Genomic DNA, 56,490 nt, shown 5'->3' with positions numbered 1-56,490 from the left:
CAGCAGGCCGCCGACGGCGCGCAACAGGGTCGACTTGCCGGCGCCGTTCGGGCCGATCACGGTGACCCACTCGCCGACGGCGACGGTGAGGTCGACGCCGGTCAGGATAGGGGTGCCGTCCAGGCTCACGTGCAGCCCACGCACCTCGACGGCCGGGACGCCGCCGTCGACCGACCGAGCGCCGTCGACCGACCGAGCGCCGGCGGGCGGGCCGGCGGTGGCTTCGGGGCTCATGTGAGCACCCGGCGGGCGGTTCGCAGCACCAGCACGAAGAACGGGCCGCCCAGCAGTGCGGTCACCACTCCGATCGGCACCTCGGAGGGAGCGGCGGCGGTGCGGGCCACCACGTCGGTAAGCGCCAGGAACGCGCCGCCGAACAGCAGCGACATCGGCAGGATCACCCGGTAGCTCGACCCGGCGAGCAGCCGCACGGTGTGCGGCACGATGATGCCGACGAAGCCGATCAGCCCGGTCGCGGAGACCGCCGCCGCGGTGCCCAGGGAGGCGGCGGCGATCAGCAGGTACCGGGTGCGTTGCGGGTGCAGCCCCAGACTCCTCGCCTCGTCGTCACCGACCGCGAGGACGTCCAGCTCTCGGCGGTGCAGCAGCACCACCACAGTGGTCAGGGCGGCGTACGGCAACACCAGCAGCACGTCGTGCCACCCGGCGGTGGCCAGCCGACCGAGCAGCCAGGAGTAGACCGGCTGGATGCTGTCGGAGTGTCGTTGCAGCAGGTACGTCTGCCCGGCGGAGAGGAACGCGGACACCGCCACCCCGGCCAGGATCAGCATCGCGGGCGAGCCGCGTCGCCCGCCGGCCGCCCCGAGCACGTAGGTCATCGTGACGGCCAGCAGCGATCCGGCGAACGCGGCCAGCGGAATGGTCATCGGCAACCCGGAGATCGCACCCTCCCGGCCGGCGCCGCCGAGGGCGATCGCCGCGGTGACCGCGAGGCCGGCGCCCGCGGCCACCCCCAGCAGGTACGGGTCGGACAGCGGGTTGCGGAACACACCCTGGTAGCACCCGCCGGCCATGGCGAGCAGGCCGCCGACGAGCAGGCCCAGCACCACCCGGGGCAGCCGCAGCTCGGTGACGATCGCGATCTCCCGCTCGGTCAGCCCGCTGTCGAGGTGCACCCCCGGGATCAGGTTGAGCAGTTCGGCGGCGACGCTGCCCGGAGGCAGGCTCACCGGGCCGAGCGACACCCCGACGACGAGCGCGACGAGCACCGCGAACACCCCGGCGACCAGCCAGCGCACCCGCAGCCCGGCCGGCCGGGCCGCGGACTCCCGCCCGCCGGGCCGGGCCGCGGACGACGCCCCAGCGGGCGAGCCCCCCGACGGCTGCCCGGCGGGCCGGGCCGCGGACGACGGCACGGCGGGCGAGCCCCCCGACGGCGGGCCGGCGGGCTCGCTCGGCGGCGGGGTCTCGGCCGGCCGGGTGGGTACCGGTTCGGACACCTGTCGCGACCCGGTCACTGACTCACGACGGTCACGCGGGCACCTTGGCGACCGCGTCGATGATCACCCGGAGCAGGTCCACGACGCGCGGCCCCCAGCGGGAGGCGACGTCGTCGTCAAGTGCGACCACCTGGTTGCTCTTCACCGCGGTGAGGCCGGCCCAGCCGCTGCGAGCCTTGACCGTGTCGGCGCTCTGCTGGCAGCACTTGGCGTCGGCCAGGAAGACGAAGTCCGGGTCGGCCTTGACGATGAACTCCTGGGACAGCTGCGGGTAGCCGGCGCTCTTGCCGTCCGCGTCGGCCGGGTCGGCGATGTTCGTCAGACCGGCCTGGCTGTAGAGCGAGCCGATGAAGGTCTTGCTCGTCGCGCTGTACAGCTCCGGGCCCAGCTCGTGGAAGTAGGTGAGCTTCTCGGCGCGCTGCGGCAGGTCCTTGACCAGCTTGGCGATGTCGTCCTTCATCCGGGTGGCGACGTCGGCGGCCTGGTCGGCGTGCCCGGTCAGCGTGCCCAGCTCGGTGATCTGCCGGTACGAGTCGTCGAGCGTGGTCGCCGCCGGCGTCAGGTAGACCGGGATCTTCAGTTTGCCGAGCTGCTCGACGATCTTGTTGCGGTCGTCGGAGAGCACCACGAGGTCGGGGTTCTTGCCGGCGATCGCCTCGGCGTTGGGCTGGAACGCGGAGAGGTCGGTCTTCGGCACGTCGGCCGGGTAGTTCGACTGGTCGTCGACGGCGGTCACCTGCGGGCCGGCACCGATCGCGAAGAGCATCTCGGTGGCGGTGGGCGACAGCGCGACGATCTTCTCGGGGCGCTTGTCGAGAGTGAGCGCGCCGACCGTCACCGGGTACGCGGCGGCCGCGGTGCCGGCACTGGGCTTGTCGTCGGTCTTCTCGGCGCAGGCGCCGAGGGCGAGCGCGGCGACCGCGAGGGTCGCGGCGAAGAGCCGAGGGGTACGTCTGTTCATGGGGGCCTCCTGTCGGTCGAGGAGTGTGGTGCTTCGCCGACAGGGACTTTCGTACGCCCGCCCACGAGGCGCCCTTCCTCGAGAGCGCGTATCGCGACCGATCCGTAGGCGACCTGGCTCGTCCCCACCGGCCGGTGGGGCTTCACAGTTGCGGGACAGCGCCGGGTTTCGGACCGGCTTCGCTGCGGACTGGTCGCTAAGACGGTAGCGCACCGCCGGGACGTGCCGGATCGATCAAGGACCGATCGTCGCCCGCCGATCGGCCCGGCAGGCGCGGGGAGGCATATGTCCCGGATCTGGGGGCTCGGGAACGGGTGGTGGGGCCCCGTCGGGGGCGGGACGGGGCCCCACCCGATCAGGAGGACGTGATGGTGACGTTGTCCACAGCCGCCTCCACGAGGCTGGCTCCGGAGGTGTCCGCCGCCTCGACGAGGATGCGGACCGACTGACCGGCGTACGGGGTGAGGTTGAGGTTGGCCACCGCCCAGCTCCCGTTGCGGTTGCTGGCCGCGCCGGCCTGGGTGAGCAGCGCGGTCGTGCCGCCGTTGTGCACCACGCTCACCCGCAGGTAGTCCGCGGACGAGGCGTTCGACCCGTGCGCCAGGTACCAGGCCAGCGAGAGGGTCAGCGTGCCGGACGACGGCAGGGTCACCGCCGGGGACCTGGCGCTCGTCACGCCGCCGTCGACGTCGTAGTCACCGGCGGCCGAGCCGGCGAGCCGGCCGGTCACCAGGTCGTTGGACCCGGCGTACGGGGTGAGCTGCTTGGCGCCGGAGGACGTGGTCGCCTGGGCGGCGCCCCGTTCCCAGGCGCCGAGGGTGGCGGTGTCGGTGCCGGCCGGGTTGATGGTCCACCCGGTGGCGGTCTCGAAGGTGTCCGACCAGACCGTGGTGCCGCCACCACCGCCGCAGTACTGCGCCTGCTTGCCGATGGCCCGGTACGGGCAGTCGGCGTACTCGCTGAGCAGCAGCACGGCCTCGCGGTTGCGGGTGGTCTGGGCGGTGATCACCTCGTCGGGCGGGTAGAAGCCGCCACCGCCGGACGAGCCGGGGTACATCTCGAAGGTGTACGCCCAGATGTTGTGGGTGGCCCACATCCAGTCGAGGCTGTCCCCGTCGGTGATGTAGAGGTCGCTGGACTGCTCCGGGGTGTAGCTGTTGGTGGCGGCCATCTGCTGACCGATGGTGGCGAAGGTGTTGTACTGGTCCGCGCTCATCCCGGTCGCGGTGTTCGCGGTGGTGTAGCCGTACGGCCAGAGCACCAACTGCGAGTACGTGTGGAAGTCGATGTTCGCCTTGATCTGCTGCACGCCACCGACCACCCGGCCGTTGACGAAGTTGCGCAGCGCCTGCGTCTCGGGGGCGGAGAACGCCGACGGCCCGCGGTAGGTCTCCGACGAGGTGGTGCCGGACGAGCCGCCGCAGCAGCCCCAGTTGTAGCCCCAGTTGCGGTTCAGGTCGGTGCCGACGTTCGACGAGCCGCTGTTGGGTTGCCGGTTCTTGCGCCAGGACCGGTACGACCCGGTGGCGATGTCGTACTCGCTGCCGTCCGGGTTGACCGTCGGCACGATCCAGATCTCACGGCCGTTGACGATGTTGGTGATCCGGGAGTCGTTGCCGTAGCTGTCGGTGAAGAGGTTGAGCAGGTAGATCGCCATCTCGACGGTCAGGTGCTCGCGGGCGTGCTGCTGGGAGTTGAACAGGATCTCCGGCTCGTTCTCGTCGGTGCCGACGTTGTCGGAGATCTTCACCGCCATCAGGTCGCGGCCCTCGTACGACGAACCGATGCTGATCTTGCGGGCGATCGCCGGATGGTCGGCGACCACCTGGTTCACGACGGCGGTCAGTTCCGCGTAGTCGTGGTAGTTGGAGTCGGCGGGCGGGAAGGCCATGGTGCCGATCTCGCCGGCGCCCCGCTCGGCGTTCGGCGGCGGGGCCAGCGGTTCCAGCCGGAAGCCGAGCTTGCCGATCGCGGCGGCCTCGGCGGCGGTGGCCGAGATGTGCAGGACCCCGTGTTCGGAGTAGTCGATGGCGGCTCCGGTGCGGGCCACCGCGTTGCGGTCGGCGAGGGTCCGGGGTCCGAGCACCCGGTAGCCGGCGGCGGCGGCCGGTTCGGTGGTCCGGTCCGGCGCCGGTCGGGCGGCGACCGGACCGGCGGCGGTGACGATGCCCAGCCCGGTGACGACGGCGAGCACCAGGACGCGGCGGAGAGGGATGGGCGTGCGGAGGGCCATGGACTACCTCCTCGATGGGCGGGAGATCCCGCTCGGTGAAGGACACTTCACCACCTGTCACATGGTCATATCAATATTGATCGTTGCCTGGCCCATCCCAGGCGGATCATCGCGGCGGCAATGATTTTCCATACGCCAACATCTGGCGAAACTTCCCTCCAAGCGGAAAACTGACCAGCGACGATGCCCCTCTCGACACCCGCGGAGCACTCATGGCCAGATCCCGCATGCGCGCGGGCGCCCTCGCCGGCGTCACCGCGCTCACCCTGCTCGCCACCACCGCGCCCGCGATGGCAGGCCGCCCACCCACCGCCGGCCACGACGAGCAGATCACCTTCCAGGACTGGTCCGGGCCCGCCGACTGGCACCGGGGCAACCGGGCCGGCACGCGCGTCGTGCCCGGCGCCCGCGCGGGCCTCACCCTGGCCCGCCCAGCCGGCACCACCGAGTACGCCGACCCGCACACCGGCACCACCCGCACCTGGGAGTACGGCACCTGGACCTCACCGGTGACCCGCATCGGGTTCGACGCCACCGAACTGATCGCCTCGTGGAACGCCGAGACCCCCGCCGGCACCTGGATCCAGGTGGAGATGCAGGGCAGCTACACGAGCGGCGACCAGACCCCGTGGTACGTCATGGGTCGCTGGGCGTCCGGCGACACCGACATCAGGCGGACAAGCGTCGAGCCGCAGGGCGATCCCTGGTCGACGATCTGGACCGACACCTTCAGCATCGACGACGCCGACGCCGGGGTGCTGCTGCGGTCGTACCAACTGCGGTTGACCCTCTACCGGGCACCCGGGCAGACCGCCGCGCCGGTGGTCCGGATGCTGGGCGCGATGAGTTCGACAGTGCCGGACCGCTTCACCGTGCCGCCGAGCGCCGGGCACATCGCCTGGGGCGTCGAGCTGCCGGTGCCGCGCTACTCGCAGAACGTGCACGCCGGGCACTACCCCGAGTACGACGGCGGCGGCGAGGCGTGGTGCTCACCCACCTCCACCGAGATGGTGGTCGAGTACTGGGGTCGCAAGCCGTCGGCGGCCGACACCTCCTGGGTGGACCCGACCTACCCGGACCCCACCGTCAACCACGCGGCCCGGATGACCTTCGACTACGCGTACGACGGGGCCGGCAACTGGCCGTTCAACACCGCGTACGCGGCCAGCTTCCCCGGCCTGGAGGGGCGGGTGACCCGACTGCACTCACTGGACGAGCTGGAGCGCTTCATCGCCGCCGGCATACCCGTGGTGACCAGCCAGTCCTTCCTCGCCAGCGAGCTGGACGGGGCGAACTACGGCACCTCCGGGCACCTCTTCGTGGTGGTCGGCTTCACCGCCGAGGGTGACGTGATCGTCAACGACCCCGCCTCGTCGAGCAACGACGTGGTGCGCAACGTCTACAAGCGGGCGCAGTTCGAGCAGATCTGGCTGCGGACCAAGCGCACAAACGCCAGCGGTGGCGTCTCCGGTGGCTCCGGCGGCATCGCGTACCTGATCAAGCCCACCGCAAAGCCCTGGCCCAAGGTCCCCAGCTCCACCAACTGGTAACCCCGCAGCCCACCCACCCAACCCACCCAACCCCCACCCACCCACCCAGCCCCCACCCACGCTGAGCACCGTTGATCATGAGGTTATAGCCCGATCACCCGGCGTGTCGTGGCGATAACCTCATGATCAACGCTGGGAGTCGGGGGCCTGGGTGGGGGGGTCGGGGGTTGGGGTCGGGGTTTGGTCTTCGCCGGCCAGGGCGGAGCGGAGGCGTTCCTTTTCGGCGCGGCGGCGCTCGGTGGCTTCGGCGACCTCTCCGGCCATCTCGTCACGCCAACCGCGGAGCAGGAAGAAGGAGAGCGCGGCGGAGAAGGCCAGCGCCAACATCAGCTTCAGGAACACGTTCATGTCGACCAGCCAGAGGGGCGCCAGCACGGCGACGAACAGCCCGATCCGGCCCAGGGTGTACTTGAGCGCGGCGCTCACCCGCACCACTCCGTTCTCTTCGTCGCCCGCCGGTGCCGACGGGACTGTCGATCCGCCCCGCGGGCGGTCCGGTCAGCCGGTCCGGCGGGACAGCCAGCGGACGCCCGGGAACCAGATCATCGCGTACACCACCGTGAACGCCCCCGCCGCCAACGTCCCGGAGAACAGCGTCGGCAGGCCGGCGGCGGCCAGACCGGCGACCAGCAGCCCGACGAACACCCCGACGGCGGCGGCCACCGCCGCCATCACCCGGGCCGCCCCGAACTCCCAGGCCCGAAAGTCGTCCCAGAACAGCCAGGCCGGCAGGATCACGGCCAACCAGCCGTTCGTGTGCCCGAAATCGCCGGCGCCGATCGAGGCGAACGCCCAGTCGAACAGCACCAACGCCAGCGCACCGATCACCAGACCGGCCAGGCAGACCCCGAGCAGATCGCCAAGGGTACGAACGCGCCCCTGTGCGTCCCGCCGGGGGAACCCGCCCTGCTGCTCGGAACCACTCTGCTCGGTCATCGACTGCGAGGGTACGTGGCGGCTCAGGCCCAGACCTGCTGCGGCTCGGCGCGGCGCTCGGCCAGCGACGGAGCCTTGTCGTACTCGCGTACCACGTTGTAGCGGGTGTCCCGCTCGACCGGCTGGAAACCGGCGTCCCAGATCAGGTGCAGCAGGTCGTCGCGGTGCATGGTGTTCGGGGTGCCGTACGAGTCGGCGTCGTGCGTGATCTTGTATTCGACCACCGAGCCGTCCAGGTCGTCCACGCCGAAGTTCAGCGAGAGCTGGGCCACCGACAGCCCGTGCATCACCCAGAAGTTCTTCAGGTGCGGCACGTTGTCGAAGAGCAGTCGGGAGACGGCGAACGTCTTCAGCGACTCGGCCGGCGAGGCCATCGTGGTGCGCGCCTGGATCCGGTTACGGATCTTGCCGTCCGCCGAGTCCACGAAGTCGTGCTGGTAACGCAGCGGGATGAAGACCGCGAAGCCACCCGTCTCGTCCTGCAACTCCCGCAGCCGCAGCACGTGGTCGACCCGGTGCCGGGGCTCCTCGATGTGGCCGTACAGCATGGTGGCCGGGGTCTTCATGCCCTTGCGGTGCGCCAGGGCGTGGATGCGCGACCAGTCTTCCCAGTGGCAGGCGTGGTCCACGATGTGCTGGCGGACCTCCCAGTCGAAGATCTCCGCGCCACCGCCGGTCAGCGACTCCAGGCCGGCATCCATCAGCTCGTCGAGGATCTCGTCGGCGCTCAGGCCGCTGATCTTCTCGAACCACTGCACCTCGGTCGCCGTGAAGCACTTGAGCTTGACGTTCGGCAGCGCCGCCTTCAGCTCGCGCAGCACCTTCGGGTAGTAACGCCAGGGCAGCGTGGGGTGCAGGCCGTTGACGATGTGCAGCTCGGTGAGCTGCTCGTCCTCCATCTCCTTGGCCTTGCGGACCGCCTCGTCGATGCGCATCGTGTACGCGTCCTTCTCGCCCGGCTTGCGCTGGAACGAGCAGTACGCGCAGGACGCCGAGCAGACGTTCGTCAGGTTGAGGTGCCGGTTGACGTTGAACATCACCCGCTCGCCGTTCAGCTCGGTGCGCTTGTGGTGCGCCAGCCGCCCCAGCCAGGTCAGGTCGTCGCTCTCGTAGAGCGCGATCCCGTCCTCGCGGGTCAGCCGCTCACCGGCGTACACCTTCGCTTCGAGCTCACGCTTGAGTCCGGCGTCCATGGCACGTCCCTTCCACCTGCGGTCCGATCGAGCGTACGTCGAGCAGCCGAACACCCCGGCGGCACGGTCGGCGACAGCGACCCACTTCACCAGACTCTCAGCCTCCCGTAACCCTGCAACGCATCGACATGAGTGGCGAGGTGCGGTAGTAACAAGGTGGGGCGGAACACACACACTGGTACCGTCCCGGCGGTCGCGCCCACCGAGCGCGGCGACGAGTTGTCGAACGGGGAGCGGAATGGTCTACAGCGGGCGCGGGCGACAGCAGCGACGACGGAGCCCGGTGATCTCGCCGGTTCTGCGTCCGAAGCTCTGGGCCGCCCTGCTCGGCGCGATCGCCGCCGCCGTGCTGTCCACTCCCGCGTACGCCGATCCGGCAGTGCCCACGACGGTGCCGGACACCGGCGCCCGCCCGCCCGCGGTCGGCGCGCTCCAACCGCCCGGCGTTCCGCCCTTCGGCGGTGTCCCGTCGCCTTCGGTGGGCACCATCGGCACCGGCCCGCTCGCCGCGCAGATCTACACCGCCGAGACCGAGGTCGGCACGCTCGGCGAGGATCTCCTGAAGAGTCGGCAGAAACGCACCGACGCCCAGGCCCAGCTCGACGCCGCCGGCAAGGTGCTCGCGACCGCGCAGGACGCCCTGCTCCGGGCCCAGCAGGACGCCGACGCGGCCGCCGCGGAAGCCGTCAAGGCGGACGCCGCGCTGCCGCCCGGCGAGTTCGCCCAGGACCTGCGTGGGCTGAGCCGCCTGCAACAGATCACCCGCGGTGAGAAGGTCGACGGCGGCACCACCGGAGTGGCCGGGGCGTTGGCCCGGGCCCACGCCGATGAGCAGGCCGCCTACCAGAAGCACACCGAAGCCAAGACTCTGCTCACCTCCGCCCAGACGGAGTACACGAGGGGCGAGACGGCGCTCCGCGCGGCCGAGGCGAGCCTGCTCACGCTGCGCCGGAACAACGCCACCCAGCTGATCGAGATCGAGCGTCAGCAGGAGGCCGCCGAGCAGCAGTTCGGCGCCGGCTACGTCACCAACCAGAACGTCAGCGGGATGGCCGCGCACCCCCGGGCAATGGCCGCGGTCCGTTACGCGCTGGCCCAGCTCGGCGACCCGTACAAGTGGTCCGAGGAGGGGCCGGACCGGTTCGACTGCTCCGGTCTGATGTGGGCGGCGTACCGGTCCCCGGGCGCCGACTACTTCGACCTGCCACGGGTTTCCCGCGACCAGTACGCCGCCACCCGCAGCCGGACCGTGCCGCAGAGCGCGCTGCTCCCCGGCGACCTGCTCTTCTTCGCCTCCGGCAGCAGCTGGACGACGATCCACCACGTCGCCATGTACATCGGCAACGGCAAGATGGTGCAGGCGCCCACCACCGGCGACGTCGTCAAGATCTCGGTGGTCGGTTGGTCCCGGTTGTACGCCGCGACCCGGGTGATCGGCGCGGTGCCGGCGCCGATCGTGACCGTTCCGACCCCGCCGGTCGCGCCGCCCCCCGTCAAGCCCACCCCGAAGCCGACGCTCACGCCGAAGCCCACGCAGACCACGAAGCCGACGCCGTCCCCGACGCCGACCGGGCCGGCCACCCCGACGCCCACCGACACCGCGACGCCCACACCGACGCCGACGCCCACACCGACCGAGAGCGCCTCGCCGACAACCCCGCCACCCACCCCGGACAACACGCCGACGACGCTGCCCTCGGCGCCCACCAGCGCACCGGGCAGCACCGCCCCGACGACCACACCGAAGGCCAGCACGAGCGTGACGGGCAGCGGCAGTTCGGCGGGCAGCCCCAGCGCCACTGGTTGATCCGCCACGACCGGCTCCGGCTGTCCGCTCGGGAAGATCTGTGGCACGGTGACAACCAGGCACATCCGACCCGACGTCTCGGGTACGGGTGCGAGCATGGCGCGGAGGGCGGAGATGGCCGAGCAGAGTGATCCGGCGGAGACTGTCGACCCCGTGGTCGACCAAGCCGACCCGTCCGGGTCGGGCACCGTCGACCCGGTGTCCACCGACGCCTCCGCGGCGGTCCCTGCCGCCGGCCCGGCCAGCGCCGACGCCGACCCGGAGGCCTCCGACACGGGCCCGGCCAGCGCCGACGCCGACCCGAGGGCCTCGAACGCCAGCCCGGCCAGCAGTGCCGCCGACCCAGCGGCCCCGAACGCCGGCCCCGTTTCCGCCGCCGCCGGTGACGACGCCTCCGTCGACGCTGCTCCCGCCGGCAGCGTCGGCGCGGACGGTCCCGGCCCGGACGCCGGGCAGCCGGTAGTCACCGGCGCGGGCCAGCCAGCGGCCGCCGACGATCACCCGGACGAGCCCGCCGCACCGGTACGAGCCCGAGCCAGCGTCGCGACCGCCGGGGCTCTCCGCAGTGACCTGCCGGTCAGCGCCCCGGTCACCCCGACCACCTACCGCACCACCGGCTCAGCCGGCTCGCCCGGCACCGTCGGCTCGCCCAGCCCCGCCAACCCCGCCGGTTCGCCCGGCCCCGGCGATGTCTCGTTGCCGGGGCAGCGGAAGGACTCCGCGGCACCGGCGCGGGCCAGCGCCACGGTCCCCGGCAGCAGTCGGGCCACGCCCGGTGACCTGGGCACTCCGGACGCCCGGGGCAGCACACCGGCCGTCTATCGCGCCGGACCGGTGCGCGCCCAAACGGCCGACCCGGGGCAGGCACCCGAGCCCGGCCCGCCGCCGGCACCGGAGCCGACACCCACGCCGCCCGGCCCCGGACCGACCCAGCCGTCGCCAGCCGAACCGGAGCCCGCGCCCACCCCGGGGCCGTACCCGCCCGGCCCGATGCCGACGCCCGGGCCTCGCCCCACGCCGTCACCCGGCCCGGTTCCGCCCGTTCCGGGTCCACCCGTCCCGCCACCCTCGCCGATGCCGCCCATCCCGGGCCCGCCGGCACCGCCCATCCCGAGCCCGCCCATGCCGCCACCCGGTCCGCCGGTGCCCGCGCCACCCGGCCCGCCCGGTCCGATGCCCGCCCCACCGTTCCCGCCGCCGCCGGCCATGATCGACACGCCCGGCGTACGGGCCAGCGCGGCGGTTTCCGCACCGCCGGCCGGATGGCCGTCCACCGCCGGGACGACACGCCCGGCTTCCGGCGACGGATGGGCCGACGCACCCGCCTCCGCGCCGCCGGTGGTGCCCGCGCCCGCCCTGCCGAGTTGGCCGCCGTCCGCCGCCAGCGCTTCCCGAGCGGCCGGAACTGACGGCGGAAACCCACGCGGGGCCGCCGACGCCTCCCGATCGGCCGGAACTGACAGCGGAAACCCACGCGGGGCCGCCAGCGCCTCCCGATCGGCCGGCGCCGACAGCGGGAACTCACGGGTGGCCGCCTCGACCGGGAAGCGTTCGGGTGGCCCCGCCGTCCAGAGCGCGGTCGGCGGCGGGGGTCGGCACGACGGCGGCTCTGACCTGGCCGGCACCGTCTACGGCAGCGGCGAGGGGCCGGGCTTCGCCACGATCGCGATACCCGCCAACGCGGTGGAGAATTCCGGGTCGTTGACCGGGCACATCCTGGCCCAGGGCTGGGCTGACACGCCGACCGAACGATCCCGGAACACCCGCGTGATGATCGTCCTGGCCGCGGCCCTCGGGCTGCTGGTGGCGATCAGCGTCATGGTCGTACTCCTCGCTGGTGACGCGCTTGACGGTCTCGTGGGCGGCGTGCTCAATGGGTGAGTCACCGAGCGGAACGATGGTGAGTCCGCCCACTACCGTCCGGCAACCGGCTGGCGGCATCGCCGGATCGCCGTACACTGGCTGAGATCACTGACCCGGCGCGCGTGGTGTGCGCCCCTGGGCGATCTTGCGGGCGATCCGGCGGCACAGCCGCGGCAGGCCATCGCGAAGATGCGCCCCGCTCGAAAGGCTTTTGTTGACCACCTCTGCTGACCCCAGCACTGTTACGTCCGTTTCCAACCCCGCTGCGACGACCGACAACGCCCGGGAGCTGCTCGACGCCTCCCCGAGCGAGACCGGCACCGCGACCGCCGCCCCGGCGGCCGAGCCCGCCCCGGCCGCGACCGCCGATCCGATCACCTTCGCCTCCCTCGGCCTGCCCGAGCCGCTGGTCCGCGCGCTGGCCCAGCAGGGCATCACCAGCCCGTTCGAGATCCAGCGGGCCACCGTTCCGGACGCGCTGGCCGGCCGTGACGTGCTGGGCCGCGGGCAGACCGGTTCGGGCAAGACGCTGGCCTTCGGTCTGCCGATGATCGCCCGGCTGGCCAGCCGTAACCGGGCCCGGCCGATGCGCCCGCGCGCCCTGGTCCTGGTTCCCACCCGTGAGTTGGCCATGCAGGTCAACGACGCGCTGGTGCCGCTGGGCAAGTCCGTCGGCATCTTCCTCAAGACCGCCGTCGGCGGTGTCCCGTACGACCGTCAGATCGACGCGCTGCGGCGCGGCGTGGAGATCATCGTGGCCACCCCGGGCCGGCTCGGCGACCTGATCGAGCGGGGCATCTGCCAGCTCGACGACGTCGAGGTCACGGTGCTCGACGAAGCCGACCAGATGGCCGACATGGGCTTCCTGCCCGAGGTGACCGACCTGCTGTCGAAGACCCCCGCGAACAGTCAGCGGCTGCTCTTCTCGGCCACTCTCGACGGTGACGTCGACGCGTTGGTCAAGCGGTTCATGACCGATCCGGTGACGCACTCGACGGCGCCTTCCACCGCGTCGGTGTCCACCATGGATCACCACATGCTGTTGATCCCGCCGCACGAGAAGTTCCCGGTGGCGGCCTCGATCGCCGCCCGCGACGGCCGGACGATGGTCTTCGCCCGCACCCAGCTCGGGGTGGACCGGCTGGTCGAGCAACTCGCGGCCGTCGGCGTACGCGCCGGTGGGCTGCACGGTGGCAAGACCCAGCGGATGCGTACCAAGACGTTGGCCGAGTTCCGTGAGGGCCGGATGAACGTGCTTGTCGCCACGGATGTGGCGGCTCGGGGCATCCACGTCGACGGCGTCACCCTGGTGCTGCACGTCGACCCGCCGAAGGACCCCAAGGACTACCTGCACCGCGCGGGGCGCACGGCCCGGGCGGGCGAGTCGGGCGCGGTCGCCACCCTGGTGCTGCCCAAGCAGCGCCGCACCACCCTGGCGATGATGGAGAAGGCCGGTGTCGCGCCGGCCGAGACCCGCGTGCGGGTCGGTGACCAGGCACTGGCCGAGCTGGTCGGTGCCCGCGAGCCCAGCGGCGTCCCGGTTCGGGTCGAGGCGGAGCCCCGTGGCTACGGCGACCGTTCCGGCGGCTCGCGTCGCTTCGACGACCGCTCCGGCGGCCCGCGCCGGTTCGGCGACCGCACCGGCGGCGAGCGCCGCTACGGCGACCGCCCGACCGGCGAGCGCCGCTTCGGCGACCGCCCGCAGGGTGACCGCCAGTACAGCGACCGGCCCACCGGCGAGCGACGGTACGGCGACCGCCCGCAGGGTGACCGCCAGTACAGCGACCGGCCCACCGGCGAGCGGCGCTTCGGCGACCGCCCGCAGGGTGACCGCCAGTACAGCGACCGGCCCACCGGCGAGCGACGGTACGGCGACCGGCAGCACAGCGACCGGCAGCACGGCGACCGCCCGGCCGGCGAGCGGCGGTACGGCGACCGGCCCACCGGCGAGCGGGGCTTCGGCGACCGCCCGCAGGGTGAGCGGCGGTACGCCGATCGGGACAGCCGGGGTTCCAGCGACCGGCCGCAGTTCGGCGACCGGGACGGCCGTCCGACCGGCGAGCGCCGCTTCGGCGACCGTCCGCAGGGTGACCGTCAGTACGGGGACCGCCCGACCGGTGAGCGTCGCTTCGGCGACCGCGACACTCGGGGTGGCTTCCGCCCGGAGAGCCGTGGCCGGGACGACCGTCCCCGCGACGACCGGCCCCGCGACGACCGTCCGCGTGACGACCGGCGCGGTTTCGGCGGGCGACCGCCGGCGCGTACCCACTGATCTGACTGTTTTTCGAACGCCGTCGCGGATCCCATCCGCGGCGGCGTTCGCGCATGCCCTGCCGATGTCGGATGGGTCGCGTAACGTCCGGCTCATGCCGACCATGCCGAAGTCGATCTTCTGGTCCCGGACGGACACCGCCGGCAGCGAGCAGGTGCTGCTCGACGACGGTCACGGGTTGACGGCCCGGGGCACCCTGCTCGCCGTGGACCCGATCCCCTGGACCGCCCGTTACCAGCTGACCACCGCGCCGGACTGGACCACCACCCGGGTCGAGGTCGAGGCCGAAGGGCTGGGCTGGCTGCGCAGGGTGAAGCTGGAGCGGGCCTCGGACCGGTGGCGGGTGACCACCGCCGAGCAGGGCGACCTGGACGCGGCGCTGGTCGCGGCCGGTCATCCTCGGGCTGGCCTGCCGGGCACTGATGATCCGGACCGGCTGGCCGACGCGCTCGACGTCGACCTGAGCGGCTCGCCGCTGTTCAACACCCTGCCGGTCCACCGGCTCGGGTTGACCGCCGAGCCGGCGGACGTGGCCCACCGGATCACCGTCGCGTGGGTGCTGCTGCCGGGTCTGGAGGTGGTGTCGGCCGAGCAGATCTACACCGGGCTCGGGCCGGGTCGGGTGCGTTTCGCCAGCGGCACCTTCACCGCGGAGATCGATCTGGACGACAGCGGCTACGTGGTGCGCTACCCGGGGCTGGCCGAACGGATCGACCCACGCTGACCGGCGCGGACAGGCTCAGACGGGCCAGGTGCCGCTGGCCAGGAAGCGGTCGATCGAGGCCAGGTGCGGCGTCAGGTCGAGGCCCTGGGCGGCCACCCAGTCGTCGGAATAGTAGGTGTCGGCGTACCGGTCGCCTGGGTCGCAGATCAGGGTGACCACCGAGCCGGTCCGGCCCTCCGCGAGCATCCCGGCGATCAGGCCGAACGCACCCCACAGGTTGGTGCCGGTGGAGCCGCCCACGCGGCGCCCGAGGAGCGCCGATCCGGCGCGCATCGCGGCCAGGGAGGCCGCGTCCGGCACCTGGACCATCCGGTCCACCACCGAGGGCAGGAAGGACGCCTCCACGGCGGGGCGGCCGATCCCCTCGATCCGGGAGCCCTTCCCGGTCCGCACCGACCAGTCGGCGGCCAGCCAGGCCGGGTAGAACGCCGAGTTCTCCGGGTCGACCACGCAGAGCTTGGTGGCGAGCCGGCGGTACCGGGCGTACCTGCCGATCGTCGCGCTGGTGCCCCCGGTGCCGGCGCCCACCACCACCCAGCTCGGGATCGGGTGTCGCTCCAGCTCCAACTGCGCGTAGATCGACTCGGCGATGTTGTTGTTGCCCCGCCAGTCGGTCGCCCGCTCGGCATAGGTGAACTGGTCCATGAAGTGCCCGCCGGAGTCCTCGGCGAGCCAGCGCGCCTCGACCACCACTGTCGCGGGGTCCTCCACCAGGTGACACCGGCCGCCCTGGAACTCGATCTGCGCGATCTTCTCGGGCGAGGTGGAGGAGGGCATCACCGCGATGAACGGCAGACCGAGCATCCGGGCGAAGTACGCCTCGGAGACCGCCGTGGACCCCGACGACGCCTCGACGATCGTGGTGCTCGGCCCGATCCAGCCGTTGCAGAGCCCGTAGAGGAACAGCGAGCGGGCCAGGCGGTGCTTCAGTGAGCCGGTGGGGTGGGACGACTCGTCCTTGAGGTAGAGGTCGATCCCCCAGGCCCGGGGCAGGGGGAACGGCAGCAGGTGGGTGTCGGCCGAGCGGTTCGCGTCCGCCTCGACGGTGGCGATCGCCTCCGTCACCCAGGTACGGCTGGCCTCGTCGCAGCGGTCGAGATGAGTCACGCTCGGAAACGTAGCAAGCAGGTCAGCTGTGGTCGGCGCCGGTCCGGCGGCGTTGCCGGCGTTGGCCGGCCCGGCCGGCGGCCCGGACGAGCGGGGTGAGCGCGACGGCCAGTCGGGGCAGCGCGTCCAGCAGGCGCACCTGTGCTCCCCGCCAGCGGGGCAGGCTGACCACCGGGCGTGGCCGGCGGGCCAGCCGGACCGCCCGGGCGGCCACCCGCTGCGCGGTCAGCATCGACCCGGTGAACGAGGCCACCGCCCCCGGGTCGTCCAGCCGGTCGTGCAGCATCGGGGTCCAGATGCCGTCCGGGCAGAGGCAGGAGACGTGCACCCGGCGGTAGCCGGCCATCCGCAGGTCGGCCAGGGTGCCGAGGCTGAACGCCAGCAGCGCGTGCTTGCTGGCCGCGTACACCGTCTCGCCGGGCGCGGCGACCAGCCCGGCCAGCGAGACGACGTTGAGCACGTGGCCGTGGCCCTGCCCGCGCATGATCGCCAGCGCGGCGAGGGTGCCGTTCATGGCGCCGTGGGCGTTGACGTCGAGCATCCGGCGGCGGGTCGCGCCGTCGTGCTCCCACGACGGCCCGGTGCTCAGGATGCCGGCGTTGTTCACCCAGAGGGCGAGGTCACCCCGGCCGGCCGCGGTCGCGGCGATGCCGGCGCAGGCGTCCTCGTCCCGGACGTCCAGGACGGCCGACCACCCGCCGAGCGGTGCCGCGGCGACGTCGACCGCCCGGGCGTCGAGGTCGGTGAGCAGCACCGACCAGCCGTCGGCGTGCAGCGCGGCGGCGATGGCGCGGCCCAGACCGCCGGCAGCACCCGTCACCACCGCCACTCGGCGTCCCTGCGGGGTCATCGGCGCACGCTACCGCCGGCCGATCCGGCGACACCAGGGGTACGCGAGGGTCAGGCCGAGGGCGGGCCGACCGGCTGGGGGCGGTTCTCCCACTTGGTGGAGAGCGCGATGGCGGTGCGGGTGGAGGCGACCCCGGGGGTCCGGTTCAACCGCACGATCAACTGCTCCAACTCGGCGATCGTGCCGACCCGCGCCTTCAGCAGGAACGACTCCACCCCGGCCATGAAGTAGCAGGACTCGATCTCGGGCAGCACCCGCAGGGACTCGAGCATGTCGTCGCTGTCCGCGCCGGAGTCTTCGACGATGCCGATCAGCGCGGTGACTCCCAGCCCGATCGCCTCCGGTTCCACGTCGGCGCGGTAACCGCGGACCACGCCGCTGCTCTCCAGCTTGCCGACCCGCTCGTGCACGGCCGGGGCGGAGAGGCCCACCTGCCGGGCCAGCTCGGCGTACGACAGGCGGGCGTTGCCGCGCAGCAGGTCGACGAGGCTCAGGTCGATGGCGTCCACGGAGAGTGACCTTAGCCGGTTACGCGTAACGCGACGCCTTCAGCATCCGTTGGACCGAACAGTGAGTAACTGTTCACGAACCGACAGTCAAGGCAGGGGTTGCACCAGTACCATTTACTAACTTCCCACTCAGTGCATTTTTCGCGTTTGGCGGACACGCCAGGTCCCTGGTGCTGTAATTGCCATACGTCCCTCATGACGGCTCTGGGCTCGCACCAGCCGGGGGCAGTGTGTTCAGCCAGGGGCTTCGTCGACGCGAGGAGGGGGCTGTGGACACTGGAGATCGCCTGCTGACACCGGGTGAGGTCGCCGCGCTGTTTCGGGTGGACCCGAAGACTGTGACGAGATGGGCGGCGGCCGGCCGGATAGGAAGCATCCGGACTCCAGGCGGGCATCGCCGGTTTCGGGAATCCGAGGTGCGAGCCCTGCTTGAGGGGGAGGGCATGCTGGACGAAGTGGACGAGGTCGGTAAGCCACGCAATGTGGGACCGGCCGCATCCACGGGGCCGGGTCCGGCCAACGCCGGCATGTACTGAACTGGTGCGGACTACGCCACGCGGACCGGACACCAGTCCGGTCCGCGTACCGCTTCGGCCGAATCCGGTCGGACGGCACGACGACACGCGCTGAGCCGACAGCTCAGCCCCGGGCCGCACCGAGCTGGCCGGACCACCTGCGGAACAGGGTGTGCGGGACGCCGAGCGCGTCCAGCACCTTGCCGGCCACGAAGTCGACCAACTGCTGGGCGCTGGCCTCGGCGCCGGCCCCGTAGAAGCCGGGGCTGGCCGGCAGCACCACCGCGCCGGCGTCGTGCAGCGCGATCAGGTGCTCCAGGTGGCTGCGGGTCACCGGTGTCTCCCGGGGGACCACCACCACGGGCCGCCGTTCCTTGAGGTTGACCTCGGCGGCACGTTGCAACAGGTCCTTGGACAGCCCGATCGCGATGCCCGCGCAGGCCGCCGTGCTGGCCGGGACCACGGCCATGCCGCGTACCCGGTAGGAGCCGCTGCTCGGACCGGCGGCCAGGTCGCCGGCCGGCCAGTACCGCACGTCCGCTCCGGTCAGGTCCCGGCCGAGCCAACCCGCGAGGTCCTCGGCCCAGTGCCCGTCGCGGAACGGTCGGCCGGTCTCGTCGAGCACGGTGAGTCGGGCCGCTCGGGACACGATCAGGTCCACCGACTCACCCGCGTCGAGCAGGCCGCCGATGACTGCCGCCGCGTACGGCGTGCCGGAGGCCCCGGAGACCCCGACCACCCATGGTTCCCGCATGCCCCCAGCCTGCCTGGTCCGGCTGGTGCGCCGGTGCGCACCCCCGGGATCGTCCGGCCGGGCCTCCTCAGGGGCGTAGGCCGAGCCGGATCACCAGGTCGAGCAGGGCGAAGACGAACAGCGCGATGCCGACGAACCCGTTGGCCGTGAAGAACGCGCGGTTGACCTTGCTGAGGTCGGTGGGGGTCACCACCAGGTGCTGGTAGCCGAACGCCACAGCGGTCAGGGCGAGCCCGATCCACCAGAGCCAGCCGAGGCCGATCAGCCCACCGAACCAGATGAACAGCGCGAAGGTCACCACGTGCGCGACCGTGGAGGCGTGCAACGCGAAGCGACGACCGTAGCGCGCGGGCACGCTGTGCACGCCGATCTCCCGGTCGATCTCGGAATCCTGGCAGGCGTAGATCAGGTCGAAGCCGCCGATCCACAACCCCACCGCCGCGCCGAGCAGCCAGGCCGGCCCCGAGCCGTCCAGGGTGCCGGTGACCGCCAGCCACGCGCCGACCGGGCCGACCGCCTGGGCGATCCCGAGGATGGCGTGCGGCCAGTTGGTGAACCGCTTGGCGTAGGGGTAGACGACGAGCGGCACCACAGCGAGCGGCGCCAGCACCAGACAGAGCGGGTTGAGCAGGGCGGCGGTGGCGAGGAAGACCACCAACGCGACGGCCGCGCCGGTCCAGGCCGTCCGCACGCTCACCGCGCCGGTCACCAGTTCCCGACCGGCGGTACGCGGGTTCCGCGCGTCGATCCGCCGGTCGAGGATCCGGTTGGCGGCCATCGCGAACGTCCGTGCCCCGACCATGGCCACCGTGATCAGCAGCAGCTCCCACCAGCGCACGTGCCCGCCGTTCACCTGCATGGCGGTCAGTGCGGACAGGAAGGCGAACGGCAGGGCGAACACGGAGTGCTCGATCTTGACGAGGTCCAGGAACGCCCGCACCCGCCCCGGCTCCCGCGATCTTGCACTTTCTGTCGGGGCAGAAGGGGAGGAAGGGGGCGAATCGGGGACCGAAAGTGCAAGATCGCGGGTGTTGTCGGCGGGGGCCATCAGATGCCGTATTCCTTCCAGCGCTTGTCGACCAGTGCGGTGACCTCCGGGGCCATGCTCATCTCCTCCGGCCAGCCGCGGGTGTAGCCCTCGGTGGGCAGCTTGCGGGTCGCGTCGACACCCGCCTTGCCACCCCAGAACTGCTGGTACGACGAGTGGTCGAGGTGGTCCACCGGGCCCTCGGTGAGCAGCAGGTCGCGCGCGTAGTCGACGTTGCCGAAGGCCCGGAAGGCGACCTCGTTGTAGTCGTGCACGTCGCAGTCCTCGTCGACGATCACGATCAGCTTGGTCAGCGACATCAGGTGGGCGCCCCAGATCGCGTTCATCACCTTCTGCGCGTGCTTCGGGTAGCGCTTACGGATCGAGACGATCGCGCAGTTGTGGAAGACACCGGCCGCCGGCAGGTCGTAGTCGACGATGTCCGGGATCATGAGCTTGAGCAGCGGCTGGAAGATCCGCTCGGTGGCCTTGCCGAGGCCGTGGTCCTCCTGCGGCGGCTTGGACGTGACGATCGAGTGGTAGACCGGCTTGCGCTGCATGGTCATCGCCTCGATGTGCAGCACCGGGAACGGCTCGACCGGGGTGTAGAAGCCGGTGTGGTCGCCGAACGGGCCCTCGGGCAGCCGCTCACCGGGCTCCAGGTAGCCCTCCAGCACGATCTGCGCGTGCGCCGGCACCTGCAACGGCACGGTGAGGCAGTCGACCATCTCCACCCGTTCGCCGCGCAGGAACCCGGCGAACAGGTACTCGTCGATGTCGCCGGGCAGCGGGGCGCTCGCCGCGTACGAGACGACCGGGTCGCAACCGATCGCGACCGCGACCGGCAGGCGCTGCCCGAGCCGCTCGGCGACCGCGTGGTGGGCCGTCGAGTCCTTGTGGATCTGCCAGTGCATGCCCAGGGTGTTGCGGCCGTGCTGCTGGAGTCGGTACAGGCCCAGGTTGCGCTTGCCGGTCTCCGGGTGCTTGGTGTGGGTCAGCCCGTAGTTGTGGAAGATCCCACCGTCGTCGGGCCAGACCTGTAGCCCCGGCAGCCGGTTCAGGTCGACGTCCTCGCCCCGGTAGACGACCTCCTGGCAGGGCGCGGTCTTCACCTTGCGCGGCGGCACCGACTTGAGCTGCATGACCTTGCCGAGGCCCTCCCGGATGCCGGACCAGCCGACCGGCAGCTCCGGCTTGATCAGCGCGCCGATCCGGGCGCCGATCTCGTCAAGTGACTCGACGCCGAGCGCCATCGCCATCCGCTTCTCGGTGCCGAACAGGTTGATCGCCAACGGCATCTCGCCCCGGGTCGGGCGCTCGAAGAGCAGCGCCGGGCCGCCGGCCCGCACCGTGCGGGTGACCACCTCGCTGATCTCCAGGGTGGGGTCGACCGGGACGTCGACCCGGCGCAACTCCCCCGCGCGCTCGAGCGCCGCGAGGAAGTCCTTGAGATCGGTGTACGGGAAGCCACGAGCCGCCATGTCGCCAGTCTCCCGCACCGGGTGCCACACGGCCCAAGCCGGGTGCTGTGACACTCGCGATGACCCCCGGCCCCGCTTCCGCTCCCGAAGGCATGGCGGGCGGCACAGCGGGTAGCCGGGCAGCCGGCGGGCAGCCGGCGGACGGAGGCGGCAATGAGCGGCGAGCGGGTTCCGGCGGGGTTCACCGAGCAGCGGGCGCGGGTCGGCCAGATCACCATGAACTACGTCCGGGGCGGCAGTGGCCCGCCACTGGTGCTGCTGCACGGGTACCCGCAGTGCTGGTACATGTGGCGGCACCTGCTGCCCGACCTGGGACGCTCCTTCGACGTCGTCGCACCCGACCTGCGCGGCTTCGGGGACAGCGACGCCCCGGCCGGCGGCTACGACAAGAAGACGGCAGCAGCCGACCTGCACGGTCTACTCGATCAACTCGGCCTGACAAGCGATCTCCGGGTGGTCGGACACGACCTGGGGACGATGGTGGCGTACGCGTACGCGGCCGCCCATCCGCAGCGGGTGAGCCGGCTGGTGCTCACCGAGGCGCCGATCCCCGACGAGAGCATCTACACGTTTCCCGCGCTCACCCCGGCCGGGCCGGGGGTGTGGAACTTCGGCTTCTTCTCGATCGGCAACGGGCTTCCGGAGGAGTTGGTCAGCGGGCGCGAGTCGCTCTGGGTGGACCGGTTCACCGACGCGCTGATGGTGCGCAAGGGCAGCATCGCCGCGCCCGACATCGAGGAGTTCGCCAGCCACCTGCGCGACCCGGCGCATCTGCGGGCCAGCTTCGCCTATTTCCGGGCGTTCGACCGGGACAGCGCGGACAACGCGGCGTACCGGGAGATGAAGCTGGAGATGCCGGTGCTGGCGGTCGGCGCGGCGGCCAGCCTCGGCGGGCAGGTGGCCGAGCAGGTTCGCCGGTACGCCGACACGGTCCGCGGCGAGGTGATCGAGGACTGCGGGCACTGGCTGTACGAGGAGCGCCCGGACGAGATGCTCGCCCTGCTGCGCGACTTCCTCGCGGCCTGAGCAGCTACCCGCTGCCCGCCTGCCCAGCTCGTTCGCCAGCTCACCGCCGTGGACGTCCCGATCGGGCGTGAGACCACCGCGACTTGCCAACCAGGGCCGGGTCAAGCCCGGCGGGCACATCTCACCGATGGTGGCGGAACGGCGGGGCGTGGCGGCAGGGTGGAACCATGTCGGACGCGTTCGTCGTCGGCGACCCGGACGGGTTGTCTCCCCTCCTGGTCGCGATTCGCGACGCCGTCGCCCGGGAGCTGCACGCCCAACTGGCGCTACGCGGGGAACGGATCGAGCTGGCCGACCTGCCGGAGGTGTCGTACCAGGTCACGCTGCGCGTGGACGAGACCCTGCGCGGCACCCGACATCCTCCCCAGCGACCCCGACGCTCTCAGTCGCCCGCATAGAGCCGCGACGGATCGACGAGGACGACATCGGGACGCTGAGCGGCCGCGTGCCGCAGCTCATCGGTGAACCCTGCGGCGCTCGCGAGCAGCAACCGACCGTCCCTCACGTCCAGGCCGGGACGCGCGGCGAGCAGGTCACGTGCGCGGCTCAGTCGTTCCAGCTCGGGCCGACCCAGCGTGCGACCCCACTTGACCTCTCCGATGGCGAGCAGCGGCCGAGGGCCGTCGCCGAACGGCGGCTCGCCGAACGCCACCAGGTCGAGTTCCAGGCTGGTACGGGTGGCGGGATCGGTGAGGACGGCCGAGCTGGCGTCCGCGACGACACCACCAAACGTCTCTGGCGTGGCGAAACGCAGAGCCCACTGCCGGACGATCTCCTCGAACGCTGGCCCCAGCACCGCGCTCGAGTACCGGCGGTTGGAACGCCTCCAGACGTCCGAGCCACGCCGTTGCTCCAAGGCCGTCCAGGAGGGCCGCATGACAGCCTGATAGAAGGTGATCAGGGGTTCGGCGATGCGGTAACGGCTGCGCCCACTACGAAGCGGATCGGGCTCGCGGATGAGGAGACCGGCATCCTCAAGGACGGTGAGCGGATGCTGGAGGTCGGTGGCCTTCCGTCCGATGTACCCGGCGATCCCACCTCGGGTGCCGTTGCCTTCGGCGACCGCGGACAGCACGGAATGGTAAAGAGCGGTGTCCCGCAGGTCGGGATCCTCGGCAAGCAGATAGCGAGCCTCGCGGAACAACGGGCGGGCTGGATTCAGCACGGCGCGGACAACCCAGTCGTCGAAATCGTCTGGTCCGTCGGGCACATCGTCCTGGACGTACTCCCGTCGGTAGGCCGGGGTGCCACCGACGATGGCGAACACGCGGGCAGCGAGCGCAGGATCATCGAGCCCCCAGAACGTCGCCGCGGCACGATAGTCCAGGGGTGGCACGGCCAGTTCAAGCCCTGCCCGTCCGCGCAACGGGGCCGAACCGGCGAGCAGACCACCCATGAACGACAGTGCCGAACCGCACAGCAGCAGGCGCGTGCGGGAATCGGTGCGCTCGACCCGGCCCGGCGTGAGCGCGTGCTGAATTATCGACGGGAGATCCCGAGTCGACCGGGCAAGATAGGGGAACTCGTCGATCACCACGGTAACCGGGCGGCGCTGGCCCAGCGCAAGCAGTGCGTCGACCGCTCCCGACCAGTCGTCCAGGCGAAGCGGACCAGGCGCGTCGGTGTGCCGGCCGAGAGCCTCCCCGAGTCGACGCAGCGACTCCACCGGGGTCGCCTCTGTCGCCCCAAAGTAGAAACCGTCGGTGGCACGGGCCAACTCGTACAACAGCAGGGTCTTGCCCTGCCGGCGACGGCCGCTGACCACGCCCAGCGTCGCGCCTGGGCGGTCGTCCGTGGCGAACCGGACCAGCTCCGCCCACTCGACGTCACGGTCGAAAATCTCCGCTGGCTTGGAGAGCTTCACTGTCACATCCCCACAGAATGTAGAACTACGCTTCCAAGAAGTGTAGTTCTACATTCCGTCACCTGTGGTTCAGTCCAGCCCGCCGTACGAGTGCAGGCCGGTGAAGAAGATGTTCACGCCGAACAGGTTCATCAGCATGGTGAGGAAGCCGAGCACCGCCAGCCAGGTGGCCACGTTGCGCTTGACGCTGGGCGTGGCGCGGGCGTGCAGGTAACCGGCGTACACGACCCAGGAGATGAAGGCCCAGGTCTCCTTCGGGTCCCAGCCCCACGGCCGACCCCACGCCGCCTCGGCCCAGATCGCGCCGGCGATCACCGCGAAGGTGAAGATCGGGAACGCGAACGCGTGCAGCGCGAAGGTCAGCCGCTCCAGGCCCACCGCGCCGGGCAGGCGCTTGGCCAGGGTGTACGGGAAGCTCCGCTTGCCCTGCTCGTATCCGTTGCGCATCAGGAAGCCGACCGCCGGCACCACACCGAGCAGGAAGATGCCGGACGCGAAGACGATCGTCGAGACGTGGATGACGAACCAGTACGAGTTCAGGGCCGGCACCAGCGGCACGATCGGCACGTACAGCACCAGCTCGGCGGTGGCGACAAGCAGCACCATCACCAGGGTCAGGAACAGCCCGAGTTTGCGCAGCGACGGCCGCTTCCGGAGCACCACCAGCCAGGCGGCGACACCGATGAACGTCACCGTGAGCACGAACTCGTACATGTTGCCCCACGGCATGCGGTCCGCGGCGAGGCCACGCGTGACGAGCGCCGCCAGGTGCAGCACGGCGGCGACCGCGGTGGCGCCCACCCCGATGAGACCCGCGAGGCAGGCACGTCGCGCCGACCGGTCGGCCGCGGCCGACGGCGGGACCGGCGCGGGCGGCGGGGGCAGGGTGCCACCACCGGCGCCCACCAGCTCACGGACCGGAGCCGCCGCGGCGATTCGGGTACGCGCGTTGCCCAGCGCGTACTCCACGGCGTGACCGATCATCGCGACCAGGTACGCGAGGATCGCGAAGGTCACCAGATTGTCGGAGAGTGCGGACATCACTCGGCTCCTTCTCGCACGCCGGCCCGGTCGGTGGAGTCACCTGCGGGCCGTTCGGCACCGTCGACCGCGGCGACGAGCTGGGTGAACTCGTCGGCGAACCCTGGGTAGTCGGTACGCGGCAACCCACCGACCTCCATCAAGCTACTACCGCTCGTCGGAGATCCTTCCCCCGGGTCGGCCGGCACCACCCGGAAGAACACCCGGCGACGCCGCCCGAACAGCGATCCCATCAACCCGACAAGCAGAACACCGCAGCTGATCAGCAGCGGGGTCGCGCCGGGATCGTGCCGGACGGAGAGGGTGACGTACCGCTTGGTGTCCAGGAACTCGACGGTCGAGCCGTCGTCGAGCGTCCAGGTCTCGCCCTTGCGCAGCAGTTTGGTGCCGACCTCCTTGACCTTGCCGGTCCGCACCTGCCGCTGGTCGAGTTGGTAGATCGAGCCGGGGATGCCGGCGTCCCGGCCGAGGTTGCCCCGGTACGCGACCAGGTTCAGCACCGGGTTGCGCTCGGCCGGATACTGCGAGCGTACGAACGGCCCCTGCCCGGGTGCCGTGGGCAGGTAGATGCCCGTGAACGCCATCTGCTGATCCGGTGCGCGCTGCCCGGTGGCCGGGTCGACGTTCGCGTCCGGGAAGGCCGCCAGCCCCTCGCTCGTCAGACCCATGTCACCTGTGGTGAGGAACGGGTCGTCGCTGAGCTGGCTGTTGCCGAACCGGTCGGTGTAGCGGATCACCGGGGCGTACCCGTGGCCGAGCAGGTAGACGCTGGCGTCCTTCAACCGCAGCGGCGAGTTCACCGAGAAGTCCGCGCTGCGGGTGGGCTCGTCCGGGCCGTCGACGGTGACCGTGGCGTTGAAGAACTCCGGCTGGCCGGAGGGCAGGAAGCGGGCCTGGAAGTCGTCCAGCCGCAGGCAGAAGCGCGGCAGGTCCGCGCTGTCCACCCGGGGGCCGAGCTTGGCCTCGGCGAACTGCTGGCGGGTGTTGCAGAACGTGTTGTCCGCGCCGGCCACCAGCAGCCGGTTGCCGCTCCAGCCGTACCACGAGCCGAGCGCGACGCCGATCAACACCGCGATCAGCGACATGTGGAACAGCAGGTTGCCGGTCTCCTTGAGGTAGCCCTTCTCGGCGGAGACCTCGTTGCCGCGCACCTGCACCCGCCAGCGGCGCTTGCGCAGCACCGCGGCGATCGCCGCGGTGCCACCGGCCGGTGCGGGCAGCACTGTGTGCTGCGGCAGCCGCGCCATCCGCTTCGGCGCGGCCGGCGGCCGGGCCCGCAACGCGCGGACATGGTCGCGCAACCGGGGCGTGATGCAGCCGATCAGGGAGGTGAACAGCAGCAGGTAGATCGCGGAGAACCAGACCGAGCCGAAGACCTCGAACGCGCCGATCCGGTCCAGTCGGGGGGCCCAGTCCGGGTGGTCGACGAAGTACTGGTTGACCTTCTCCGGGCTGATCCCGCGCTGCGGCAGCACCGAGCCGGGGATCGCGGCGACCGCGAGCAGGAAGAGCAGGATCAGCGCCGTACGCATGCTGGTGAGCTGTCGCCACGAGTTGCGCAGCAGGGCCAGCAGCCGGTTGGGCCGACGCCGTGGCGCCGGGGCCACGGTCTCCGGTCGGTCGTCGACGACCGTCATCAGATGCTCACCTCGCCCACCCCGACGGTGGTCTGCAGCCAGATCACGAAGCTCTGCCATCCGCCGGTGACGAGCGCCAGGCCGATCAGGATGAGCAGGGCGCCGCCGACCCGGGTGACCCAGCGGCTGTTGCGCCGGACGGCGCGGAAGACCCCGAGCAGGCGTTCGAAGCCCAGCCCGAAGACCACGAACGGTATCCCCAACCCGAGGCAGTACGCCACGGCGAGCACCATGGCGCGGTCGGTCTGGCCGCTGGCGGTGGCCATCATCATCACCGCGCCGAGGGTGGGGCCGGTGCAGGGCACCCAACTGAGGGCGAACACCGCTCCGAAGACAGGTGCGCCGAGCAGGCCGGCGGCGGGCAGCCGGGAGATCCGGAACTCCCGTTGCAGGGCCGGGATCATCCCGAGGTAGGCGATGCCGAGCACGATGATCAGCGCGCCGGCGACGATCTCCAACTGCCGCTCGTAGTCGAAGAAGACCCGGCCGATGCTGGCGAAGAGGACCGCGCTGGCGACGAAGACGACTGTGAAGCCGGCGATGAAGAGCAGCGTGCCCGCGAGCACCCGCCCCTTGACCGCGCCGACCCGCGCGACCCGCTCCTTCACGGCGACACCACCGGTGACCGGTGCGAGATCGGCCGCAGGTCGGCGGCCCTCCAGGTCGGCGCCGGCCAGACCGGTGACGTACGACAGGTAGCCGGGGACGAGTGGGAGCACACACGGGGAGAGGAAGCTGACCAGGCCGGCGAGCGCCGCCGCGCCGATGGCGAGCAGCAGCGGCCCGTTGAGGGCCAACTCCTTGAAGGTCTCGCCCATCAGCCCGACGCCGGCTTCTCGGCCGCGATCCGCTCGACGATCGGTTGCAGGCCCTCCTGCTTGACCGCGGCCCGGATCACCACGGCGATCCGACCCTCCCGGTCCAGCACCACTGTCGCCGGGACGAAGTTCGGTGGGATGTCCAGGGCGAGCGCCAGCCGGCTGGACGGGTCGAACAGGCTCGGATAGGTGACCCGACCCTTCTCGAACGCCTTGGCCTTGTCCCGCTCGTCGGAGACGTTGGCGCCGAGGAAGGTGACCCCGGAACCCTTGGTGGCCTGGTAGGTCGCTTCCAGGTCGTCGGCCTCGGCACGACACGGCGCGCACCAGGAGCCCCAGAAGTTGAGCACCACCACCTGGCCGCGAGCCTGGCTGACGTCGTAACCGCCGCCGTCCAGCAGCTCACCGGCGAGCTTCGGAGGTGCCGAGCGCTGGTCCGGTGCGCACTCGAAGATCCCGTCGGTGGTGGTCGTGCAGGTCTTCTCCCGCCCCTTCGACGACGTGCAGCCGACGAGCGCCACCGCGGCGACGACGGCGAGCAGGCCGGCGGTCCACCTCCGGGCGTTCATCAGGCCCCCTTGGCCGTCCGGGCTGTCGCGGAGAGAGCGATCAGGTGCGCGGCCGGCTCGCTGTAGCCGATGCCCGCCACCTTCGCGCCCTCGAAGTGGAACGAGGTGAGGCTCGCCAGCCCACACTGCCGCTTGCGCGGGTCGTGCCAGAGACGCTTGCGCTCGACGTGGCGACGCAGCGTCCAGATCGGGAGTTGGTGCGACACCAGCACCGCCTCGCGCCCCTCGGCGGCGACCCGGGCGGCCTGCACGGCGGCGAACATGCGCTCGGCGATCACCCGGTACGCCTCACCCCAGGACGGGGTCACCGGATCGCGCAGCACCCACCAGTTGCGCGGGTCGCGGAACGACCCGTCACCCGGGGACACCTTCTTGCCCTCGAACCAGTTGGCGCTCTCGATCAGCCGCTCGTCCACGCCGACCGGCAGCCCGAACTGGGCGGCGATCGGCTCGGCGGTCTGCTGGGCGCGCTCCAGCGGGCTGGCCACCACGTGCACGATCTCCCGCTCGGCCAGGCCCTGCGCGGCGGCCTTGGCCATCTGCACACCCAGCTCGGAGAGGCGGAAACCGGGCAGCCGACCGTAGAGGATCTGGTCGGGGTTGTGCACCTCGCCGTGCCGCAGCACGTGGACCACCGTCTTGCTCAAGGCTCTTTACCCCCCGTGACCAGCCGCTGCCGCCGCGTTCGCCGCCGTCGGCAGCGCTGCGGCGATGTGCTCCAGAGCGGCGTCGTCGATCGCCGCCGACACGAACCACGACTCGAACGCGCTCGGCGGCAGGTAGACGCCGGCGGCGAGCATCGCGTGGAAGAACGCCTTGAACGCCGGCACCTGCTGGGTGCGGGCGCTGTCGTAGTCGACCACGTCGGCGTCGGTGAAGAAGATCGAGAACATGCTGCCCGCGTACGACAGTCGGTGCGGGACCCCGGCGGCGGCCAGCGCGTCGGACGCCAGCTTGCCCACGACGGCGGCCGTCTCGTCGAGACGGCGGTACAGCGCGTCGTCGGCGAGTCGCAGCGTGGCCAGGCCGGCGGCGCAGGCCAGCGGGTTACCGGAGAGCGTGCCGGCCTGGTAGACCGGGCCGGCCGGCGCGAGCCGCGCCATGATGTCCGCCTGCCCGCCGAACGCCGCGGCGGGCAGGCCGCCACCCATGACCTTGCCGTACGTCCACAGGTCGGCGTCGGAGGGGTCGAGGCCGTGCCAGCCGGCGCGGGAGACCCGGAACCCGGTCATCACCTCGTCCACCACCAGCAGGGCGCCGTGCGCGTGCGCGATCCGGGCGAGCTGCTGGTTGAAGCCGTCGCGGGGGGCGACCACGCCCATGTTGCCGGCGGCGGCCTCGGTGATCACCGCGGCGATGTGCGGGCCCTCGGCGGCGAAGGCCTCCTCGACGGCCCGGATGTCGTTGTACGGGAGAACTATCGTCTCGCTGGCCGCCGCGCCTGTCACTCCTGGCGAGTCGGGCAGGCCCAGGGTGGCCACGCCGGACCCGGCGGCGGCGAGCAGCGCGTCCACGTGACCGTGGTAGCAACCCGCGAACTTGATGATCTTGGACCGGCCGGTGAAGCCGCGCGCCAGCCGGATCGCCGACATGGTCGCCTCGGTGCCGGAGTTGACCAGCCGGACCTGCTCCATCGGGGTGCGGTCGACAAGCTCGGCGGCCAACTCCACCTCACCAGGGGTGGGGGTGCCGAAGCTGGTGCCCAGGGCGGCGGCGGCCTGCACGGCGGCCACCACCTCCGGGTGGGCGTGCCCGAGGATCAGCGGACCCCACGAGCAGACCAGGTCGACGTAGCGGCGGCCGTCGGCGTCGTACAGCCACGGACCCTCGCCACGGACCATGAAACGCGGGGTGCCACCGACCGCCTGGAAGGCGCGCACAGGGGAGTTCACCCCGCCCGGCACGATGGCGCGGGCGCGGTCGAACAGGGCCTCGGAGGCCGGCGCGACGGCTGGGTAGCGGCCGGATCCGGCGGGAAAGATGTCGGTCACGATGCCGCCATTGTGTCAGCGCCGCACGGTCTGCCAGCAGCCACCCCGCGGCAGGGTTACCGGGCTCACCCCTGGCCGGGCCGGTGAGCGGCGACGGCTTGCGACCTCGGCGGGCGGCGGCTCGCGGGCTCAACAGGCCGGGCCGGGCGGATCGCGCTAGGCTGACCGGGTGGATCGTGCCGAACTGTCCATCACGCTACACCGGACGGGCGACGAAGCAGTGCTGCGCCTGGCCGGTGAGATCGACATGCTCACGGCCGCCCAGCTCTCCACGGTGGTCAACGAGGTGCTGGCGGACCCACCCCCGCGGATCGTGCTCGATCTGGGTGGAGTGACCTTCTGCGACTCGCAGGGCCTGGGCACCCTTGTCGTGCTCAGCCGCAAGGCCAGCCACGCGCAGAGCCTGTTGATGCTGACCCACGTGGGCGACTTCCTGATCCGCGTCCTGGACATCACCGGCCTCCGCAGCGCCCTGATGATCCGCAACGACCAACCCACCGGCTAACCCCGCCCCACCCGGCCCCCGCCCGGCCCCTCCCCCCTCTCCGCGTTGATCGTGAGGTTGACGGGTCATTCGGGCACCAGATCGCCCGTCAACCTCATGATCAACGCGGGTCAGGGGGTGGGTCAGGGGGCCCGGTTACGGGGTGGGGATGTCTCGGGTGCGGAAGGTTGCGACAGATGCGATCAGTAGGGCCGCCGCTGTCGCCGTCAGGGCGGCCAGTGGGGCGACCTGCCAGTTCCCGCTGAGGACCTGGGGGGTGTGGGTGAACGGGGAGACATTTAGCGCCCACTGGTCCAACCCCAGCACCGCGCCGAGCTGACCGAGCAGCAGACAGCCGGCGAGCGCCGCCCAGGCAGCCGCGGAGAAGCGGGGCAGCCAGCCGACCAGCAGCGCCGCCAGCCCGGACAGCACCCAGGCCGCGGGCACCTGGGCCAGCCCGGCACCGAGCAGCCGCGGCAGTTCGCCGCCCACGTCGGAGACGCTGAGCCCGTAGGCCAGCCCGGTGGCGAGCCCGGCGACGCTCAGCACGACCGCCGGGCCGAGCAGCGCGAAGACCAGATGCGCCGCCAGCCAGCGAGTCCGGCTCACCGCCGTCGCCAGCAGCGGTTCGGCCCGCCCGGCGGTCTCCTCCGCCCGGGCCCGCAGCGCGGCCTGGATGCCGTACCCGGCGGCGGCCGGCGCGGTCAGGCTCAACGTCCCACCGAGGTACGCCTCGGCGAGCGCGGAGCTGCCGCCCAGCCGGGACAGGATCTCGGCCACCTGCGGGTTGCCCCGCACCGCCTCGCCCGCGGCGTCCGCCGCCCCGCCGAGCACCAGACCGAGCAGCCCGAAGCCGACGGTCCAGCCGAGCAGTTGGGTCCGGTGCAGCCGCCAGGCCAGGCCGAACGGGCCGGCCAGGCCGGCAGCGGCGGCGGCCGGGCCGAGCCGGGACGGAAACACCCCCGCGCCGAGGTCACGGCGGACCGAGACGGGGTACGCGACGAGCGCGACCACCGCACTGAACAGCACCGGCAGCAGCAGCACCCACGGGCGCTCGTCGGCGTAGGCGCGACTCCGGGCCGCCCAGCCCAGCGGTGAGAGCCAGCTCAGCCACTCGGCGTCCCCACCGGTGCCGCCGGACCCTCCGGCGTCGCCGGCCAGCCGCAGCACGAAGGCCAGCCCGAGCGCGCCCAGGCCGATCCCACGCGCCCCACCCGCACCCTCGGTGAGCTGCGCGGCCAGCCCGCCGACCGTGGCGAAGGCGACACCGGTGAGCGCCACGCCGGCGCCGAAGAGCACCGAACCCGCGCCGGGCAGGCCGGCCGCGACCAGACCGCCGGCGGCGAGCAGGCCGAGCAGCACATTCGCGGCGTACGTCACCAGCAGCGCGGCGGTCAGCCCCGCGTACCGGCCCAGCACTGTCGCGCCGAGCAGCTCCCGGCGACCGGCCTCCTCCTCGGTCCGGGTGTGCCGGACGACGGTGAGCACGCTGACCAGCGCGGCGATCAACGCCAGCAGACCGGCGCGCTGGACGGTGAGCGCGCCGGTGCTGTCGCCGTAGACCGGGCCGAGCAGGGCGACGATCGACGGGTTGCTCGCCGTGCCGGCGAGGTACGCGGCGCGCTCGGCGGCGGTCGGGTACAGCTCGGCGTACGCGCTGGCGTAGCTCGCCGGAAGCACCGCCAGCAGCAGGATCCAGACCGGTAGCAACACCCGGTCCCGGCGCAGGATGAGGCGCACCAGGTGCCGCGTCCCGGTGAGGGCCGTCATGACCGCACCTGCTCGGCCTGGTAGTGCCGCAGGAACAGTTCCTCAAGTGTCGGTGGCTGGCTGACCAGACTCCGTACGCCGATCTCGGTGAGCTGGCGCAGCGCGGTGGCCAGCGCGGCGTTGTCCACGTCGAAGCGCACCCGGTCCCCGTCCACCCGCAGGTCGTGGACGCCGGCGAGCTGGCCCAGCGCGTCCGCCGGACCGGTCAGCTCGGCGTCGATCGAGGTGCGGCGCAGGTGGCGCAGCTCGGTCAGGGTGCCGGTCTCCACGTCCCGTCCGTTGCGGATGATCGTCACCCGGTCGCAGAGCGCCTCCACCTCGGCCAGGATGTGGCTGGAGAGGAGCACGGTGCGACCGTCGGCCTTGGCGCGGCGAACCCAGTGCTGGAACACCTCCTCCATCAGCGGGTCCAGCCCGGAGGTCGGCTCGTCCAGGATGAGCAGTTCGGCGTCCGAGGCGAGGGCCGCCACCAGGCCCACCTTCTGCCGGTTGCCCTTGGAGTAGGCCCGCCCCTTCTTGCGCGGGTCCAGCTCGAAGGAGTCCAGCAACTCGGCGCGGCGGGCCGGGTCCAGCCCGCCGCGCATCCGACCGAGCAGGTCGATGACCTCGCCGCCGGAGAGGTTGGGCCAGAGCGTCACGTCGCCCGGCACGTACGCCAGCCGGCGGTGCAGGGCCACCGCGTCGCGCCACGGATCGCCACCGAGCAGGCGGACGGCCCCCGCGTCCGTCCGCAGCAGGCCGAGCAGTGCCCGGATGGTCGTCGACTTGCCGGCGCCGTTCGGGCCGAGGAAGCCGTGCACCTCGCCGGTGCGAACGGTCAGGTCCAGACCGTCGAGTGCCCGCGTCCGGCCAAAGGTCTTGACCAGACCGGACACCGCAATGGGAGTTTCCATGTATCGGAAGCTACACTCGTTTCACAAAGTTGTGAAGACTGTGAGACCTGGGCAGCATCGAGGGTCACACCAGCACGTGGAAGGGGACCACCATGGCAACCGGCGACAGCCACGACCCGGTGCACCTCTTCGTCGAGCGGATGGCCCTGACCTTCGCCGAGGTCGGCTTCCCGCGAATGGCAGCCCGGGTGCTCTTCACGGTGATGACCGCGGACGACCCCCTCACCGCCGCCGAGATCGGCGAGCGGCTCGGGGTGAGCGCGGCGGCGGTCAGCGGCGCGGTCCGCTACCTCACCCAGTTCGGCATGCTGATCCGCGAGCCGGTCCCCCGGTCCCGCCGGGATCGCTACCGGATGCCGGACAACCCCTGGTACGAGGCGACAATCACCAAGACCATGCTCTACAAGACGTTCATCGACGTGGCCGAGGGCGGCGTGGTCGCCCTCGACGGCCCGGAGACGCCGGCCGGCGAGCGCGTGGCCGAGATGCGCGACTTCTTCATCTTCGTGCAGGAGGAAATCGACTCGCTGGGCGAGCGGTGGCGCGCCCGGCGGGCCGCCACCGGCCACCTGCGGCCCGGCGAGATCTGAGCGTCAGGCGGTGTTGCCCCAGCGGGCCTGCTCGAGCATGCGTACCGCCCGGTCGTGGGCCTCCACGTCGTCGGATCGAAGCAGGGTCGTCGCCTCGTCCACCGCGTCGGTGAGCCGCCGCCACTGCGTGTCGCGCTCCCGGACCAGATCCGACTGGGTGGCCAACTGCCGGGTCTTCACCCACAGCTCGACGAAGACCGACACCTTGGCCCGCAGCACCCACGGGTCGAACGGCTTGGTCAGGTAGTCCACCGCCCCCACCTGGTAGCCCCGGAGAGCGAGCTGGGCGTCCCGGTCCGCGGCGGTGAGGAAGATGATCGGCACGTGCCGGGTCCGCTCCCGGCGCTTGATGTGGCTCGCCGTCTCGAACCCGTCCATGTCCGGCATCTGCGCGTCCAGCAGGATCACCGCGAAGTCGTCCACGAGGAGCTGCTTGAGCGCCGCCTCACCGCTCTCCACCGCCACCGACTGCACCGGCAGGCCCTGGAGGATCGCCTCCAGAGCCGTCAGATTCTGCCGCCGGTCGTCCACGAGCAGCGCCTTGGCGATCTGGGTCACGAAGTCTCCTCGGTCCGGCTGCCGTTGATCCAGGACGACATCAACTCGATCAGGTCATCCAGGTCGACCGGCTTGGTGATGTAGTCGCTGCCGCCGGCCGCGAGCGCCGACTCCCGGTCGCCCGGCATGGCCTTCGCGGTCAGGAAGACCACCGGCAGATCAGCGAACCGATGGTTGCGGCGAATCTGGCGGGTGGTCTCGTAGCCGTCCTGGTCCGGCATCATGGCGTCCATCAGCACGATGTCCACCTCCGGATGCTCGGCCAGCAGGCGGACACCGTCCGCCCCGTTGTCCGAGTACAGCACGGTCATCCCGTGCAGCTCCAATGCGCTGGTCAAGGCGAAGACGTTGCGGACGTCGTCGTCCACGATCAGCACCGTGGCGCCATCGAGCTGACGGGTGGCCGGCGCCTCCGGCCGCTCCGGCAACAGCTCCAGCGGCGGCATCAGCAGCGACGACGGCAGGCCGGCGCGCTGCGGAGACGGAAGCTGGGGCGCGACCACGGCATCCGGGGCCAACACCTGCGGCACGAACAGGGTGAAGGTCGAGCCCTGACCGGGAGCGGACGACACGGTGATCGTGCCGCCGATCAGCCGGGCCAGATCGCGGCTGATCGACAGGCCCAGGCCGGTGCCGCCGTAACGGCGGCTGGTCGTGCCGTCCGCCTGCTGGAACGCCTCGAAGATGATCGACAACTTGTCGTCGGAGATGCCGATCCCGGTGTCGATCACGGTGAACGCGATCACCTGCTGGGCGTTCGTCAACGCCGGCACGTCGAAGACCGCGTTGTCCGCCGCCGGGGCGATCCGCAACGTCACCGCGCCGTTGTCGGTGAACTTCACCGCGTTGGAGAGCAGGTTGCGCAGGATCTGCTGCAACCGCTGCGCGTCGGTCACCAGCGCCGGCGGCAGATCCTTGCTGACCCGTACCTGGAAGTCCAGGTTCTTCTCCTCGGCCTGCGGCGCGAACGCCTGCTCGACGTAGCCGCGCAGCTCGGCGAAGCGGATCTCGGTGGGCTCGACGTCCATCCGGCCCGCCTCGATCTTGGACAGGTCGAGGATGTCGTCGATCAGGCGCAGCAGGTCGGAGCCGGACCCGTGGATGGTCTTGGCGAACTCGATCTGCTTCGGGCTGAGGTTCTGCTCCGAGTTCTCCGCCAGCAGGCGGGCCAGCAGCAGCAACGAGTTCAGCGGCGTACGCAGCTCGTGGCTCATGTTGGCCAGGAACTCCGACTTGTAGGCCGAGGCCCGGGTCAGCTGCTGCGCCTTCTCCTCCAGGCCCAGCCGAGCCAGCTCGATCTCCCGGTTCTTCGTCTCGATGTTGCCCTTCTGCTCGGAGAGCAGAGTCGCCTTCTCCTCCAACTCGGCGTTCGTGCGCTGCAACTCCGCCGACTGCTCCTGCATCTCGTGCGCCAGCCGCTGCGACTGGGCCAGCAACTCCTCCGTACGACGGTTGGCCTGGATGGTGTTGACCGCGATGCCGATGGTGAGCACCAGCCGCTCCAGGAACGCGAGGTGCAACTCGGAGAAGGCCGACACGCTCGCGAACTCGATCACACCGAGCAGCTCGCCCTCGAACAGCACGGGAAGCACCACCAGGTCCGACGGAGGTGTCTCGGCCAGACCGGACCGCAGGGTGAGCCGGCTGTCCGGGGAGGCGCTGACCCGGATCGTGCGGCGGGACAGCGCGGTCTGCCCGACCAACCCCTCACCCGGACCGAAGGTGACGTCGTTGCCCCGCGCCACGTACCCGTACGAGGAGGTCAGCCGCAGCCGCATGCTGCCGTCGGTGTCGTCGGCCAGGAAGAAGGCGCCGAGCTGGGCGTCGACGAGCGGGGTCACCTCCATCATGATCATGCGGCAGACCTCGCCGAGATCGCGCTGACCCTGCAACAGGCCGCCGATCCGCGCCAGGTTGGAGTCCAACCAGCCCTGCTCGGCGTTCTTCTTCGTCGTCTCCCGGAGGGTGACGATCATCTGGTTGATGTTGTCCTTCAGCTCGGCGACCTCGCCCTGCGCCTTGACGGCGATCCGCTGGGTCAGGTCACCCCGGGTCACCGAGGTGGACACCTGGGCGATGGCCCGTAGCTGCGTGGTCAGCGTCGAGGCGAGCTGGTTGACGTTCTCGGTCAGGTCGCGCCAGGTGCCGGACACGCCCTTCACCTGCGCCTGACCGCCCAGCTTGCCCTCGATGCCGACCTCGCGGGCCACCCGGGTCACCTCGTCGGCGAACGACGAGAGCTGGTCGACCATCGTGTTGACAGTCGACTTCAGCTCCAGGATCTCGCCCTGGGCGTCCACGGTGATCTTCTGGCTCAGGTCGCCCTTCGCCACCGCGGTGGTCACCGAGGCGATGTTGCGGACCTGGCTGGTCAGGTTCGACGCCATCGAGTTGACGTTGTCGGTGAGATCCCGCCACGTACCGCTGACGCCCTTGACCTGGGCCTGACCGCCGAGTTTGCCCTCGGTGCCCACCTCGCGGGCCACCCGGGTCACCTCGTCGGCGAACGACGAGAGCTGATCGACCATCGTGTTGACAGTCGACTTCAGCTCCAGGATCTCGCCCCGCGCGTCCACAGTGATCTTCTGCGACAGGTCACCCTTCGCCACGGCGGTGGAGACCTGGGCGATGTTGCGGACCTGAGCGGTCAGGTTCGACGCCATCGAGTTGACGTTGTCGGTCAGGTCGCGCCAGGTGCCGGCGACGCCACGCACCTGCGCCTGACCGCCGAGCTTGCCCTCGGTGCCCACCTCGCGGGCCACCCGGGTCACCTCGTCGGCGAACGACGAGAGCTGATCCACCATCGTGTTGACAGTCGACTTCAGCTCCAGGATCTCGCCCCGCGCGTCCACGGTGATCTTCTGCGACAGGTCACCCTTCGCCACGGCCGTGGTCACCGAGGCGATGTTGCGGACCTGGCTGGTCAGGTTCGACGCCATCGAGTTGACGTTGTCGGTCAGGTCGCGCCACGTACCGCTGACGCCCTTGACCTGGGCCTGACCGCCCAGGTTGCCCTCGGTGCCCACCTCGCGGGCCACCCGGGTCACCTCGTCGGCGAACGACGAGAGCTGGTCGACCATCGTGTTGACGGTGTTCTTCAGCTCCAGGATCTCGCCCTGCGCGTCCACGGTGATCTTCTGCGACAGGTCGCCCTTCGCCACGGCCGTGGAGACCTGGGAGATGTTGCGGACCTGGCTGGTCAGGTTGCCGGCGAGCTGGTTGACGTTCTCGGTGAGGTCGCGCCAGGTGCCGGAGACCCCGCGCACCTGGGCCTGACCGCCGAGCTTGCCCTCGATGCCCACCTCACGGGCCACCCGGGTCACCTCGTCGGCGAACGACGACAACTGGTCCACCATCGTGTTGACGGTGTCCTTCAGCTCCAGGATCTCGCCCTGCGCCGCGACCGTGATCTTCTGCGACAGGTCACCACGCGCCACCGCCGTGGAGACCTGCGCGATGTTGCGGACCTGGGCGGTCAGGTTCGACGCCATCGAGTTGACGCTGTCGGTCAGGTCCTTCCAGGTGCCGGCCACGTTCGGCACCTCGGCCTGGCCGCCCAACTTGCCCTCGGTGCCCACCTCGCGGGCCACCCGGGTCACCTGCTCGGCGAAGAGCCGCAGCGTGTCGGTGAGGTAGTTCATCGTGGCGGCCAACTCGGCGACCTCACCGCGTGCGCCGACCGTGATCTTCTGCGACAGGTCACCCTTGGCCACCGCCGTCGCCACCTGCGAGATCGACCGCACCTGGCCGGTCAGGTTCGACGCCATGGTGTTCACCGAGTCGGTGAGGTCCTTCCAGGTGCCGGCGACGCCCCGCACGTCGGCCTGGCCACCCAACTTGCCCTCGGTGCCCACCTCACGGGCCACCCGGGTCACCTCGTTCGAGAACGAGGAGAGCTGGTCCACCATCGTGTTGACGGTGCGCCCGATGCGCAGGTACTCACCGCGCAGCGGCCGGCCGTCGATCTCCAGCGCCATGTGCTGGGACAGGTCGCCGTCCGCGACCGCCACGATGACCCGGGCGATCTCGGTGGTCGGTCGGCCCAGGTCGTCGATCAGCGAGTTGATCGCCCGCTGCCCCTCCGCCCAGGAACCGTCCAGCCCCTCGTCGTCGAGCCGCTCGGTGAGCCGACCGTCGCGACCGACGATCCGGCTGATCCGCCGCAGGTCCAGGTACTGCCGCTCCTGGAGCGAGACCACCTCGTTGAAGGCGTCCGCCACCTCACCGGCCGCGCCCGCGCGGCGGGGAAGCCGGACCTTCAGGTCGCCGCGACCGATCCGTCGCAGTGCCTCGGTCAACTCACCGAGGAGCGCCTCGTGGTCGGGCGCGGACGGATCCGCCACCGACTGCTTCGCCGTGGTCATCATTCCTCGCTCCACTCGGGGGCTGCCGGTCCGTACGGACACACCGGCACCCCATATTGTGCCTGCGAGCGCCGTAGTGCCAGGGTGCGCGACCCGCCAGGCGGCCCCGACCGCCATCCGATCCGCCCGATCGGTGCGAGGCCGGCCCGCGCCCTCGCACACCTCGCAGAACGGCCCGAACACGCCGCACCGTGGCGATCACCCCTCCCCCTCCGATGGGGGGAAAGGGACGCGCAACTGATGATCGGCTTGGCACCCGACGGGGCGACGGTGGAGGATACGAGGGTGTCAGCCGAGGCGGGGCCCGCGACGGCCGGGGCCCGGGACGGGACGACCCGGCGCGTCCGGCTGCCCGCCGACCGCCGTACGCCGGCCGCCGCCCGCGCCGTGGTCCGCTCGGTGTTGACCGAGTCACACCTGGACGAACTCGTCAACGAGGCCCTGCTGCTCACCACCGAGCTGACCACGAACGCCGTCGAGCACGCCCGCACCGAGTTGGACATCGAGGTCGTCGCCGACCAGGTCGGGCTGACCGTCACGGTCTCCGACTTCGCCCCCGGCTCCGGTGACGAGCTGACCGTCGGCGCCCGCAACGACTCCACCGAGATCGACGAGGTCTCCGAACGGGGCCGGGGTCTGCTCCTGGTCGACCACTTCGCCAGCCGCTGGGGCACCACGTACCTGCCCACCGGCAAGGGCGTCTGGTTCCGGCTGGACCGCCCCGGCGCCGACCCGCAGACCGAGGGCAGCGGTGGCGATCCTCGGATGAGCACCGACAAATCCGCGCCGAGCGCCAGCGCGATGAGCGAACTCATGCAAACCGCCCCCGACCTGTACGCGGACGACCCGCTGCCCGACTTCGCCACCAGCCTGCTCAGCCGGGTCGCCGAGATGGTGGGAGCGGCCGGCGGCACGATCCGCCTCGACCGGGGCGACGGACAGGGGCGCCAGGTGTTGGCCCACTTCGGTCGGCCACCCCGCCCCGGCAGTGAGCTGCTCCGGGTGCCGCTGACGGTGCACCGCCCGTACGCCGGGGAGCTGGAGCTGGACGCCGCGCCGTCGGCGTACGCCCGGCCGTTGGCGGTGCTCACCGCCGAGCGGCTGTCGCTGCACCTGGAGAACGACAGGCTGCGCCGGGCCGACGTCCGGCGGCAGGTGTGGTTGACGTTCCTGGCCGAGGCGAGCGAACTGCTCGCCCAGTCGTTGGACGTCGACCTGACAATGGCCCTGGTCCCGCAGTTGGTGGTCCCCCGGCTCGGCCAGTGGTGCGCGGTGCACACCGCCGACGAGTGGGGCCGGCTCCGGCTGGCGGCGGCCAGCCACGCCGACGAGTCGATGCTGCCGCAACTGCACAAGGTGCTGGCCGAGACCGGGCCGGATTCCATCCAGGCTCGCCTACGCGAGGCGTCCCGCAGCGCCGCGCAGATCCCCCTCGGCGGGCCGATGGAGGGTTTCGCGGTCCCGCTCATCGCGCGGGGGCAGCGGCTCGGGACCCTGGCGGTGGGCCGGCACCAGCGGCACCGGCACGACCCGGACGAGGTGGCCGTCCTCGAGGACGTGGCCCGGCGGGCCGCGCTTGCCATCGAGAACGCCCGGATCCACGCCGAGCGCCGCCGCGTGGCGCAGACGCTCCAGCAGTCCCTGCTGCCGCCGGTGCTGCCGCTCGTGGACGGGATCGGCTTCGCCGCCGAGTACGTCCCGACCGGCGACGACGCCGAGGTGGGGGGCGACTTCTACGACGTGGTGCCGCTGCCCGACGGGCGTTGGCTGGTGGTGATCGGTGACGTCTCGGGCAAGGGCGTCCAGGCCGCCGCGGTGACCGGGCTGGTCCGAGACGTGATCCGGGTGCTTGTCGTCGACGGCAAACCGTTGCCGGAGGTGCTGGCTCGGCTCAACGAGACGCTTGTCGAGCGGGGTGGCGGACGATACTGCACGTTGGCGCTGGCTGCGGTCGGGCCGGGCCCGGGCGATGTGTTGGACGTGTCGCTGCATCTGGCCGGGCACGACCAGCCGGTGCTGCTGGCCGGTGCGGGTGGCGCGGGGTTCGTCGGCACCAGCGGCACCGCGCTCGGCCTGCTCGACACGATCACCACGCCAACGGCGAAGATCACGCTCGCGCCGGGCGACTCGCTGATCTTCTACACCGATGGCGTCACCGAACGGCGGCGCGGCCGGGAGCTGTTCGGCACCGACCGACTGCGGGACGCGGCCGCGCCCCTGGCCGGATACTCGGCCGACGTGGTGGCCGCCCGGCTGCGCTCCGCCGCGATCAACTTCTCGGTGGAGCCACCCCGGGACGACATCGCCATCCTGGTGCTCCGCAACGACGCGACCTGACCGGCACGAGCGGCCCTGGTTCCCGGGTCGGCTCGGTAGATTGACGGCCATGACGAGTGTCGCGCAGGGCACGTCGTACTCCCGGCCGATGGCCCGTGCCCTGATCGCGGCGCAACTCGCGACCATCGGCGCGTTCCTCGTCGTGCTCGCGCTCTACCTGGGTCGGATGGTGGCTGCCGGGGTCGGCCCGGCCGACATGGTGACCGGCGCGTACGACCCGAAGGACATGGTCCCCTTCGGGATGGCCGGGGTGAACCCGTTCTTCTGGCTCTACGCCGTGGTCGCGATCCTGTACCTGGTGGGTGCCGTGCTCGGGCCGCTGTTGGCGATCGCCGCGGTGGCACTTGTCGCCCGGGAACGCGAAGCCCTGCCCCGGGCGACAACGGCGCTGCTGCTGACCGGGGTGGTGGGCAGCCTGCTGGTGCTGGTGGCCCGTTTCACCCCCCAGTTGCTGGACATGCACCGGTGGTGGCTGGACTGACTGTGAGCCGGCCGGGCCGGCCGGCCGCCCAGCCTTGCCGGCGGTGTGGGCTCACAGACCCCCGGGCAGGCGCCCGGGAGCGAGCCGGTGGTCCGGATCGAGGTGCTCCTTGGCCGCCCGCAGTTGGGCCAGGCCGGCCAACTCGCCCCAGAGGTCGACGGCCTGGCGGACCGCCGCCGGAGCGGAGACCACCACACAGCGGCCCTGCCGGGCCAGCAGCACCCCCCGGACGGCGGCCAGGATGGACGCCACCCGGTCGGGAGCCAACGCTCCGGGCAGTGCCGCGTGCACCACACCCAGCCCGGCGGACCCGCGCACCGGCACCGGCGCGCCGGCCGCGTCGCGGAGCGCGTAGACGGCGGCGTGCAGGTCGCCGATCGGCACCTCCAGGCGCAGCGCCGTGTCGCCGGGCGCGAACGGGTAGCGACGCCACCACGTCGGCGCGGAGTGGGCGATTGTCGCCTCCCCGTGCAGCAGGCCGACAAGTCGCTCGGCGCGCTCGGTGACGTCGGCCGGGCCACCCTCCAGCAGCACCACCAGGCTGCCCGCCCGGGACGGGACACCGGAACGCCCGGACATCGACGGGTGGCGCTCCCGAGCCGTCGCGGACGGGTGGCCGGGCGGGTACGGCGTACGTGGTCGGAGGGGGGCTCCCGGCAGGTCCAGCTCGACGGCCGCCGGCTCCAGTCGGGCGGCGAGGATCTGCCGGATCAGGTCGTGCACCTCCAGCGGCGTCCACACCGGGCGGGACACCCAGAGCCGGCTCGCCGGCATCGGCTGCACCCGCAGGCTCGCCGACACCAGCACACCGAGCGCGCCCTGGGAGCCGCAGAGCAGCCGGGCCAGGTCGAGACCCGGCGCACCGCCCCCGGCGCTCACCAACTCACCGTCGGCGGAGAGGTAACGGACACCGAGCAGCTGGTCGCAGGGGCTGCCGTGACGGTGACGCAGCGGACCGGCCTCACCGGCGGCGAGCACCCCGCCGAGGGTCGCGCCGGGTGACGGGGCGTCCATCGCCAGCCGCTGCCCGGTGCGCTCCAGCGTGGTCTGCACCGCTCGCAGCGGAGTGCCGGCGCCCACCTCGGCCACCGGCGCGCCAACCGGCTCGTGACCGATGCCGGCCAGCCGGCCGGTGTCGAGCATGATGTCGACCTGCACGGGCGTGGCGCCCCAGTCGATCTTCGTGCCGGCCCCCCGGGGAACCACCGCCAGGTCGTGCGCGGCAGCCAACCGCAGCACGTCGGCGGCGGCGGCCGGACCGCCCGGCACCGCCACCCAGCGTGCCCGCCGACCCGCCACCTCGTCGGCCGCACCGCCGAGCCGCGAGAACGGCGGACCGCAGATCGCCGCCAGTCGTCGGGTGATCTCCAGAGCGCCGGACCGGCCGAGGGAACTCGCTGCTGCCGCCATGCCGGCTATCGTACATGTGTTCTAAAGCCGTGGTGGCGCTGATCGGGATGCCGTTGGTACGGCTCGCCGCCGGCACCGACCGGTAACGTGGCCGCCGTGACCACCGAGACTGCCCCGCCCGCGGCGAAGCGGGTGCCCAGCGAGCGCAGGCACCACGGCGACACAGTCGTCGACGAGTACGCCTGGCTCGCCGCCAAGGACGACCCGGAGACGATCGCCTACCTGACCGCCGAGAACGAGTACACCGACGCGCGCACGGCGCACCTGACCGCGCTGCGCGAGGACCTGTTCGAGGAGACCCGCCGACGCACCAGGGAAACCGACCTGTCCGTGCCGAGCCGCAAGGGCGGGCACTGGTACTACACCCGGACCGTCGAGGGTCAGCAGTACGGGGTGCAGTGTCGGCGCGCGGTACGCGACGGCGAGATCGAGCCCCCGGTCAGCACGGACGGCGCCCCGCTCGACGGTGAGGAGGTGCTGCTCGACGGCAACCTGCTCGCCGAGGGGCACGACTTCTTCTCACTCGGCGCGTTCGACGTCAGCCCGGACGGCCGCTGGTTGGCCTACTCCACCGACTTCTCCGGCGACGAGCGGTTCACCCTGCGCGTGAAGGACCTGACCACCGGCGAGGTGCTGCCGGACGAGGTGCCGGACACGTTCTACGGCACCGCCTGGTCGGCCGACGCGTCGGTGCTGTTCTACGTGACCGTGGACGACGCCTGGCGCCCCAATCGGGTCTGGCGGCACACCGTCGGATCCGCCTCCGGGGACGATGTGGTGGTCCACCAGGAGGACGACGAGCGGTTCTGGGTGGGCGTGGAGCTGACCCGGTCGGAGAAGTTCATCCTGATCGACGTCCACAGCAAGGTGACAAGCGAAGTCCTGGTGATCCCCGCCGGCAACCCGACCGGCGCGCCGGCCGTCATCGCACCCCGCCGGCAGGGTGTCGAATACGCGGTGGAGCACCACGGCCACCGTTTCCTGATCCTGCACAACGACGGCGCGGAGGACTTCGCGCTGGCGTTCACCTCGGCGGACACGCCCGGCGACTGGGTGCCGGTCATCGCACACACCCCCGGCACCCGGCTGGAAGCCGTGGACGCCTTCGCCAACCACCTGGTCGTGTCGCTGCGCACCGACGGGCTCACCGGGCTGCGGGTGTTGCCGGTGGGCAGCGACGACTCGTACGACATCGACTTCCCCGAGCCGCTGTACAGCGTCGGCCTCGACGCCAACCCGGAGTACCGCACCGGACAGGTCCGCCTGCGCTACTCCTCGCTCGTCACGCCCGACTCGATCTACGACTACGACCTGGTCACCCGGCAGATGGTTCTGCGCAAGCAGAAGCCGGTCCTGCCCGGCCCGGACGGACGACCGTACGACCCGGCCGAGTACGAGCAGCACCGTGACTGGGCACTCGCCGACGACGGCACCCGCGTGCCGATCTCGCTCGTCTGCCGGGTCGGCACCCCCCGGGACGGCTCGGCCCCCTGCGAGTTGTACGGCTACGGCTCGTACGAGGCCAGCATGGACCCGTGGTTCTCGGTGGCCCGGTTGTCGCTGCTGGACCGGGGCGTGGTCTTCGCGGTGGCGCACACCCGCGGCGGCGGGGAAATGGGCCGACGCTGGTACGACCAGGGCAAGCTGCTGGCCAAGAAGAACACCTTCACCGACTTCGTCGCCTGCGCCCGACACCTGGTCAAGGCCGGCTGGACGGCAAGCGACCGGCTGGTCGCCCGCGGAGCCTCGGCCGGCGGCCTGCTGATGGGCGCGGTGGCCAACCTGGCACCCGACGCGTTCACCGGCATCGTCGCGCAGGTGCCGTTCGTGGACGCGCTCACGTCGATCCTCGACCCGTCGCTGCCACTGACCGTCACCGAGTGGGAGGAGTGGGGCAACCCACTTGAGGACCCCGAGGTGTACGCGTACATGAAGTCCTACACGCCGTACGAGAACATCGCGGCGGTGGACTACCCCGCGATCCTCGCGGTGACAAGCCTCAACGACACGCGGGTGCTCTACTCGGAGCCGGCGAAGTGGATCGCCCGGCTGCGGGCGGTCGCCCCGAACGGCGACTACCTGCTCAAGACCGAGATGGGCGCCGGGCACGGCGGCCCGAGCGGTCGCTACGACTCCTGGCGTGAGGAGGCGTTCATCAACGCCTGGATCCTGGACCGCATCGGTCGCGCCTGATCCAGGCGAGCGTGATCGCGCTCGATCGTGGAAGTAGTGCCCTCGGGCGTCGGGGAGGCCACTACATCCCTGATCGAGCGCGATCAGGGGAGGGTCCGCGCGACACCCGGATGGCGGGCGCCGCGCGGCCTGGTATTGCGGGGTCGGCGCGGATGTCGGGCCTAGACTTCCGGGGTGACCGGGGCTACGGATGGTGACGGCGGGGCCGCCGAGGACGTCCGCCGGCCGCGCGTCGCGGCGTTGGCGCGGGATCGTCGGGTCTGGCTGATCCTCGCCGTGGTCGCCGGCCTCCTGGTCTGCTGCTGCTCGGCGGTGATCGGCGCCCTTGTGGCACTCTCCTCCGGCCTGCTCACCGCCTGACCTGGTCGAACTCGCCGACGGCCGACCTGGCCGACCCGGCCTGGCCTGACCCGACCTGGCCTGGCCGCACTCCGCGCCCGTCCACGATCGACTCGGCTTCCTGGAAATCGGGCCTTCCTGGCGGTCCTGATGCCCCGACATCCTGAAGGCCGAGTCGATCACAGCGAGCACCCGGCGGAAACGCGGCTCACGTCGTGCGAGGTTCGTCCAGGGCAGTGCCGGCGGGCCAGGTGGGGACGCGGCCGGTCTGGGTCAGCAGGTGGGCCAGGTCGGGGGTGGAGGTCGCGGTCGCGGGGGTCGACACCGGCTCGGCGAAGACGCCCATCTTGCGGGCCGTCGGGCCCAACTGCTCGACCAGCCCGTGCAGCTCGGCCACCGCCTCCGGGGCCGGCTGGTACGCCTGACCGGTGGCGACGGCGAGGTCCCAACCGTGCACGGTCAGATCCAGCAGAGCCATGCCGCCGATGACGGACTGCGGCATGCCCATCCCCGGCGACACACCCTCCAGGGTCGACGGATCCGCCCAGGCGGCGATCAACTTGTCGGTCTCCGTCTTGAACCGGTCCCGCCAGCCGTCGGTGAGGTGGTCGGGCTTCTCGGCCCATTCCACAGGCCGTTTGACGGCCAGGTCCTGGAAGTTGACCACCACCTCGAACAGGTGGTTGAGCAGATCGCGGACCAGGTAGTCGCGGCACGGGGTGGGCAGATCGAACTGGTCGTCGGCGATGCCGCGCACCACGTCGACGGTTCGCGGCGCGGCAGCCGCCAGCAGGTCGCTAGTCTGAGTGGTCATAGGGCCAGCGTATGAGGGTGGTCTTGAATAAATGCGACACCGACCGCGTGGCGACAGCCGGGGGATTCTCGACCCCGGGCGCATGCTGCGCGCGGTGCGGTTCCGTCGGCGCCTGCCGATGGAGTCGCTACGCCCCTGGGTGGAGCACTACTGGCTGATCGACTGGACGTTGAGCGCACCGTTCGAGCAGCGTGTCGTGCCGCATCCGGCGGTGAACGTGGTGTTCCGGCGTGACAGTGACGGGCCGGAGTCCGGCGAGGTGGCCGGGGTGGGCAACGACCTGTTCCGGATCACGCTCACCGGCACCGGACGGGTCTGCGGGGTGCAGTTCCGCCCCGGCGGGTTCCACTCGTTCTGGCGTCGGCCGGTCACCGAACTGACCGGCCGACGGGTGCCGCTGCCCGCTGGCCGACTGGCGGCACCCCACGAGGTGGTGTGCGCGGCCACCGACGACGAGCGCTGCCGCGCGTTGGACGCCCTGCTCACCGCCTGGAGCCCGGAGCCGGACCCGATGGCCGAGGAGGCCGTCCGGCTGGCCGAGGCGATCCGCGCCGACCGGACGGTGCTGCGGGTCGACGACTTCGCCGCGCGGCAGGACGTTCCGGTTCGACGGTTGCAGCGGCTCTTCACGGAGTACGTGGGGGCCGGGCCGAAGTGGGTGATCCGCCGCTACCGCCTTCAGGAGGCCGTCGAACAGGCCGCTGGTGGCCCGCTGAGCTGGGCGGATCTTGCCGCCGACCTCGGCTACAGCGATCAGGCCCATCTGGTCCGCGACTTCACCGCCGTGGCCGGGGTGTCACCGGCCGCCTACGCCCGCTCGGTGCGCTGAAGCAGGCCAGCACCGCAGGAAGCCCAGCCCCAGCAGCGCAGGAAAGCCGGCCAGCAGCGCAGGGAAGCACGCCAGCGCCGCGGGGAAGCCGGCCAGCGTCGCTCAGCGGCGGCGCAGGACGACCACGGCGACGTCGTCCTGGATCTCCGGTGGGGCCAACTCCACCAGCAGCCGGGCGCAGAACCGGTCCAGGTCGTCGTCGACAGTGGCGGCGACCGCGGCCAGCGCGGCCAGCCCCTCGTCGATCGTGGCGTCCCGTCGTTCGATCAGCCCGTCGGTGTAGAACACGAGCGTGGCACCGGCCGGCAGCACGAACTCCAGGTCGGCCGGGCGCGGCGCGCGGACGCCGAGCAGCGGCGCGGAGTGCTGCACGAACTCGACCTTGCCACCCAGGTTGAGCACCGGCGGAAGGTGCCCGGCGCTGGCCAGCCGGACCCGCCCGGTCGGCGGGTGCAGCAGCAGTACGCAGAGCGTCGCCAGTTCGTTCGGCAGCAGTGTCCGCATCAGCTCGTTGACCCGGTGCAGGATCTCGCCGGGCTGGTGCCCCTCCACGGCGTACGCCCGCACCGCGTGTCGCAGCTCGGCCATCACTGTCGCCGCGTGCAGCGAGTGGCCGGCCACGTCGCCGATCGCCAGCAGCAGGTGCCCGTCGAGCATCACCAGCTCGTAGAAGTCGCCGCCCACCTCGGTCTGCGCGCTGGCCGGCTCGTAACGCACCGCGAGGTCCAGCCCGGCGACCGTGGGCAGCCCGCGCGGGAGCAGGCTGCGTTGGAGGGTGACCGCGATCCGGTGCTCCTCGTCGAAGGAGCGCTGCCCCTCCACGGCCGCCGCCACCGCCTGGGCCAGTTGCTTGAGCACCGGAGTTCGAGCGGTCTGGGTGGCGGTCGGTACCACCACGTACAGCGGGGCGCGATCCTCCCGCAGCCGGGCGGCGGCGACCGTCACCGTGTCGTCCGCCGGCCAGTCGACCAGGGCCCAGTTCGCCGGGGTCTCCACCCGAACGGTGGCGCCGGTCGGCACTCCGGTGTCGTCGACGACCCACGGCACCACCTCGGCCGAGGCGCCGGGACCGGCGCAGATCCCCGCGAGGCAGTCACCGTCGAACGTCTCGGCGATCACCGCCGCCGGGCTCTTGAAGATCAGGGCGGCCCCCTCCGCGGCGGCCTCCAGCAGGCGTGCGAAGGTCGGCGCGGCGTGCACCGCCACTGTCGTGTCGGCCAGCCCGAGCAGGCGCTCGGCGAGCAGTTCGGCGCGCTGCCGGGCCTGGTAGTAGCGCAGCACCGCCCGTGTGGTGGCGATCAGCTCTTCCGGCTCGATCGGCTCGGTCAGGTACGCGTCCGCGCCCCGGGTCAGCCCCTGGGCTCGGTCGGCCACGTCCACGGCGTGCGCCGACACGTGGATCACCGGCATCGCCGGATGACGGGCCTTTATCTGTTCGCAGACCTCGTACCCGCTCAGGTCGGGCAGCCGGACGTCGAGGACTACCAGGTCGATCCGGTCCACCTCGACCCGCGCCAACGCCTCGGCGCCGTTCTCGGCTTCGAGCACCGTGAACCCGGCCCGGGTCAGCCAGCTGACCAGCAGGTAGCGCTTGGTACGACTGTCATCGACCACCAGGATGGTCGTCGGCACGCCGTCCACGCCGTCACGCCTCCCCGGCGGGCAGGGAGACGGTGAACGTGCTGCCCTGGCCCGGCTCGCTGGTCAGCTCCAGCGTCCCACCGAGCAGCGTCACCAACCGCCGGGCGTACGGCAGGCCGAGGCCGGTGCCGCCGACCCGGGTGGCGCCGGGCACCTGGTAGAACTCCTCGAAGATCCGGTCGTGCAGCTCGGCGGCGATGCCGGGGCCGGTGTCACTGACCTCGAAGTACCACCTGTCGCCGTGCTGGCGGGCCCGCAGTCGCACCTCGCCGCGCTCGGTGAACTTCAGCCCGTTGTGCAGCAGGTTGCGCAGCACCTGGCCGAGCAGCACCTCGTCGGTGCGCAGCGTGGCCGGCGCGGTCGGCTCCTCCACCACCAACTCCACCCCCGGGCGGGTGGCGAGGGCGCGCATCGTGCCGCGCAGTTGACCGAAGACCGGGCGCAGGTCGACGTCCGCCCACTCCGGCTCGATCCGGCCGGACTCCGCCTTGGCGAGGTCCAGCAGCTCGTTCACCAGATTGAGCAGGTCCGCCGCCGACGAGCGGATCAGCTCGACCTGGCGATCCTGCTCCTCGGTGAGCGGGTCGGAGGCGGAGTCGGTGAGCAGCCGCCCCAGCCCGATGATCGCGGTGACCGGGGCGCGCAGCTCATGGCTGACGTTTGCCAGGAACCGGCTCTTCGACTCGCTCGCGGCGCGCAGTTGCGCGGACTTCTCGTCCAGCTCGGCGTAGAGGGCGACGACGCCCCGGTTGGTCTCCTCCAACTCCTCGGTGAGCTGGTTGTAGAGCGCCAGCACACCCCTGTTGGTCTCGGCCAGCTCCTCGTTCAGCACGGCCAGCTCGTCGCGCTGACTGCGCACCTCGTCGAGCGCGGCGATGAGCTGCCCGTTCTGCACTGTCAACTCGTCCAGCGCGCTGGCCGGCGCGATACTGCCGAGTTCCGTACGGAACTCGGCGAGCCGCTCCGGGGTCGGCGTCGGCGCGTTGGCCGGAACTCGTCGGGACATCCGTACGACCGTAACCCCCTCGACGGTCGCCACGCTCAGTCTGTCGACCAGTCGGGACACCGCGCCGGACCGGGGCTGGTAGTCACCGTCGGGGAGCGCGGTTACCGGGGCCAGGTCGGCGCGCAGGTGGAAGCGGCCGTCAGCGCCCGCGTCGACGTGGAAGGAGACGTCCGCGCCGCCGGTCGTGTGCAGCAGGTCCCGGGCCACCTCGCTGAGCGCGGTGGCGATCCGCACCTGGTCCTGGCGTTCGAGGCCGACCACCGTGGCCACCTCACGGCCGCGTTGGCGGATCACGAAGATGTCCTGCTCGACCCGCAGCGCCATCTGCAGCAACGGCAGCGCCGGCTCGCCGGTCATGCCCAGGACCTCGCGACCAGTACGCAGGCGTCGTCTCGTCGTACACCCGCGTCGCGTAGGAGGGTCGCGGCCATCACCAGCGGGGATCGTTCCGCCAGACCGGGGTAGTCGGTCAACCGCCAGCGGTCGACCACCCCGTCGCTGTGCATTACCAGTCGAGCGCCCGGAGCGAACGGGTAGTCGTACTCCCGGATCGTCGGCCGCTGGTGACCGGCGATGCCGGGCAGTGACACCAGCCCTCGGCGCTGACCGTCACCCTCGACGACCACGCCGGAGATGTTACCCAGCCCGGCGTAGCGCAGCATGCCGGCCGCCGGCGCCAGCTCGGCGACCGCGAGCGCGGCGCCCCGGGTGTGCGACATGCTCCGGTGCAGGTGACCCACCACCGCCGCCGGTGGCCCGGCCGGGGCGTTGCGGAACGCGGCGAGCGCCGCGTCGGTGGCGGCGCCGGCGAGTGGGCCGTGCCCGAGCCCGTCGCTGACAAGCACCTGGTGCCGCCCGTCGGCGATCCGTACGGCGTACCCGTCGCCGCTCACCGTCTCGCCGGTCAGCGGTCGGGTGAGGGCGCCGGCCCAGGACGGCTCAGCCGGCTCCGCCGGCCAGATCTGCACGGCGAGGACGGTGCCCCGGCCGGGCAGCGAGTATCCGTCGAACCAGCTGGCCTGCCGGACGATGGCGCCCAGACCGATGCCGAGAGTGCCGGTGGTGGAATGCCCGTCCTGTGACGAGACGGTCAGGTCGGCCATGCCGGGGCCGGAGTCGATGGCGATCAATTCCACGCCGGCCTCCCCGGCCCGGCGTACCGGCCGGAGCAGCAGGACGCCGTCGTCGGCGTGCTTGACCAGGTTGCTGGTGAGCTCGGCGGCGACGATGGCCAGGTCGGCGATGCGGGCCGCACTCAACTCCACCTGCGCGCCGAGGCGTTCGGCGGCGCGCCGCACGGCGCTCGCCGTGCTGCTGGCCTCCACCCGGAACCAGATGCCGCTGTCGGTGACCGGATCGGCGTTCACCGGGACCACTTGGTGACCGTGATCCGCGTGCCGGTCTCCGGAGACGTCTCGATCTCGAATTCGTCGACGAGTCGGCGGGACCCGCTGAGCCCGAGGCCCATGCCGCCGCCTGTGGTGTAGCCATCGGTGAGGGCCATGTCCAGGTCCGGGATACCCGGCCCGGAGTCGGCGAAGACGATCCGGACGCCCGTGCGCCGGCCGTTCTCCACGGTTGTCACCTCGACCGAACCGCCGCCGCCGTACACCAGGGTGTTGCGGGCCAGCTCGCTGGCCGCGGTGACCACCTTGGTCTGGTCGACGAGGGACAGCTTGACGGCCACCGCCACGCTGCGGACCAACTGTCGGACCCGCACCACGTCCTCGTCGCTGCGGACCGACTGCGCCTGCGGCTGGCCCAGGTCGATGTCCGCGGTCACGTCGTGGCCGTCTCGGCGTCCGGATCGTCGTCGAGCTGGTAGTCGAGCTCGTCGGCGTGGGCCGCCGCGATCAGCTCCATGCCACGCTCGACGTTCAGCGCGGTACGGATGCCGTTGAGCGAGAGCCCCAGTTCGACAAGGGTGATGGCGACGGCGGGACGCATCCCGACCACCACCGTTTCCGCGTCGAGCACCTTGGAGATCGACGCGATGGTGGAGAGCATCCGCCCGACGAAGGAGTCGACGATGTCCAGCGCGGTGATGTCGATGATGACGCCGTGGCAGCCGGTGTCCACGATCCGCTCGGCGAGATCCTCCTGGAGCTGGACCGCCGTCTGGTCGGACATGTCGAGCTGGATGGAGACGAGCAGGATGTCGCCGATCTTGAGGATCGGCACCCGTTCCATCAGACGCCCCGGCGCGGCTGCTGGCGGCGGGCGGTCTCCACCCCGGTGAGCCGCAGCACGTGACGCAGCGCGTCGGCGAGGCTCGCCTTGGTGGCGATGTCACCGAACTCGATGCCGAGCGCCACGATGGTCTGCGCGATCTGCGGGCGGATGCCGGAGATGATGCAGTCGGCGCCCATCAGCCGGGCGGCCACCACGGTCTTCAGGATGTGCTGGGCGACCTGGGTGTCCACCGCCGGGACGCCGGTGATGTCGATGATCGCGTACGGGGAGCCGGTGTCGACGAGGGTCTGCAGCAGCCGCTCCATCACGACCTGGGCCCGGGCCGAGTCGAGGGTGCCGACCAGCGGGACGGCCACCACGCCCTCCCAGAGCTTGACCACAGGCGTGGAGAGTTCGAGCAGTTGCTCGGCCTGATCGGCGATCAGGCTCTCCCGGGTGCGGACGAAGCTCTCGAAGGTGAACAGGCCCATCTCGTCGACGAGCTTCGAGAAGGCGACGAAGTCGTGCAGCGCGTTGGCGCCGCCGGCCTCCTGCACCAGCTCGGCCAGCACGTCCTTGAGCGCGAAGATGCTGACCGTGGTCTCGGTGGCGGAGAAGCCCTGCCGGGCCCGGCCACGGGACAACTCGGAGAGCGCGGCGCGCAACTCGGCGGCATTGTCGGCGGACAGATCGATGTCGCCCTGCTCGCCGGCGGCGACGAGAACGCGGTGCAGGTCCTGGACCTGCCGGCGCAGCTCGGCCTGGCTCAGCCGGCCACGCAACGAACTGGTGACGATCTCGGTCCACCGAGACGTGACCCGTTCGGCCTGCCCGCTGAGCAGCGCGGCGAGTCGACCACTTTCTTCGGTGCTCAACGCCATTTGGAACCCCCTTGACCTGGACCGGGCGGACTCTATCACCGGGGCCTGATCAACTACTTGCCCCGTAGCAACGGAATGACGACGGCCATCGGGTCCCGGCTCCCGTTCTGCGTACGACCCCGGTCGTGGGATACCGTTCCCCCGATAACAGGAGGTCTGGCAAATGTCCTTGACGGTGCACACGGAACAGCGCGGCGACGTGGTCGTCGTGTCGGTCGCGGGCGAGCTGGACATGGCCACCGCACCGCAGTTGCAGGACCAGATCACCGACCTGCTCGACAAGGGTCGTAACCGGCTGGTGTTCGACCTGGCGGACGTCTCGTTCTGCGACTCGACGGGCCTGTCGGTCTTCGTCCGCGCCAAGAACAGCTGCGACGAGGCCGGCGGCGTGGTGCGTCTGGCCGCCCCGCAGCGGGGTGTGTTGCGCATCCTCGAGGTGAGCGGGCTGGTCGAGGTGCTGCACACCTACCCGACGGTGGACGAGGCAGTCGCCGGCGAGCCGACGCCGGCCTCCTCCTGAGCTCTGCCGTTCGTCACTCGTCCTCGACGTAGCGGGGACGAGCGATGGCCATGCCCGCTGCCGTCTGCACGGCGAGCGCGCCCAGCAGGAACCCGAGCGGCGCGGTCCAGCCGCCGGTGACCTCGTAGAGGATGCCGACCATCAGCGGGCCGAGGGCGGCGATCACGTACCCGGTGCTCTGCGCGAACGCGGAGAGCGCGACGGTCCCCTCGGCGGTGCGGGCGCGTAGACCGATGGCGGTCAGGATCATCGGGAACGCGCCCTGGCCGATCGCCAGGAGCGCGACCCAGAGCAGCGCGGCACCGCGCGGGGCGAACGCCAACCCCAGGTAGGCAAGCGTCGACGCGGTGGTCAGCCCGAGCACCAGCGGACGCAGGTTGCCCAGTCGGCCGGCCACGGTGGGCATCAGCAGCGCGATCGGCACGCCGAGCGCGGTCACCCCGGCGAGCAGCAGTCCGGCCGACTCCGGGTGGTAGCCGGCGTCCCGGAACAACTGGGCCAGCCAGCCCATGATCGCGTACCCGCTGAGGGACTGCGCCCCGAAGTAGACGGCCATCGCCCAGCCGAGCCGGGTCCGTGCCGGCCGGACGCGCACCGGCGCGGCGACGGCCGCCGTCGGGGTCGAGCGCCGCGCGCCCGCCCGGGTCCGCAGCGCGAGTGGCACCCACGGGAGTACGGCCACCGCGGCCATCACGGCCCAGGCGCCCAGCCCGGCCCGCCAGGAGCCGAAGGCGTGCGCGATCGGCACCGCGGAGGCCGCGGCCACCGTCGTGCCGACTGTCAACGCCATCGTGTACGCGCCGGTGACCAGGCCGGTGCGCTGCGGGAAGTGCTGCTTGACGAGCATCGGCAGCAGGATGTTGGCGACCGCGATGCCGGACAGCGCCAGCGCGCTGGTGAGCACGAAGATCAGGGCCGAGTCGGTGGCGACCCGGAGCACCTGGCCGACGGCGAGGGCGAGCATGGCGACCACAAGCACCCGGGCCGGCGCCACCCGGCGGACCAGCCACGGGGTGAGCGCGCCGAGGCCGGCGAACGCGATGGTCGGCAGGGTGGTGACCAGACCGGCGGTGGCGCCGGAGAGGCCCAGCCCGTCGCGGACCTCGTCGAGGAGCGCGCCGAGGCTCGTCACGACGGCCCGCAGGTTGAGCGCGACCAGCAGCATCCCGACCAGCACCAGCGCACCGCCGGTCGCCGGGTGCGTCCGCCGGCCGACGTCGGGGTCCCGCGCCGGGCGGGGGTCGACGGCGACGGGAGCGGGCGGTGCCGGAGCGGCGACTGGTGGCGGGGTCATGACCTCTAACCTACAATCATGGGATGAATTTGGGACCGGTGATGTAACCAGTGCCACCGTCGGTTGAATTCCCCTCCGCACCGCAGGTGCCGCCCCACGGCCAGCCCGCCGTGCCGCCCCCCGGCCAGCCCTCCGTGCCGCCCCGCGGCCACCGGGTCCGGCAGACCATCGAGCAGCTCCGCGCCCGGATCCTCGGCGGCGAGTGGCCCGTTGGCGGGCGCATCCCCACCGAGCCGCAGCTCGTCGCCGCGCTGGGCGTGGGGCGCAACACCGTCCGGGAGGCCGTCCGCGCCCTGGTGCACGCCGGGGTGCTGGAGTGCCGGCAGGGCTCCGGCACGTACGTGGTGTCCACCGACGAGCTGGCGCCGGTGGTCGCCCGTCACCTCGGCGACGACCGGATGACCGAGGTCATCGAGGTGCGGCGCGCCTTCGAGGTGGAGGCCGCCCGGCTCGCCGCGCTGCGGCGTACCCCGGAGGACCTGGCGGCGCTCGACGGCGTGCTGGCCGAACGCGAGGCCGCCTGGCGCGGCGGCCGGGTCGACGCGTTCGTCGAGGCCGACGCGGCCCTGCACACGGCGGTGGTCGCCGCCGCGCACAACGGCATGCTCGCCGAGCTGTACGCCTCGGTCGGCACCGCCCTGCGCAGCACCGTCGCCCAGGCGATGGGTGGCGCGCTCACTCCGGAGCGCTACGTCGACCACACCCGGCTGGTCGAGGCGATCCGGGACGGCGATCCGGATCGGGCGGCGATCGAAGCCGGCGCTTTTCTGGAACCCGCCGAACGGGCATAGGTTGTGCCCGACAGAAAAGCGGACACCTCGGGAGTACGGATGCTCAAGGGTTTCAAAGACTTCATCATGCGCGGCAACGTCGTCGACCTGGCGGTCGGCATCGTGATCGGCGCCGCGTTCACGGGCGTGGTCACCCAACTCACCAAGTCGTTCCTCGAACCACTGATCAAGGCACTCGGCGGCGGCACCGGCCTGTCGGCTGGCAAGTGGGAGATCAGCGACGAAAACTTCGTGGACTGGGCGGCGTTCATCAACGCCCTGATCACGTTCCTGCTCACGGCCGCGGTGCTCTACTTCTTCGTGGTGTACCCGATGAACAAGCTGGCCGAGCGGCGGCGTCGGGGCGAGGAGCCGCCGCCCGCGGCGCCGAGCGAGGAGGTCAAGCTGCTCACCGAGATCCGGGACGCGCTGGTCTCCGCCGGCCACACCACCCCTGGTCAGCAGCGCGGGGCGCTCGACGATGTGCTGGGCCGCCGTCCCGAGCCGCCGACGCAGCGCTGACCCGAACGGATGCACATCGGCCCCTGCGGGATTCCCGCAGGGGCCGCACCTTCTCGTACGTGTGTTCGATAGAGTCCCGCCATGGAGCAGCGGAAGCACTTGTGGAACGGGAAGTGGGGGCGGCTGGCCCGACGGGACATCTTCCTCCGGGTGGACGCCGACCGGTGGCACGTCGAGCAGCGGGCCGGCGGGGCCGAGGGCATCTCCCGGTTCTACGAGTACGGCAGTGCGGACGAGGCCGAGGACACCGTGCGGGCGCTCCTCGAGGGTCCGGACACCTGGCGGGAGTTGTCCCCCCGCCCGCCCGGCGGCTGGACCCTCCCGAACGGCTGAGCAGCCAGGCGGCGTGACGCTCCGGCCCAGCCATGGGTCCCACCGCCTCCGCGCGGAGCGGGCGGGCGTTTAGCGGCGCGCCGCCCTGGGAACCGCAGCGG

At 71.7% G+C, this 56,490-nt stretch carries 52 protein-coding genes (1 of these 52 running past the window's edge); 19 read left to right on the top strand and 33 right to left on the bottom strand.

The features are described from left to right. The 4 genes from ACPXBU_RS07475 to ACPXBU_RS07460 form a co-directional block, all read right to left on the bottom strand. Positions 1-234: the 5' portion of an ABC transporter ATP-binding protein gene (locus tag ACPXBU_RS07475; protein ID WP_425757340.1), read on the bottom strand. 621 nt of this gene lie to the left of the window's left edge; only the first 234 of its 855 coding nucleotides appear in the window; it begins with the start codon at positions 232-234; the stop codon falls past the left edge of the window. Further along, entirely contained in the window at positions 231-1,265 is a 1,035-nt protein-coding gene (locus ACPXBU_RS07470; protein ID WP_425757560.1) for a FecCD family ABC transporter permease, read from the bottom strand. The genes ACPXBU_RS07475 and ACPXBU_RS07470 overlap by 4 nt, the downstream gene beginning before the upstream one ends. 226 nt (positions 1,266-1,491) lie before the next feature. Further along, positions 1,492-2,421, bottom strand: coding sequence for an ABC transporter substrate-binding protein (locus ACPXBU_RS07465; RefSeq protein ID WP_425757338.1), 930 nt, complete (start codon positions 2,419-2,421; stop codon positions 1,492-1,494). Positions 2,422-2,776: 355 nt separating this feature from the next. Beyond that, entirely contained in the window at positions 2,777-4,654 is a 1,878-nt protein-coding gene (locus tag ACPXBU_RS07460; protein WP_425757336.1) for a M14 family zinc carboxypeptidase, read from the bottom strand. Between the two features lie 212 nt (positions 4,655-4,866). Between ACPXBU_RS07460 and ACPXBU_RS07455 the strand changes: the two genes are divergently transcribed. Continuing rightward, the gene (locus tag ACPXBU_RS07455; RefSeq protein ID WP_393365570.1) at positions 4,867-6,204 is read left to right on the top strand and encodes a C39 family peptidase; all 1,338 of its coding nucleotides are present in this window, start codon (positions 4,867-4,869) and stop codon (positions 6,202-6,204) included. Between the two features lie 126 nt (positions 6,205-6,330). Here the strand turns inward: ACPXBU_RS07455 and ACPXBU_RS07450 are convergent, their stop codons facing one another. The 3 genes from ACPXBU_RS07450 to mqnE form a co-directional block, all read right to left on the bottom strand. Then, positions 6,331-6,630, bottom strand: coding sequence for a DUF4229 domain-containing protein (locus ACPXBU_RS07450; RefSeq protein ID WP_393365569.1), 300 nt, complete (start codon positions 6,628-6,630; stop codon positions 6,331-6,333). Between the two features lie 72 nt (positions 6,631-6,702). After that, complete coding sequence (locus tag ACPXBU_RS07445) at positions 6,703-7,140, bottom strand: hypothetical protein (RefSeq protein ID WP_425757334.1); 438 nt, start codon at positions 7,138-7,140, stop codon at positions 6,703-6,705. A 23-nt stretch (positions 7,141-7,163) separates the two neighbouring features. Then, positions 7,164-8,333 (bottom strand): aminofutalosine synthase MqnE, encoded by a 1,170-nt coding sequence (gene mqnE / locus ACPXBU_RS07440; protein WP_393365565.1) that lies wholly within the window; start codon positions 8,331-8,333, stop codon positions 7,164-7,166. 238 nt (positions 8,334-8,571) lie between these two features. On the opposite strand from mqnE, the gene ACPXBU_RS07435 reads away from it, so the two are divergent. The 4 genes from ACPXBU_RS07435 to ACPXBU_RS07420 all read left to right on the top strand — a co-directional run bounded on the left by ACPXBU_RS07435 (position 8,572) and on the right by ACPXBU_RS07420 (position 14,999). After that, positions 8,572-10,140 carry an NlpC/P60 family protein gene (locus tag ACPXBU_RS07435; protein ID WP_425757331.1) on the top strand — a complete coding sequence of 523 codons (1,569 nt, stop codon included), beginning with the start codon at positions 8,572-8,574 and terminating at the stop codon, positions 10,138-10,140. A 114-nt stretch (positions 10,141-10,254) separates the two neighbouring features. Further along, entirely contained in the window at positions 10,255-12,021 is a 1,767-nt protein-coding gene (locus ACPXBU_RS07430) for a hypothetical protein (RefSeq protein ID WP_425757329.1), read from the top strand. A 271-nt stretch (positions 12,022-12,292) separates the two neighbouring features. Beyond that, the gene (locus ACPXBU_RS07425; protein WP_425757559.1) at positions 12,293-14,275 is read left to right on the top strand and encodes a DEAD/DEAH box helicase; all 1,983 of its coding nucleotides are present in this window, start codon (positions 12,293-12,295) and stop codon (positions 14,273-14,275) included. A 103-nt stretch (positions 14,276-14,378) separates the two neighbouring features. Further along, entirely contained in the window at positions 14,379-14,999 is a 621-nt protein-coding gene (locus ACPXBU_RS07420) for a putative glycolipid-binding domain-containing protein (RefSeq protein ID WP_425757558.1), read from the top strand. 15 nt (positions 15,000-15,014) lie between these two features. Here ACPXBU_RS07420 and ACPXBU_RS07415 read toward each other — a convergent pair whose 3' ends face one another. Genes ACPXBU_RS07415 through ACPXBU_RS07405 form a run of 3 tightly spaced genes read right to left on the bottom strand, consistent with a single transcriptional unit; the run spans position 15,015 to position 17,465 of the window. Further along, positions 15,015-16,106: a PLP-dependent cysteine synthase family protein gene (locus ACPXBU_RS07415; protein WP_393365560.1), complete on the bottom strand. Its 1,092-nt coding sequence runs from the start codon at positions 16,104-16,106 to the stop codon at positions 15,015-15,017. Positions 16,107-16,128: 22 nt separating this feature from the next. Continuing rightward, positions 16,129-16,956: an SDR family oxidoreductase gene (locus tag ACPXBU_RS07410; protein WP_425757327.1), complete on the bottom strand. Its 828-nt coding sequence runs from the start codon at positions 16,954-16,956 to the stop codon at positions 16,129-16,131. A 50-nt stretch (positions 16,957-17,006) separates the two neighbouring features. Further along, positions 17,007-17,465, bottom strand: a complete 459-nt coding sequence (locus tag ACPXBU_RS07405; RefSeq protein WP_425757325.1) for an Lrp/AsnC family transcriptional regulator — start codon at positions 17,463-17,465, stop codon at positions 17,007-17,009. Between the two features lie 269 nt (positions 17,466-17,734). Here ACPXBU_RS07405 and ACPXBU_RS07400 point away from each other — a divergent pair, with 269 nt between their 5' ends. Further along, entirely contained in the window at positions 17,735-18,001 is a 267-nt protein-coding gene (locus tag ACPXBU_RS07400; protein ID WP_007454516.1) for a BldC family transcriptional regulator, read from the top strand. A 103-nt stretch (positions 18,002-18,104) separates the two neighbouring features. Here the strand turns inward: ACPXBU_RS07400 and ACPXBU_RS07395 are convergent, their stop codons facing one another. The 3 genes from ACPXBU_RS07395 to ACPXBU_RS07385 all read right to left on the bottom strand — a co-directional run bounded on the left by ACPXBU_RS07395 (position 18,105) and on the right by ACPXBU_RS07385 (position 21,242). After that, on the bottom strand, positions 18,105-18,734 hold the full coding sequence (locus ACPXBU_RS07395; RefSeq protein WP_425757323.1) for a UbiX family flavin prenyltransferase: 630 nt from the start codon (positions 18,732-18,734) through the stop codon (positions 18,105-18,107). 67 nt (positions 18,735-18,801) lie between these two features. Then, positions 18,802-19,782, bottom strand: a complete 981-nt coding sequence (mqnP, locus tag ACPXBU_RS07390; RefSeq protein WP_425757321.1) for a menaquinone biosynthesis prenyltransferase MqnP — start codon at positions 19,780-19,782, stop codon at positions 18,802-18,804. Next, positions 19,782-21,242: a menaquinone biosynthesis decarboxylase gene (locus ACPXBU_RS07385; RefSeq protein WP_425757319.1), complete on the bottom strand. Its 1,461-nt coding sequence runs from the start codon at positions 21,240-21,242 to the stop codon at positions 19,782-19,784. The genes mqnP and ACPXBU_RS07385 overlap by 1 nt, the downstream gene beginning before the upstream one ends. A 153-nt stretch (positions 21,243-21,395) precedes the next feature. Between ACPXBU_RS07385 and ACPXBU_RS07380 the strand changes: the two genes are divergently transcribed. After that, entirely contained in the window at positions 21,396-22,268 is an 873-nt protein-coding gene (locus ACPXBU_RS07380) for an alpha/beta fold hydrolase (RefSeq protein WP_425757318.1), read from the top strand. A 167-nt stretch (positions 22,269-22,435) separates the two neighbouring features. Then, a complete protein-coding gene (locus tag ACPXBU_RS07375) occupies positions 22,436-22,666 on the top strand; it encodes a hypothetical protein (RefSeq protein ID WP_425757316.1) in 231 nt (76 codons plus the stop codon). On the opposite strand, the gene ACPXBU_RS07370 is transcribed toward ACPXBU_RS07375, so the two are convergent. The 7 genes from ACPXBU_RS07370 to hemL all read right to left on the bottom strand — a co-directional run bounded on the left by ACPXBU_RS07370 (position 22,651) and on the right by hemL (position 30,188). After that, positions 22,651-23,934: an AAA family ATPase gene (locus ACPXBU_RS07370; protein WP_425757314.1), complete on the bottom strand. Its 1,284-nt coding sequence runs from the start codon at positions 23,932-23,934 to the stop codon at positions 22,651-22,653. The genes ACPXBU_RS07375 and ACPXBU_RS07370 overlap by 16 nt on opposite strands. Positions 23,935-24,201: 267 nt before the next feature. Next, a complete protein-coding gene (gene ccsB / locus ACPXBU_RS07365) occupies positions 24,202-25,173 on the bottom strand; it encodes a c-type cytochrome biogenesis protein CcsB (protein WP_425757312.1) in 972 nt (323 codons plus the stop codon). Beyond that, on the bottom strand, positions 25,173-26,810 hold the full coding sequence (resB, locus tag ACPXBU_RS07360; RefSeq protein WP_425757310.1) for a cytochrome c biogenesis protein ResB: 1,638 nt from the start codon (positions 26,808-26,810) through the stop codon (positions 25,173-25,175). Before resB ends, ccsB begins: the two co-directional genes overlap by 1 nt. Next, complete coding sequence (locus tag ACPXBU_RS07355; RefSeq protein ID WP_425757308.1) at positions 26,810-27,628, bottom strand: cytochrome c biogenesis CcdA family protein; 819 nt, start codon at positions 27,626-27,628, stop codon at positions 26,810-26,812. Before ACPXBU_RS07355 ends, resB begins: the two co-directional genes overlap by 1 nt. Continuing rightward, a complete protein-coding gene (locus ACPXBU_RS07350) occupies positions 27,628-28,197 on the bottom strand; it encodes a TlpA family protein disulfide reductase (protein WP_393365539.1) in 570 nt (189 codons plus the stop codon). The genes ACPXBU_RS07355 and ACPXBU_RS07350 overlap by 1 nt, the downstream gene beginning before the upstream one ends. After that, positions 28,197-28,844, bottom strand: coding sequence for a histidine phosphatase family protein (locus ACPXBU_RS07345; RefSeq protein WP_393365537.1), 648 nt, complete (start codon positions 28,842-28,844; stop codon positions 28,197-28,199). The genes ACPXBU_RS07350 and ACPXBU_RS07345 overlap by 1 nt, the downstream gene beginning before the upstream one ends. 6 nt (positions 28,845-28,850) lie before the next feature. Beyond that, positions 28,851-30,188 (bottom strand): glutamate-1-semialdehyde 2,1-aminomutase, encoded by a 1,338-nt coding sequence (gene hemL / locus ACPXBU_RS07340; RefSeq protein ID WP_425757305.1) that lies wholly within the window; start codon positions 30,186-30,188, stop codon positions 28,851-28,853. Positions 30,189-30,357: 169 nt separating this feature from the next. Here hemL and ACPXBU_RS07335 point away from each other — a divergent pair, with 169 nt between their 5' ends. Then, the gene (locus ACPXBU_RS07335; protein ID WP_007454492.1) at positions 30,358-30,693 is read left to right on the top strand and encodes an STAS domain-containing protein; all 336 of its coding nucleotides are present in this window, start codon (positions 30,358-30,360) and stop codon (positions 30,691-30,693) included. Between the two features lie 135 nt (positions 30,694-30,828). On the opposite strand, the gene ACPXBU_RS07330 is transcribed toward ACPXBU_RS07335, so the two are convergent. Together ACPXBU_RS07330 and ACPXBU_RS07325 are read right to left on the bottom strand one after the other, a co-directional pair. Next, positions 30,829-32,442 carry an ABC transporter permease gene (locus ACPXBU_RS07330; RefSeq protein WP_425757303.1) on the bottom strand — a complete coding sequence of 538 codons (1,614 nt, stop codon included), beginning with the start codon at positions 32,440-32,442 and terminating at the stop codon, positions 30,829-30,831. Continuing rightward, on the bottom strand, positions 32,439-33,335 hold the full coding sequence (locus ACPXBU_RS07325) for an ATP-binding cassette domain-containing protein (RefSeq protein ID WP_425757301.1): 897 nt from the start codon (positions 33,333-33,335) through the stop codon (positions 32,439-32,441). Before ACPXBU_RS07325 ends, ACPXBU_RS07330 begins: the two co-directional genes overlap by 4 nt. A gap of 92 nt (positions 33,336-33,427) precedes the next feature. On the opposite strand from ACPXBU_RS07325, the gene ACPXBU_RS07320 reads away from it, so the two are divergent. Further along, the gene (locus ACPXBU_RS07320) at positions 33,428-33,925 is read left to right on the top strand and encodes a GbsR/MarR family transcriptional regulator (RefSeq protein WP_393365529.1); all 498 of its coding nucleotides are present in this window, start codon (positions 33,428-33,430) and stop codon (positions 33,923-33,925) included. A gap of 3 nt (positions 33,926-33,928) precedes the next feature. Here the strand turns inward: ACPXBU_RS07320 and ACPXBU_RS07315 are convergent, their stop codons facing one another. After that, positions 33,929-34,483, bottom strand: coding sequence for a response regulator (locus ACPXBU_RS07315; RefSeq protein WP_393365528.1), 555 nt, complete (start codon positions 34,481-34,483; stop codon positions 33,929-33,931). Further along, a complete protein-coding gene (locus ACPXBU_RS07310; protein ID WP_425757298.1) occupies positions 34,480-38,847 on the bottom strand; it encodes a HAMP domain-containing protein in 4,368 nt (1,455 codons plus the stop codon). The genes ACPXBU_RS07315 and ACPXBU_RS07310 overlap by 4 nt, the downstream gene beginning before the upstream one ends. A 285-nt stretch (positions 38,848-39,132) precedes the next feature. Here ACPXBU_RS07310 and ACPXBU_RS07305 point away from each other — a divergent pair, with 285 nt between their 5' ends. Continuing rightward, a complete protein-coding gene (locus tag ACPXBU_RS07305; RefSeq protein ID WP_393365522.1) occupies positions 39,133-41,184 on the top strand; it encodes a SpoIIE family protein phosphatase in 2,052 nt (683 codons plus the stop codon). Positions 41,185-41,233: 49 nt separating this feature from the next. Next, positions 41,234-41,665 carry a hypothetical protein gene (locus tag ACPXBU_RS07300; protein ID WP_425757296.1) on the top strand — a complete coding sequence of 144 codons (432 nt, stop codon included), beginning with the start codon at positions 41,234-41,236 and terminating at the stop codon, positions 41,663-41,665. Positions 41,666-41,716: 51 nt separating this feature from the next. Here ACPXBU_RS07300 and ACPXBU_RS07295 read toward each other — a convergent pair whose 3' ends face one another. Beyond that, on the bottom strand, positions 41,717-43,075 hold the full coding sequence (locus ACPXBU_RS07295) for an FAD-binding oxidoreductase (RefSeq protein WP_425757294.1): 1,359 nt from the start codon (positions 43,073-43,075) through the stop codon (positions 41,717-41,719). Positions 43,076-43,171: 96 nt separating this feature from the next. Between ACPXBU_RS07295 and ACPXBU_RS07290 the strand changes: the two genes are divergently transcribed. Next, a complete protein-coding gene (locus ACPXBU_RS07290; protein WP_425757292.1) occupies positions 43,172-45,268 on the top strand; it encodes a S9 family peptidase in 2,097 nt (698 codons plus the stop codon). Between the two features lie 174 nt (positions 45,269-45,442). After that, positions 45,443-45,628, top strand: coding sequence for a hypothetical protein (locus ACPXBU_RS07285; RefSeq protein ID WP_425757290.1), 186 nt, complete (start codon positions 45,443-45,445; stop codon positions 45,626-45,628). A gap of 187 nt (positions 45,629-45,815) precedes the next feature. Here the strand turns inward: ACPXBU_RS07285 and ACPXBU_RS07280 are convergent, their stop codons facing one another. After that, complete coding sequence (locus tag ACPXBU_RS07280) at positions 45,816-46,421, bottom strand: TIGR03086 family metal-binding protein (protein ID WP_425757288.1); 606 nt, start codon at positions 46,419-46,421, stop codon at positions 45,816-45,818. A gap of 94 nt (positions 46,422-46,515) precedes the next feature. Here ACPXBU_RS07280 and ACPXBU_RS07275 point away from each other — a divergent pair, with 94 nt between their 5' ends. Then, a complete protein-coding gene (locus tag ACPXBU_RS07275; protein ID WP_393365515.1) occupies positions 46,516-47,250 on the top strand; it encodes a DUF6597 domain-containing transcriptional factor in 735 nt (244 codons plus the stop codon). Positions 47,251-47,352: 102 nt separating this feature from the next. Here the strand turns inward: ACPXBU_RS07275 and ACPXBU_RS07270 are convergent, their stop codons facing one another. Genes ACPXBU_RS07270 through ACPXBU_RS07245 form a run of 6 tightly spaced genes read right to left on the bottom strand, consistent with a single transcriptional unit; the run spans position 47,353 to position 52,950 of the window. Then, positions 47,353-48,891: a SpoIIE family protein phosphatase gene (locus ACPXBU_RS07270; RefSeq protein WP_393365514.1), complete on the bottom strand. Its 1,539-nt coding sequence runs from the start codon at positions 48,889-48,891 to the stop codon at positions 47,353-47,355. Positions 48,892-48,895: 4 nt separating this feature from the next. After that, positions 48,896-50,254, bottom strand: coding sequence for a sensor histidine kinase (locus ACPXBU_RS07265; protein ID WP_425757285.1), 1,359 nt, complete (start codon positions 50,252-50,254; stop codon positions 48,896-48,898). After that, complete coding sequence (locus ACPXBU_RS07260; protein WP_393365512.1) at positions 50,251-51,264, bottom strand: SpoIIE family protein phosphatase; 1,014 nt, start codon at positions 51,262-51,264, stop codon at positions 50,251-50,253. Before ACPXBU_RS07260 ends, ACPXBU_RS07265 begins: the two co-directional genes overlap by 4 nt. Beyond that, positions 51,261-51,680 carry an ATP-binding protein gene (locus tag ACPXBU_RS07255; RefSeq protein ID WP_393365511.1) on the bottom strand — a complete coding sequence of 140 codons (420 nt, stop codon included), beginning with the start codon at positions 51,678-51,680 and terminating at the stop codon, positions 51,261-51,263. The genes ACPXBU_RS07260 and ACPXBU_RS07255 overlap by 4 nt, the downstream gene beginning before the upstream one ends. Beyond that, positions 51,677-52,087: an STAS domain-containing protein gene (locus tag ACPXBU_RS07250; protein WP_393365510.1), complete on the bottom strand. Its 411-nt coding sequence runs from the start codon at positions 52,085-52,087 to the stop codon at positions 51,677-51,679. Before ACPXBU_RS07250 ends, ACPXBU_RS07255 begins: the two co-directional genes overlap by 4 nt. After that, the gene (locus ACPXBU_RS07245) at positions 52,087-52,950 is read right to left on the bottom strand and encodes an STAS domain-containing protein (RefSeq protein WP_393365509.1); all 864 of its coding nucleotides are present in this window, start codon (positions 52,948-52,950) and stop codon (positions 52,087-52,089) included. The genes ACPXBU_RS07250 and ACPXBU_RS07245 overlap by 1 nt, the downstream gene beginning before the upstream one ends. Before the next feature lie 163 nt (positions 52,951-53,113). Here ACPXBU_RS07245 and ACPXBU_RS07240 point away from each other — a divergent pair, with 163 nt between their 5' ends. Continuing rightward, positions 53,114-53,470, top strand: coding sequence for an STAS domain-containing protein (locus ACPXBU_RS07240; RefSeq protein WP_007454464.1), 357 nt, complete (start codon positions 53,114-53,116; stop codon positions 53,468-53,470). A gap of 13 nt (positions 53,471-53,483) precedes the next feature. Here ACPXBU_RS07240 and ACPXBU_RS07235 read toward each other — a convergent pair whose 3' ends face one another. Next, positions 53,484-54,635: an MFS transporter gene (locus ACPXBU_RS07235; protein ID WP_425757557.1), complete on the bottom strand. Its 1,152-nt coding sequence runs from the start codon at positions 54,633-54,635 to the stop codon at positions 53,484-53,486. Positions 54,636-54,874: 239 nt separating this feature from the next. Here ACPXBU_RS07235 and ACPXBU_RS07230 point away from each other — a divergent pair, with 239 nt between their 5' ends. From ACPXBU_RS07230 to ACPXBU_RS07220, 3 genes are all read left to right on the top strand, one after another. Beyond that, entirely contained in the window at positions 54,875-55,555 is a 681-nt protein-coding gene (locus ACPXBU_RS07230) for a FadR/GntR family transcriptional regulator (RefSeq protein ID WP_425757556.1), read from the top strand. Between the two features lie 39 nt (positions 55,556-55,594). Next, positions 55,595-56,056 carry a large conductance mechanosensitive channel protein MscL gene (gene mscL / locus ACPXBU_RS07225; RefSeq protein ID WP_425757283.1) on the top strand — a complete coding sequence of 154 codons (462 nt, stop codon included), beginning with the start codon at positions 55,595-55,597 and terminating at the stop codon, positions 56,054-56,056. Between the two features lie 81 nt (positions 56,057-56,137). Continuing rightward, the gene (locus ACPXBU_RS07220; protein WP_393365505.1) at positions 56,138-56,389 is read left to right on the top strand and encodes a hypothetical protein; all 252 of its coding nucleotides are present in this window, start codon (positions 56,138-56,140) and stop codon (positions 56,387-56,389) included. Positions 56,390-56,490 lie beyond the last annotated feature (101 nt).

Source organism: Micromonospora sp. DT231 (genome assembly GCF_049847025.1).
Lineage (GTDB): Bacteria > Actinomycetota > Actinomycetes > Mycobacteriales > Micromonosporaceae > Micromonospora.
Note: the sequence above shows the minus strand (reverse complement) of the source record. Positions and strands in the feature narration are given on the sequence as shown.

Coding starts and splice junctions, on each gene's coding strand:
- ACPXBU_RS07350 (WP_393365539.1), bottom strand. CDS start 28,197: ATGAACGCCCGGAGGTGGACCGCCGGCCTGCTCGCCGTCGTCGCCGCG.
- ACPXBU_RS07380 (WP_425757318.1), top strand. CDS start 21,396: ATGAGCGGCGAGCGGGTTCCGGCGGGGTTCACCGAGCAGCGGGCGCGG.
- ACPXBU_RS07240 (WP_007454464.1), top strand. CDS start 53,114: ATGTCCTTGACGGTGCACACGGAACAGCGCGGCGACGTGGTCGTCGTG.
- ACPXBU_RS07280 (WP_425757288.1), bottom strand. CDS start 46,421: ATGACCACTCAGACTAGCGACCTGCTGGCGGCTGCCGCGCCGCGAACC.
- resB (WP_425757310.1), bottom strand. CDS start 26,810: ATGACGGTCGTCGACGACCGACCGGAGACCGTGGCCCCGGCGCCACGG.
- ACPXBU_RS07330 (WP_425757303.1), bottom strand. CDS start 32,442: ATGACGGCCCTCACCGGGACGCGGCACCTGGTGCGCCTCATCCTGCGC.
- ACPXBU_RS07460 (WP_425757336.1), bottom strand. CDS start 4,654: ATGGCCCTCCGCACGCCCATCCCTCTCCGCCGCGTCCTGGTGCTCGCC.
- ACPXBU_RS07420 (WP_425757558.1), top strand. CDS start 14,379: ATGCCGAAGTCGATCTTCTGGTCCCGGACGGACACCGCCGGCAGCGAG.
- ACPXBU_RS07375 (WP_425757316.1), top strand. CDS start 22,436: ATGTCGGACGCGTTCGTCGTCGGCGACCCGGACGGGTTGTCTCCCCTC.
- ACPXBU_RS07410 (WP_425757327.1), bottom strand. CDS start 16,956: ATGACCCCGCAGGGACGCCGAGTGGCGGTGGTGACGGGTGCTGCCGGC.
- ACPXBU_RS07355 (WP_425757308.1), bottom strand. CDS start 27,628: ATGGGCGAGACCTTCAAGGAGTTGGCCCTCAACGGGCCGCTGCTGCTC.
- ACPXBU_RS07250 (WP_393365510.1), bottom strand. CDS start 52,087: ATGGAACGGGTGCCGATCCTCAAGATCGGCGACATCCTGCTCGTCTCC.
- mqnE (WP_393365565.1), bottom strand. CDS start 8,333: ATGGACGCCGGACTCAAGCGTGAGCTCGAAGCGAAGGTGTACGCCGGT.
- ACPXBU_RS07455 (WP_393365570.1), top strand. CDS start 4,867: ATGGCCAGATCCCGCATGCGCGCGGGCGCCCTCGCCGGCGTCACCGCG.
- ccsB (WP_425757312.1), bottom strand. CDS start 25,173: ATGTCCGCACTCTCCGACAATCTGGTGACCTTCGCGATCCTCGCGTAC.
- ACPXBU_RS07395 (WP_425757323.1), bottom strand. CDS start 18,734: ATGCGGGAACCATGGGTGGTCGGGGTCTCCGGGGCCTCCGGCACGCCG.
- ACPXBU_RS07235 (WP_425757557.1), bottom strand. CDS start 54,635: ATGCTGCTGGTCGCGCTCAACCTGCGGGCCGTCGTGACGAGCCTCGGC.
- ACPXBU_RS07430 (WP_425757329.1), top strand. CDS start 10,255: ATGGCCGAGCAGAGTGATCCGGCGGAGACTGTCGACCCCGTGGTCGAC.
- mscL (WP_425757283.1), top strand. CDS start 55,595: ATGCTCAAGGGTTTCAAAGACTTCATCATGCGCGGCAACGTCGTCGAC.
- ACPXBU_RS07465 (WP_425757338.1), bottom strand. CDS start 2,421: ATGAACAGACGTACCCCTCGGCTCTTCGCCGCGACCCTCGCGGTCGCC.
- ACPXBU_RS07325 (WP_425757301.1), bottom strand. CDS start 33,335: ATGGAAACTCCCATTGCGGTGTCCGGTCTGGTCAAGACCTTTGGCCGG.
- ACPXBU_RS07220 (WP_393365505.1), top strand. CDS start 56,138: ATGGAGCAGCGGAAGCACTTGTGGAACGGGAAGTGGGGGCGGCTGGCC.
- ACPXBU_RS07295 (WP_425757294.1), bottom strand. CDS start 43,075: ATGGCGGCAGCAGCGAGTTCCCTCGGCCGGTCCGGCGCTCTGGAGATC.
- ACPXBU_RS07265 (WP_425757285.1), bottom strand. CDS start 50,254: ATGACCGGCGAGCCGGCGCTGCCGTTGCTGCAGATGGCGCTGCGGGTC.
- ACPXBU_RS07385 (WP_425757319.1), bottom strand. CDS start 21,242: ATGGCGGCTCGTGGCTTCCCGTACACCGATCTCAAGGACTTCCTCGCG.
- ACPXBU_RS07435 (WP_425757331.1), top strand. CDS start 8,572: ATGGTCTACAGCGGGCGCGGGCGACAGCAGCGACGACGGAGCCCGGTG.
- ACPXBU_RS07320 (WP_393365529.1), top strand. CDS start 33,428: ATGGCAACCGGCGACAGCCACGACCCGGTGCACCTCTTCGTCGAGCGG.
- mqnP (WP_425757321.1), bottom strand. CDS start 19,782: ATGGCCCCCGCCGACAACACCCGCGATCTTGCACTTTCGGTCCCCGAT.
- ACPXBU_RS07245 (WP_393365509.1), bottom strand. CDS start 52,950: ATGGCGTTGAGCACCGAAGAAAGTGGTCGACTCGCCGCGCTGCTCAGC.
- ACPXBU_RS07445 (WP_425757334.1), bottom strand. CDS start 7,140: ATGACCGAGCAGAGTGGTTCCGAGCAGCAGGGCGGGTTCCCCCGGCGG.
- ACPXBU_RS07310 (WP_425757298.1), bottom strand. CDS start 38,847: ATGACCACGGCGAAGCAGTCGGTGGCGGATCCGTCCGCGCCCGACCAC.
- ACPXBU_RS07300 (WP_425757296.1), top strand. CDS start 41,234: ATGACGAGTGTCGCGCAGGGCACGTCGTACTCCCGGCCGATGGCCCGT.